This is a genomic window from Streptomyces sp. NPDC029296 (genome assembly GCF_055569255.1).
On record NZ_JBVHXT010000004.1, the window covers coordinates 1 to 56654 of the forward strand.

Below are 56654 nucleotides of genomic sequence, written 5' to 3' on the forward strand. Positions count from 1 at the left end.
GGATCAACGTGCTGTTCGCGATGCTCCGCGACGGCACCTTCTACGAACCCCGAACCCCACGCCTCGCTTGACGAAAGACATAGAGGCACCCCCCCGAGGCGCCGGACGGCCGGGCCCCGTCTACTCCGTGACCTCGCCGGACGGCGGCTGGGCGCTGTGCGGATGGTCGCGCACCTCGTCGGTGCAGGCGTACCGGCGCACCGGGCCGGCGTCCGGGCCGCCCAGGATGACCGAGCCGTCACCCTCCGTGGCCGCCGAGTCGGACAGCGTGCACACCAGCTGGGCCAGGGCGTCGGAGGTCAGCCGCGAGGGTGCCGTGCTCAGCCGGAGCGCGTCCTCGGGATCCTTCGGGCCGGGCCCGCGCACCCCGAGCCCGCCCGGGACGTACGTCCTGTAGCCCGCGGAGCGCTCCGCGGCCGACGGGGACGCGGCGAGCTGGTCCAGCAGGCCCTGCGCCACGATCACCCGGCGCCGGGCGTCCGGGGTGCCCTCCGGGACCGGCACCGTGCGGTCCACGGCGACCAGGGACGCCCCGCACAGCAGGAAGACCTGCACCGGCACCCCGCGCGCGGACTGCGTGGACCGGTCCGGCCCGGTCAGCGAGCACGGCACCCGGGACGGCGCCGCCCCGAAGTCGGTCGGCACCTCCGTGGCCCGGATGCCGCAGCCGGTGAGCAGCGCGCCGAGGAGGGGCAGCGCCACCAGGCGTCGTACGGTCATGACCCCTCCTTCCCCGCGCTGTCCCGCCCGGTCCCGGCGCCCTCGGCGTCCTTGGTGTCCCTGTCGTCCCCGCCGTCCTGCTCGGTCAGCCGCGAGGCGTCCCGGGGCAGCCGGAGCGTGAAGACCGCGCCGCCCTCGGCGGAGTTGGCGGCGGTGATCTCGCCGCCGTGGATGTGGGCGTTCTCCAGGGCGATGGACAGGCCGAGCCCGCTGCCCTCGGAACGCGGCCGGGAGGCGCTCGCCTTGTAGAAGCGGTCGAAGACGTGCGGCAGCACGTCCTCGGGGATGCCCGGCCCGTGGTCGCGGACCCGGATCTCGACCGAGTCGTCCGCCTCCCGCACCGCCTCCCGCACCGACACCCGCACCGGCGACCCGCCGTGCTTGAGGGCGTTGCCGATCAGGTTGGCGAGGATGACGTCCAGGCGGCGCGGGTCGAGCCGGGCGTGGATGCCGCGCTCGGCGTCCAGCTCGACCGCGTCCAGCCAGGCCCGGGCGTCGATGCAGGCGGTGATCTGGTCGGCGACGTCGACGTCGTCCAGCACCAGCCGGGCGGTGCCCGCGTCGAAGCGGGTGACCTCCATCAGGTTCTCGACCAGGTCGTTGAGCCGCCGGGTCTCGCTGACCACCAGCCGGACCGCGGGCTCGATCATCGGGTCCATGCTGCCGGTCTCCGCCTCCAGCTCCTCCTCCAGTACCTCCGTGACGGCGGTGATGGCGGTGAGCGGGGTGCGCAGCTCGTGCGACATGTCGGCGACGAACCGGCGGGACGCCTCGTCCCGCGCGGCCATCTCCGCGACCCGTTTCTCCAGCGCCTCGGCCGCGTTGTTGAACGTCCGCGACAGATCGGCGAGTTCGTCGGTGCCGGAGACCCGCAGCCGGGTGTCCAGCCTGCCCTCGCCGAGCCGCCGCGCGGCCACCCCGAGCCGGTGCACCGGCTTCAGCACGGTCGTGGCGGCGGCCTGCGCGAGCAGCGCGGCGCCGATCAGCGCGAGCCCGGTCGCGATGCCCAGCGACCAGGCCAGCGAGTTGAGGTCCTTCGCCTCCGGCTCCAGCGACTTCGCCATGTAGCCGGTCGGACCGCCGCCGATGACCCGTGTGCCGGCCACCAGGAACGGCGTGCCGTGGTCCACGACCCGCTGCCAGTACAGGTGGTACGGCTCCTTGTTCTGGTCGCCGACCCGCTGCCGCTTGGTCACGGCCGCGCGCAGCGAGGACGGCACGTCCTCCAGCGCGAAGCCGTTGATGCCGCCCGAGTTGCCGTACACCGTCTTGCCGTCGGCGTCCGTGGCGACCAGCAGCACGCTGAAGCGCTGGCTGCTGGCGGCCATCTGTCCGGCGGCGCGCTGCAGTTGGTCCTGGGACGGGTGCTCGGGCAGCGCGCCCGCGCGGTTCTGCATCTCCTGCCGGAAGTCGCGCAGCACCGCGTCCTGGGCGCGGGTGAGCACCGCCTCCCGGTTGAGCCAGTAGGCGATGCCCGACGCCGACACCGCGGCGGTGAGCGCGACCAGCGCGAACACCACCACCAGGCGCAGCCGCAGGCTGGTCAACCTCAGACGCGACAGACTTCCCCCTCGCCCCGCGGCCCAGCCGCGCAGCCTCCCTTGCGTACCGGTCACTGAGGGGCGTCCAGGCGGTAGCCGACACCTCGGACGGTACGGATCAGCGTCGGGGACGACGGCACGTCCTCGACCTTGGCGCGCAGCCGCTGCACACACGCGTCGACCAGGCGCGAGTCGCCCAGGTAGTCGTGCTCCCACACCAGCCGCAGCAACTGCTGCCGGGACAGCGCCTGCCCGGGCCGCCGGCTCAGCTCCAGCAGCAGCCGCAGCTCGGTCGGGGTCAGCTGGAGGTCCTCGCCGTTCTTCGTGACCGTCATCGCCGAACGGTCGATGACGACGTTGCCGAAGGTCGCCGAGTCGCTGGACTCGCGCTCGCCGCGCCGCAGCACGGCCCGGATCCGGGCGTCCAGCACCCGGCCCTGCACCGGCTTGACGACGTAGTCGTCCGCCCCCGACTCCAGCCCGACCACGACGTCGATGTCGTCGCTGCGCGCGGTCAGCAGGATGATCGGGAGCTGGTCGGTGCGCCGGATGCGGCGGCAGACCTCGAACCCGTCGATGCCGGGCAGCATCACGTCCAGCACGATCAGGTCCGGCCGCTGCTCGCGCAGCAGTTTCAGACCGTCCTCGCCGCTGGCAGCGGTGGCGACCCGGTGTCCCTGGCGCGTCAGGGAGAGCTCCAGGGCCGTACGGATGGCGTCGTCGTCCTCGATCAGCAACAGGGAAGGCACGGCTTCATTCTGGCCCATGGACGGGGTGTCGTACGACCTGCCCGCACCACTCCCCGCGCACCGCCACCCACCGTACGCGGCACGTCACCAGCCTCACCGGACGTCCGCCGTACCCCTGTGACAGGTCTGTGACAGTCGGCGGACACGGCCATGAAGTGGCCCCGGCAGGCTTTTCGTCGCGGGCCGGACGGGGAGCGGGCCGGCCCGGCACGAACGATTCACCGGAAGTCCACGACGGGGAGCGCGAGATGAACACGCTGCACGGCATCAGCACCAGCGCAGTGGTCACGCGTCTGCACGACGTGCACCGGGGGTCCGAGAAGTCCGGTGCCGCGGGCATGCGGGGGTGCGCTCGCGGCACCGGGCGTCAGCACCCGGCGTACATGTCGGTGGTTGACGCGCACAGGGGGGAAACGCACGGGGGAGCCGCGTACGGGGAGGACCCGGGGGAGCGCCGTTCGCTGTCGGAGGCGGAGTTCACCGCCTACGTCCAGGAGCGCCGCGCCTCCCTGTACGCCACCGCCTACCACCTGACCGGCGACCGCCACGAGGCCGAGGACCTGCTGCAGAGCGCCCTGTTCTCGACGTACCGGGCGTGGGACCGGATCAGCGACAAGGCCGCGGTCGGCGGATACCTCCGCCGCACCATGACCAACCTGCACATCAGCGCCTGGCGGCGGCGCAAGCTCAACGAGTACCCGACCGAGGAACTGCCGGAGACGCCCGGCGAGACGGACGCGATGCGCGGCACCGAGCTGCGCGCGGTCCTGTGGCAGGCGCTGGCCAGGCTGCCCGAACTCCAGCGCACCATGCTGGTCCTGCGCTACTACGAGGGCCGCACGGACCCGGAGATCGCCGACATCCTCGGCATCAGCGTCGGCACGGTGAAGTCCAGCATCTGGCGCTCGTTGCGCCGCCTGCGCGACGACGAGGTGCTGAGCTTCGGCCGTGACGAAGAGACCGCCTTCGGCGAACTGGTCGCCTGAGGGCAGGGGCCACCGGGGGGCGGCCCGAGGGGGGAAACACGGGGGACGGGGGGCCACTGGGGAGTGGGCCCGCGGGGGGAACACGGGGGAACAACAGGAACGGGACTGGTGGTCCGGGGGGACCCGCCGGTCCCGTTTCGCATGCCCGCCCCCGCCGCTCCCCGCCCCCGCCACGGCGCTCAGGCCGGCGTCTGCTGCCGTACCTGGCGGCCCGCCGCCGCTGCCGCCAGCCGGCCCAGGGCCTCGTCCCGGTCGCAACGGTGCGCGCCGAGGGACACCTGCCGGGCGACGATCGACCGCTCCGCGCGCATCAGCCGCCAGCCGCGGCGCAGCAGGAACGGCACCGACTTGCGCCCCTCCTTCAGATCGCGCACGAAGCGCCGGCGGAAGGTGGTGAACGCGCCGCGGGACAGGCACAGGGCGTCCGCCAGCACCCCCAGTTCCCGGCAGCGCTCGACGATCTCCGCAGCGAAGACCCCCTCCGCGATGAACAGCGGGGTACGGCCGATGCGCAGCGTCTCCTCGCCGGTACGGGCGCTCAGCGCGATGTCGTACACCGGCACCGGCGTCGACCCCGTGGCGCACAGCCGGACGATGGCCTCGACCGCGACGTCCGCGTCCCAGGACCCCGGGTGGTCCCAGTCGATGTCCGCACTCCCCTCCACCAGCGGCAGAGTCGGGTCGTCACCCTCCTTGTAGAAGTCGTCCAGGCGCAGCACGGGGAGCCCGGAGCGGGCGGCGACGAGGGACTTGCCCGAGCCCGAGGGACCGCACAGCAGCACGACACGGGCGGGAGACGGAGGATGAATGCTCACGGAACACCAGTTTGACGCATGGCGGAGCGCCTGCCGAGCCCGCGGGTCGGCTTTCGGGCGTGAGCCCCGCCTCGGCTACGTTTCGTGCCGGCATGATCACCCAGTGCGGCAGAAGGTGGCATCGGCAATGGCCCGACACGCCTCTCCCCAGCACTCCGCCGCGCGGCGCGCCCTGGCCGTCCCTCGCCGTCGCGGGAGCGGCCCTGGGCGCCGGGGCGGCCTCGGCGTCCGCCGGGACGGTCTCCGGCACGGGCGTGACCTACCGCCCCGCCGACACCGGCACCGTCGACCCCGAGGCCGGCCTGCGCGCCCTGACGGGCATCGTCGGCTACGTCACCGGCCCGGTCGCCGGTCTCAAGCCCGACCCGCCGGCGGGCACGGGCGCCGACCCGCTGGACAACGGCGTCGGCACCCGGGTGGCCGACTTCCAGCCGGTCGGCACCCAGATGCCGACGCGCCCGCCGGCCCAGGCGCGGTCGCTGGGCAGCGTGCCGCTGGCGGGGCCGGTCCTCGCGTCCCTGGGCCACTGAGGCGCCCGGGCGGAACCCCTCAGTAGGAAGACCCGCCCGCGCCCAGCGACCCCGTCGGGTGCCACACCGTCTTCGTCTCCAGGAACGCCGTCAGCCGCTCGGTCCCGGGCGTCTCGAAGTAGTCCACAGCCTGTGGACGCAGGACCCGCTTCAGATTGTCGGCCGCCGCGATCTCCAGCTCCTTCGCCAGTGCCTCGTCCGCCCCCGCGAGGTCGATCGCGTTGACGTCCTGGTGCGCGGCCAGCGGCGCCGCGAGCTCCGCCGTACGGCCGGACAGGAGGTTGACGACACCGCCCGGGACGTCGGACGTGGCGAGCACCTCGCCGAGGGACAGGGCCGGCAGCGGGGCCTTCTCGGAGGCGATCACGACCGCCGTGTTGCCGGTGGCGATCACCGGGGCCACGACCGACACCAGGCCCAGGAAGGAGGACTCCTGCGGGGCCACGACGGCGACCACGCCGGTCGGCTCGGGGGCGGAGAGGTTGAAGTACGGGCCCGCGACCGGGTTGGCGCCGCCGGTCACCTGGGCGATCTTGTCGGTCCAGCCCGCGTACCAGACCCAGCGGTCGATCGTCGCGTCCACGACGGCCGCCGCCTTCGACTTGGACAGCCCCTCCGCGTCGGCCACCTCGCGCGTGAACTGCTCGCGCCGGCCCTCCAGCATCTCCGCGACGCGGTAGAGGACCTGACCGCGGTTGTAGGCGGTCGCGCCGGACCAGCCGCCGAACGCCTTGCGCGCGGCGACCACCGCGTCGCGGGCGTCCTTGCGGGAGGACAGGGGCGCGTTCGCCAGCCAGTTGGTCTTCGAGTCGGTCACCTCGTACACCCGGCCGCTCTCCGAACGCGGGAACTTCCCGCCGACGTACAGCTTGTAGGTCTTGAAGACACTCAAACGGTCAGACATCGAGGTACGCCTCCAGGCCGTGGCGGCCGCCCTCGCGGCCGAAGCCCGACTCCTTGTAACCGCCGAACGGCGAGGTCGGGTCGAACTTGTTGAACGTGTTGGACCAGACGACACCGGCGCGCAGCTTGTTCGCGACGGCCAGGATGCGCGAGCCCTTCTCGGACCAGATGCCGGCCGACAGGCCGTACTGGGTGTTGTTGGCCTTGGCGACGGCCTCGTCGGGCGTACGGAAGGTGAGGACCGACAGCACCGGGCCGAAGATCTCCTCGCGGGCGATCGTGTGGGCCTGGGTGACGTTCGTGAACAGCGTCGGCGCGAACCAGTAGCCGGCGGCGGGCAGTTCGCAGGCCGGGGACCAGCGCTCGGCGCCCTCCGCCTCGCCCTGCTCGGCCAGCGCGGTGATCCGGGCGAGCTGCTCGGCGGAGTTGATCGCGCCGATGTCGGTGTTCTTGTCCAGCGGGTCGCCGAGGCGGAGCGTGGACAGCCGGCGCTTGAGGGCGTCCAGCACCTCCTCCTGGACCGACTCCTGCACCAGCAGGCGGGAGCCCGCGCAGCAGACCTGGCCCTGGTTGAAGAAGATGCCGCTCACGATGCCCTCGACGGCCTGGTCGACCGGCGCGTCGTCGAAGACGATGTTGGCGCCCTTGCCGCCCAGTTCGAGCGTGAGCTTCTTCGCCGTGCCGGCGACCGTGCGGGCGATCTCCTTGCCGACGGCCGTGGAGCCGGTGAAGGCCACCTTGTTCACGTCCGGGTGCGCGACCAGCGCGGCGCCCGTCCGGCCGTCACCGGTCACGATGTTGACCACACCCCTGGGCAGGCCGGCCTGGCGGCAGATGTCCGCGAAGAACAGGGCCGACAGCGGGGTGGTCTCGGCGGGCTTGAGCACCACCGTGTTGCCGGTGGCGAGCGCCGGGGCGATCTTCCACGCCAGCATGAGGAGGGGGAAGTTCCAGGGGATGACCTGGCCCGCGACGCCCAGCGGACGCGGGTTCGCGCCGAAGCCGGCGTGGTCGAGCTTGTCGGCCCAGCCCGCGTAGTAGAAGAAGTGCGCGGCGACCAGCGGGAGGTCCGCGTCGCGGGTCTCCTTGATCGGCTTGCCGTTGTCCAGCGTCTCCAGGACGGCCAGCTCCCGGCTGCGCTCCTGGATGATCCGGGCGATGCGGAACAGGTACTTGGCGCGCTCGGCGCCGGGCAGCGCCGACCACTTCTCGAACGCCTTGCGGGCGGCCTTGACCGCCCGGTCGACGTCTTCCGCGTCGGCCCGGGTGTACTCGGCGAGTACTTCCTCGGTGGCCGGAGAGACCGTCTTGCTGAGACCCCCACCCGAGCTTTCGACGAACTCCCCATCGATGAACAGGCCGTACGACGGGGCGATGTCGACGATCGCGCGCGATTCGGGCGCGGGAGCGTACTCGAATGCCATGTTTCAGTCCACCGTTACGTAGTCGGGGCCGGAGTAGCGGCCCGTGGCCAGCTTCTGGCGCTGCATCAGCAGGTCGTTGAGGAGCGAGGAGGCGCCGAAGCGGAACCAGTGGTTGTCCAGCCAGTCCTCGCCCGCGGTCTCGTTGACCAGCACCAGGAACTTGATCGCGTCCTTGCTGGTGCGGATGCCGCCGGCCGGCTTCACGCCGACCTGGACGCCGGTCTGCGCCCGGAAGTCGCGCACGGCCTCCAGCATGAGCAGGGTGTTCGCGGGGGTCGCGTTGACGGCCACCTTGCCGGTGGAGGTCTTGATGAAGTCGGCGCCGGCCAGCATGCCGAGCCAGGAGGCGCGGCGGATGTTGTCGTACGTCGACAGCTCGCCGGTCTCGAAGATGACCTTCAGCCGGGCGCTCGTCCCGCAGGCCTCCTTCACGGCGACGATCTCGTCGTACACCTTCAGGTACCGGCCGGCCAGGAAGGCGCCCCGGTCGATGACCATGTCGATCTCGTCGGCGCCGGCGGCGACGGCCTCGCGCACGTCGGCCAGCTTCACGTCGAGCGCGGCCCGGCCGGCCGGGAAGGCGGTGGCCACCGAGGCGACCTTCACGCCGGAGCCGGCGACGGCCTCCTTGGCGACGGCCACCATGTCGGGGTAGACGCAGACCGCGGCCGTCGTGGGGGCCGTACGGTCCGTGGGGTCGGGGTGGACCGCCTTGGCGCCGAGCGCCCGGACCTTGCCCGGGGTGTCCGCGCCTTCCAGCGTCGTCAGGTCGACCATCGAGATGGCGAGGTCGATGGCGTACGCCTTCGCGGTGTTCTTGATGGAGCGGGTGCCGAGGGACGCGGCGCGCGCCTCCAGGCCGACCGCGTCGACGCCGGGCAGCCCGTGCAGGAAGCGGCGCAGCGTGCTGTCGGACGCGGCGACGTCCGAGAGAACGTGGGCTGAGGATGCGGTAGTGGGCATGGTCACCAGACGAGCATATCTACGCGCGTAGCGGATGGGAAGTCCCGGGACGGCGCACCCGGGACGGGGCCCGTCACAGGAGTGACGCCGGGTGCCGGGCGGGTCACGTGGGGGGACGTTCCGGCGGGGTGGTGGCACGGCGGGGGGCGTGGGGCAGAATCGGGCCATGACCACCCCGGACCACCCGTCACCCGCGTCACAGCCTCCGGTGCCCGCCGCCAAGGACCGGATCTACCGCTCACCCCTGGGGCTGGCGGGGGGCGCGCTGCTGCTCCTGGTCGTGCTCTGGCTGGGCTTCGACGCGCTGTTCAAGGGGCACGGCCGCACCCCGTGGCTGGCGCTGGCCGGCCTCATCCTGGTCGTGCCGCTGCTCCTCGCCTTCACGCTCCGCCCGGCGGTCTTCGCCAACGAGGAGCGGCTGCGCGTGCGCAACCCGTTCCGGGTGATCAGCCTGCCCTGGGGCGAGGTCGCCGGCCTGCGCTCCGGCTACACCAACGAGGTCCTCGCCAGGTCCGGCGCCAAGTACCAGCTGTGGGCTGTCCCCGTCTCGCTGCGCGCCCGCAAGAAGGCGGCGCGCCGGCAGCAGCGGGCGGCGGCGGACGCGGCCCGGGGCGGGACGGGCGGCCGGGGCGGCGCCCTCGCGCCGAGCGGCCTGGGCCTCGGCGGGTTCTCCCTGCGCGGCCCGGACACCGGGCCGGCCCGCGCCGAGACCGACAAGGTCATGGACGACCTGCGCGCACTCCTCGAACAGCACGGCGAGAGCGAGCCGGCGCAGGGGGAGGTCACCGTCCGCTGGGCCTACGAGGTCGCCGCGCCCGCGGTCGCCGGCGCGGTCCTCCTGGCGATCCTGCTCGCCACGGGGTGAGGCGGGGCGGGTCCGCGCGCCGCCACGGCCGCCGCGCCCGCCCCGTGTGTTCTTCCGCGCCGCCGGGCCCCTGAGGGGCTCGGCGGCGTTCGTCGTGAAGGGACGGGCCCGGCGCGCCCCGCCGACGGCTTCGGCCACCCGGGCCGCCCGCGTGCCGGGGCGCGGGGTCCCGCCCGTCGGGGGCGTCGCCCGGCCGAGGCGACGGCGGGTGCCGGCGGGGCCTTGGTGCGGCGGCGTACCCCGGCGTTCGCGGGCGCGGGGTGAGGACGGCCCGGGCGGGCGGCCGGTGAAACGGCCCGGTCGTCCGGGCCGGGTGCGTCGCGGGTGTCCGGGAAGCTCCGTGCGGCGGCCGGTGGACGGTACCGGCGCCCGGGCCGGCCTCGTCGCGGGGACGCGCCGGAGGGCGACGCGCCGGCGCCGGGCCCCCGGGAGGGGTGCCCGGCGCCGGTCGTCCCGAAGGGGCGCGGGTCAGATGCCCGCGGCCGCCGACAGGTCGCGCTTGACGGCGGTCAGCAGCTCGGCCGCGCGGGTGCGGGCGGCCGGCAGGCCGGCGGGCGCCGCCACCGGCACGACGACCTCCAGGTAGCACTTCAGCTTCGGCTCGGTGCCGCTGGGGCGGACGACGACCCGGGCGCCGTCCAGGGTGTAGCGCAGGCCGTCGGTGGGCGGCAGGCTCTCCGAGCCGAGGCTCAGGTCCTCGGCCCGGACCACGGGCAGACCGGCCAGCTCGGCCGGCGGCCGCTCGCGCAGCCGGCGCATCGCGTCCGCGATCAGCGACAGGTCCTCCACCCGCACCGACAGCTGGTCGGTGGCGTGCAGGCCGTGCTCCACGGCGAGGTCGTCGAGCAGGTCGAGGAGGGTCCGGCCCTCCTCCTTCAGCACCGACGCCAGCTCGGTGATCAGCAGCGCGGCGGTGATGCCGTCCTTGTCGCGCACTCCCTCGGGGTCCACGCAGTAGCCGAGGGCCTCCTCGTAGCCGTAGCGCAGGCCGTCGACGCGGGCGATCCACTTGAAGCCGGTCAGGGTCTCCTCGTACGGCAGCCCCGCTTTCCCGGCGATCCGGCCGAGCAGCGAGGAGGAGACGATCGACTCCGCGAAGGTGCCCCGCGCGCCGCGGCGCACCAGGTGGGCGCCGAGCAGCGCGCCGACCTCGTCGCCGCGCAGCATCCGCCAGTCGGCACCGTCCTTGACGGCCACCGCGCAGCGGTCCGCGTCGGGGTCGTTGGCGATGATCAGGTCCGGCTCGGCCGTACGGGCCCGGGCGAAGGCCAGGTCCATCGCGCCCGGCTCCTCCGGGTTCGGGAAGGCGACCGTCGGGAAGTCCGGGTCCGGCTCGGCCTGCTCGGCGACCAGCACCGGCTCGGGGAAGCCGGCCCGGGCGAAGGCGGCCAGCAGCACGTCCTTGCCGACGCCGTGCATGGCCGTGTAGACAGTGCGGGCGGTGCGCGGGGAGTCCGCCGCCAGGACGGCGTCCGTGCGGGCCAGATAGGCGTCCAGGACCGAGTCGTCCAGGATCTCCCAGCCGGCGTCCGGGCGCGGGACGTCGTGCAGGGAGGCGATGGCGTCGATCTCGGCGGCGATCTCCGCGTCGGCGGGCGGCACGATCTGGGAGCCGTCGCCGAGGTAGACCTTGTAGCCGTTGTCCCGGGGCGGGTTGTGGCTGGCGGTGACCTCCACGCCGGCGACCGCGCCGAGGTGCCGGATCGCGAAGGCCAGCACGGGGGTGGGCAGCGGGCGGGGGAGCACGGCGGCGCGCAGGCCGGCGCCGGTCATCACGGCGGCGGTGTCCCGGGCGAAGTCGGCCGACTTGTGCCGGGCGTCGTAGCCGACGACGACCAGGCCGTCGCCCCGGCCCCGCTTCTTCAGGTACGCGGCGAGGCCGGCGGCGGCGCGGATGACGACGCCGCGGTTCATGCGCATGGGGCCGGCGCCCAGTTCGCCGCGCAGGCCCGCCGTGCCGAACTGGAGCGTGCCGCTGAACCTGGCCGCCAGCTCCGCCGTGTCGCCGGCGTCGATCAGCTCGGCGAGTTCCTCGCGGGTCTCCCGGTCGGGATCCTCGGCGAGCCAGGCCTTCGCCCGGGCGATGAGATCGTCGTGCACCTTGGGATCAACCTCTCCTAGTCGTCGCTGGGGGCCGTGCCCCCGGACCCCCGTCCGTCCGCTCGTCCGGCCGCAGCCGTCGGCCGGGAGGCGGACGCACGGGAGTCCCGTTCACCGGCGCCGGGGCGCCCGCGTCCGCTTACAGCCTGCCCAGCACCCGCGTCAGCAGCTGGCCCATCCGGGCCGCCGAGTCACGGCCGGCCTGGAGGACCTCCTCGTGGTTGAGGGGCTCGCCGGTCATGCCCGCGGCCAGGTTGGTGACCAGGGAGATGCCCAGCACCTCGGCGCCCGCCTCACGCGCGGCGATGGCCTCCAGGACCGTGGACATGCCGACCAGGTCCGCGCCGATGACGCGGGCCATGCGGATCTCGGCCGGGGTCTCGTAGTGCGGGCCGGGGAACTGGGCGTAGACGCCTTCCTCCAGCGTGGCGTCGATCTCCTTGCACAGGGCGCGCAGCCGGGGCGAGTACAGGTCCGTCAGGTCGACGAAGTTCGCGCCGACGATCGGGGAGGTCGCCGTCAGGTTGATGTGGTCGCTGATCAGCACCGGCTGGCCGGGGCGCATGCCCTCGCGCAGACCGCCGCAGCCGTTGGTGAGCACCACGGTCTTGCAGCCGGCCGCGACCGCCGTGCGCACGCCGTGCGCCACCGCCGCCACGCCACGGCCCTCGTAGTAGTGGGTGCGGCCCAGGAAGACCAGGGCGCGCTTGTCACCGAAGGAGTACGAGCGGACCTTGCCGCCGTGACCCTCGACGGCCGGCGGCGGGAAGCCGGGCAGCTCGGTGACCTGGAACTCGGCGTCGGGGGCGCCCAGCGCGTCGACGGCCGGAGCCCAGCCGGAGCCCATCACGAGGGCGACGTCGTGGGTCTCGGCGCCGGTGAGGGCGCGCAGGCGCGCGGCGGCGGCGTCGGCGGCGGCGTAGGGGTCGCCCTGGATGTCGTCCGGAAGAAGAGATGCGTTCACGCCGATGAGGGTAACCGCTCTTCGCCTACGCGCGTAGATGCCAGAGCGCACGGGATGGGGTCCGTTGTGTCGTCGTTTCCCACAAAGGGAGGGCGAAACGGGAGGCAAGGGGCGGGTCGCCGGTCTCAGCAGGGGCGCTTGCGGAGTTCCATCACATAGTCGTGCGGGGCCCCCGCCGACTCCGCCGCGTCGGCGATCTCGCCCAGATAGCGCGCCGACGGCAGCCCGCCCTCGTAGCCGTCGAGGACGTAGGCCCAGGCCGGCTCCTCGCCGTCCAGGGTGTGCGCGCGCACGCGGACCCGGCGGTAGAGGCCGAGCCCCACCCCTTCCCACCGGTCGAGCGACTCCTCGTCCATGGGCGCGATGTCGTACAGGCCGACGAAGACCTGGGCCAGCGGATCCTCGACGATCGTCGCCAGCGCGCCCTCCCAGCCCAGCTGCTCGCCGCCGAAGGTCAGCCGCCAGCCGTTCAGCCAGCCGGTGGCGCGCAGCGGGGAGTGCGGGGCGCGGCGGGACATCAGGCGCGCGTCGAGGTTGCCGGCGTAGGCGGCATAGAGCGACATGGGGAGAGGGTACGGCAGCCGCCCCGCGCGCCCCGTGTGCCACGGGAGCGACCCGGTGGTGCCCCGGGGCAGTGGCACCTTGAAGCGTGCGGGACAATGGAGTACGTGACTCGGATCGTGATCATCGGTGGCGGACCCGGCGGATACGAGGCGGCGTTGGTGGCCGCCCAGCTCGGCGCGGAGGTGACCGTCGTCGACTGCGACGGTCTGGGCGGAGCGTCGGTGCTGACCGACTGCGTGCCGTCGAAGACCCTTATCGCTACGGCCGAGGTGATGACCACCTTCGACTCCTCCTACGAGGAGCTGGGGATCATCGTCGCCGACGACACCCCACCGCTGGAGCGGTCGGCCCGGGTGGTCGGGGTGGACCTCGGCAAGGTCAACCGCCGGGTGAAGCGCCTCGCGCTCGCCCAGTCCCACGACATCACCGCCTCCGTCACGCGCGCCGGCGCCCGGGTCCTGCGCGGGCGCGGCCGGCTGGACGGCATGCAGGCCCTGGACGGGTCCCGGAAGGTCGTCGTCACCGCCGCCGACGGCACCGAGGAGACCCTCACCGCCGACGCCGTCCTCATCGCCACCGGCGGGCACCCGCGCGAGCTGCCCGACGCCCGCCCCGACGGCGAGCGCATCCTCAACTGGACCCAGGTCTACGACCTCACCGAGCTGCCCGAAGAGCTGATCGTGGTCGGCTCCGGCGTCACCGGCGCCGAGTTCGCCGGCGCCTACCAGGCCCTCGGCTCCAAGGTCACCCTCGTCTCCTCCCGCGACCGCGTGCTGCCCGGTGAGGACCCGGACGCCGCCGCCGTGCTGGAGGACGTCTTCCGGCGCCGCGGCATGAACGTCATGGCCCGCTCCCGCGCGCAGTCCGCCAAGCGCGCCGGCGACCGGGTCGAGGTGACGCTGGCCGACGGCCGGGTCATCACCGGCACGCACTGCCTGATGGCCGTCGGCGCCATCCCCAACAGCGCGGGCCTGGGCCTGGAGGAGGCCGGGGTCAAGCTGCGCGAGTCCGGGCACATCTGGACCGACAGGGTCTCGCGCACCACCGCCCCCGGCGTCTACGCGGCCGGCGACGTGACCGGCGTCTTCGCCCTCGCGTCCGTGGCCGCCATGCAGGGGCGGATCGCCATGTACCACTTCCTGGGCGACGCGGTGGCCCCGCTGGACCTGAAGGCGGTCTCCTCGAACGTCTTCACGGACCCCGAGATCGCCACCGTCGGCTACACGCAGGCGGACGTGGACGCGGGCAAGATCGACGCGCGCGTGGTCAAGCTGCCGCTGCTGCGCAACCCGCGCGCGAAGATGCAGGGCATCCGGGACGGCTTCGTGAAGATCTTCTCCCGGCCGGGCACCGGGATCGTCGTCGGCGGTGTCGTGGTGGCGCCGCGCGCCTCGGAACTGATCCACCCCATCTCGATCGCCGTCGACAACAATCTGACGGTCGAACAGATCGCGAACGCCTTCACCGTGTACCCCTCCCTTTCGGGGTCGATCGCGGAGGTCGCCCGCCAGCTGCACACGCGCAAGGCGAGCGCGGAGGGCTGACGGCCCCGGCCGGCTTTCCGCTGGTCACGGGGGTGCGGGGCGTCGACGGACGGCGAAGCCGGGCCGGTCGGCGCCCTATATCACTTCGCACCCCACCCTGCGAACAACTTCTGCTATTCGGCGCAAACTGCTGAAACCAGACGGTCGCTGGGGTTACTGTCAGTTTCGTGTTCGCTGCTGAACGTCGCCAATTGATCCTCGAAATGGTGCGAGCGAACGGTGCCGTGTCGCTCCGTGAGCTCGCCCGCGTCGTCCAGACCTCCGAAGTGACCGTACGGCGGGACGTGCGCGCACTGGAGGCCGAAGGACTCCTCGACCGCCGGCACGGCGGTGCGGTACTCCCGGGCGGGTTCACCCGGGAGTCCGGGTTCCCGCAGAAGTCGCACCTCGCGACCGCCGAGAAGACCGCCATCGCCGACCTCGCCGCGGGCCTCGTCGACGAGGGCGAGGCCATCGTGGTCGGGGCGGGTACGACCACGCAGGAGCTGGCCCGCCGCCTCGCGCGGGTGCCGGGCCTGACGGTCGTCACCAACTCCCTCCTGGTGGCCCAGGCACTGGCCCACGCCAACCGGGTGGAGGTCGTGATGACCGGGGGCACCCTGCGCGGCTCCAACTACGCCCTCGTCGGCTCCGGGGCCGAACAGTCCCTCCAGGGCCTGCGCGTCTCCAAGGCCTTCCTCTCCGGAAGCGGCCTGACCGCCGAACGGGGCCTGTCCACCTCCAACATGCTCTCGGCGTCCGTCGACCGGGCACTCGTCCAGGCCGCCGCGGAGGTCGTGGTCCTCGCCGACCACACCAAGCTGGGCACGGACACGATGTTCCAGACCGTGCCGACGGACCTGATCACCCGCCTGGTCACCGACGAGCCCCCGGCCCACGACGACCGCGCGGTCACCGAACTGCAGGCCCTCGCCGACCAGGGCGTCCAGATCGCCGTTGCGGGGGCGAGCGGAAACCCGGGGGGTGACCAGGTCCCGGCGGGCCGCCGCACCCCCCTGCCGGGACCCCGCAGAAGCCACACCCCCACCCTCCGCTCCACCACCCCCCTCCCCGACCCGACCCCGTCCGAACGGGGACGCGTGGCGGATCTGCGGCGGCGCTGAGCGGTCCGCCGGAGGGGCCGCTCCGTACGGCGCCGACACCCCGGCCGACGGGCCGCCGGACGAGGAAGACTCGGCGTGCGCCGACGCCGCCCACGGAGGGCCGGTCGCGGCCGCCGTCATAAGACCGCGGCGCGCGGCTACGGCGATTCGGCCGGCCCGCGGGAAGGACCGGCGGGAGCCGGTGCGGACGGGCGGCGCAGCCGTGGCGTCCACGCCCTCGCCGCGCCTTCCGCCACCGACCGCGCCGAGGCGGGCAGGGGCCAGCAACGCGGACGGCCCCCGGCGGCATGCGCCAGGGGCCGACTCACTGCCGTCCGACTGCGGTTCAGTCCTTGATCTCGCAGATGGCGGCGCCGGAGGTGAGGGAGGCGCCGACTTCGGCGGTGAGGCCCTTGACGGTGCCGGACTTGTGGGCGTTGAGGGGCTGTTCCATCTTCATCGCTTCGAGGACGACGACGAGGTCGCCTTCCTCGACCTCCTGGCCTTCCTCGACGGCGATCTTGACGATGGTGCCCTGCATCGGGGAGGCGAGGGTGTCGCCGGAGGCGACGGGGCCGGACTTCTTCGCCGCGCGCCGCTTGGGCTTGGCACCGGCGGCCAGGCCGGTACGGGCCAGGCTCATGCCCAGGCTGGAGGGCAGGGACACTTCCAGGCGTTTGCCGCCGACCTCGACCACGACCGTCTCGCGGCCGGTGTCCTCGTCGGTGTCGGTGCCGGCGGGGGAGGTGAAGGGCTTGATGTCGTTGGTGAACTCGGTCTCGATCCACCGGGTGTGGATGGTGAAGGGGCCTTCCTGGCCGTGGACCTCGGGGGCGAAGGCGGGGTCGGTGACCGCCTTGCGGTGGAAGGGGATCGCGGTGGCCATGCCCTCGACCCGGAACTCCTCCAGGGCGCGGGCGGCCCGCTGGAGTGCTTCCTTGCGGGTGCGGCCGGTGACGATCAGCTTGGCGAGCAGGGAGTCCCAGGCCGGGCCGATCACACTGCCCGCTTCCACGCCCGCGTCCAGGCGGACACCGGGGCCGGTGGGGGCGTCGAACCGGGTGACGGTGCCGGGCGCGGGCAGGAAGTTCCGGCCGGGGTCCTCGCCGTTGATGCGGAACTCGAAGGAGTGACCGCGCAGCACCGGGTCGTCGTAGCCGAGGGGTTCGCCGTCGGCGATGCGGAACATCTCGCGCACCAGGTCGATGCCGGCGACCTCCTCGGTGACGGGGTGTTCGACCTGGAGGCGGGTGTTGACCTCCAGGAAGGAGATCGTGCCGTCCGCGCCGACCAGGAACTCCACCGTGCCCGCGCCGACATAGCCGGCCTCCTTCAGGATCGCCTTGGAGGCGCTGTACAGCTCCTGCATCTGGGCGTCGGACAGGAACGGGGCGGGGGCCTCTTCGACGAGTTTCTGGTGGCGGCGCTGGAGGGAGCAGTCACGGGTGGAGACCACGACGACGTTGCCGTGCTGGTCGGCCAGGCACTGCGTCTCCACGTGCCGGGGGCGGTCGAGGTAGCGCTCCACGAAGCACTCCCCGCGGCCGAACGCGGCGACGGCCTCGCGCACCGCGGACTCGTACAGCTCGGGGACCTCCTCCAGGGTCCGGGCCACCTTCAGACCGCGTCCGCCGCCGCCGAACGCGGCCTTGATCGCGATGGGGAGGCCGTGTTCCTCGGCGAACGCGACGACCTCGTCCGCGCCCGAGACGGGGTCGGGGGTGCCGGCGACCAGCGGGGCACCGGCGCGCTGGGCGATGTGGCGGGCGGCGACCTTGTCGCCGAGGTCGCGGATGGCCTGCGGGGGCGGGCCGATCCAGATCAGGCCCGCGTCCAGGACCGCCTGGGCGAACTCGGCGTTCTCGGAGAGGAAGCCGTAGCCCGGATGGATCGCGTCCGCGCCGGACTCGCGGGCGGCGTTCAGGATCTTGTCGATGACGAGATAGCTGGTGGCCGGGGTGTCACCGCCCAGGGCGAACGCCTCATCCGCGGCGCGGACATGCAGAGCGTCCCGGTCCGGGTCGGCGTAGACGGCCACGCTCGCGATCCCGGCGTCCCGGCAGGCCCGGGCCACGCGGACAGCGATTTCGCCACGGTTGGCGATGAGCACCTTGCGCACGATTGAGGCTCCCTCCTTGAAACAAGCCGAGTTTAGGGACTGCCGACACGGCACTTCGACCCGTCCCCAATGGTGAGCTTGCCCACACGGAGCGTGATACGAGGCCCGCTCGACCAGAGAAAGCCCATGTCGCACCGCGGTACGCAGGACTCCTGCGGCAAACCCTAGCCCTGTCATGTGGCCAAGGTCTCTGTGCGGGCGTGCTGCGGCCCACTCTGATTCTTTGTCGAGTCCCTACGAATGGCCCAATGATTCTTTGCCGCCACCCGAACCCTTGTCCCTTGGTTTACCCGTTAGTAGCGTTCGCGGTGTCTCGGACGTACCTGGGGTAACAGGCTGTCGGCGTGAGAGTGGGTGGGGCCCGGTGGTGCGCAGACCCGTGGCATGGGTCGTGGCGGTCGTCTTCCTCGCGGAGGCGGTGCTCGTCGCGGGGGTGAACTGGCTCCTCGGCGTGGTCGTCGACCGGCAGAAGATGTCCCTGGCCGGCCTGGACCCCGACGTCATGGCCACGTCCTCGAAGGTCGCCGGGATCCTCTTCGGGCTCTACTTCGCGCTGTGCGCGCTGGTGGCCCTGCTCGTCGCGCTGCGCGACCGCGCCCCGGCCGGCTTCGGCCGCGTCGCGCTGATCAGCGCCGCCGTGGTGCACGGCCTGCTCGGCGCGTTCGCCTGGGGCCTGCTCGGCTGGGCGGCGTTCGTGTTCATGGTCGTCGTCCTCGGGCTGATCGTGCTGCTGCTGACGACGTACGACCGCGCGCCCGGCGCTCGGGGCGCGGTCCCCGGCGGCACGCCCGGGCCGGGGGGCGGACCGGCGGCGGGTCCGCGGCCGGACGCGGAACCCGTCGACGGGGACGCCCCGGCGGGCCCTGCGCACGAGCCCAGGGACGGCGACGACGAGCCCCAGGACTCCGTTCCGTCCCACGACGTTCCGTCCCACGACGTCCCGCCCCGGGGCGCCGTCCGCGCCCGGGTCACCGCTGTGGCGCCCACAACTCCGTGATGCCGACGCCCAGTTCCGCCAGGAGCCTGCGGATCAGGGGCAGGCTGATGCCGATCACATTGCCGTGGTCGCCCTCGATGCCCTCGATGAACGGCGCCGAACGGCCGTCCAGGGTGAAGGCGCCGGCCACGTGGAGGGGCTCTCCGGAGGCCACGTAGGCGGCGATCTCGGCGTCGCTGGGCTCGCCGAACCGGACGACGGTGGAGGCGGTCGCCGACACGTACCGCTTGGCCTCCGTGTCCCACACACAGTGCCCCGTCTGGAGCACCCCGGCCCGACCGCGCATGTTCTTCCAGCGGGCGGTGGCCTCCTCGGCGTCGGCCGGCTTGCCGAGCGCCTTGCCGTCCAGCTCCAGCACCGAGTCGCAGCCGATCACGAGCGCACCCCGCACCTCGGGCCGCGCCGCGACCACCGACGCCTTCGCCTCGGCCAGGGCGAGCGCCAGCTCCGCCGGGGTCGGTGCGGTGACGGCGTCCTCGTCGACGCCGCTCACGATGACCTCGGGGGCGAGTCCGGCCTGCCGGAGCAGGCCCAGCCGGGCGGGGGACTGGGAGGCGAGCACGAGTCGCCTGCGACGGTTGGCAGTCATGCGGCCAGGTTAGCCACGGCGTGCCGGGCGGCTCACCTCAGGCCGATCACGATCATCGCCAGGACCATGGCCAGCGCCATGAGGAGACCGAGCCGCCGCAGCATGTTCTGCGCCTCGCGCAGTTCCTCGGGCGGCTCGTTCTCCGGATCTGACCACAGCATGCCCCCAGCGTGCGGCCGGACCGGGTGCCGGTGCCTGAGTAGGCGTACTCAGATCGGCACCCGGAACTCCCGCCGCCGGGCGGTCAGCCCTGGCCCGGCCAGTAGGTGCGCGTCCACGACGCCGGGCCCGGCGCCGGGACGTGCCGGGACGCGAGGCGGGCCGGGTCGGACCACGCGTCCCTCGGTCCCCGCGCGCCGGACGGCGCGGTGGCCGCCGCCGCGGCGCGGGCGCGGACCACCGCCAGGGCGGCGGCCAGCTCCTCCGGGGTCGGGTTGCCTCGTACGACCTTGATGTTCATGACGCTCCCGGGGTCCGAGGGGCCTACAGGGGGATGTTGCCGTGCTTCTTCGGAGGCAGGGATTCCCGCTTGGTGCGCAGTTGACGCAGGCCGCGGACGATGTGCGCACGGGTGTCGGAGGGCATGATCACGGCGTCGACGTAGCCGCGCTCGGCCGCGACGTAGGGGTTGAGGAGGGTGTCCTCGTACTCCTGGATCAGCCGGGCGCGGGTGGCCTCGGCGTCGTCCGCCTCGGCGATGGTGCGGCGGTGCAGGATGTTGACCGCGCCCTGGGCGCCCATGACGGCGATCTGGGCGGTGGGCCAGGCCAGGTTGAGGTCGGCGCCCAGGTGCTTGGAGCCCATGACGTCGTAGGCGCCGCCGAAGGCCTTGCGGGTGATCACGGTGATCAGCGGGACGGTGGCCTCGGCGTAGGCGTAGATCAGCTTGGCGCCGCGCCGGATGATGCCCTCGTGCTCCTGGCCGACGCCCGGCAGGAACCCGGGCACGTCCACGAAGGTCAGCACCGGGACGTTGAAGGCGTCGCAGGTGCGCACGAAGCGGGCGGCCTTCTCGGAGGCGGCGATGTCCAGGCAGCCGGCGAACTGCATCGGCTGGTTGGCGACGACCCCGACCGGGCGGCCCTCGACGCGGCCGAAGCCGGTGAGGATGTTCGGCGCGAACAGGGCCTGGGTCTCGAAGAACTCGGCGTCGTCCAGGACGTGCTCGATCACCGTGTGCATGTCGTAGGGCTGGTTGGCGCTGTCGGGGACGAGCGTGTCCAGCTCGCGGTCCTCGTCGGTGACGGAGAGGTCCGCCTCCTCCGGGTACACGGGCGGCTCGGAGAGGTTGTTGGACGGCAGGTACGACAGCAGCTGCTTGACGTACTCGACGGCGTCCTTCTCGTCGCCGGCCATGTGGTGGGCCACACCGGAGGCGGTGTTGTGGGTGCGGGCGCCGCCCAGTTCCTCGAAGCCGACGTCCTCGCCGGTGACGGTCTTGATGACGTCCGGGCCGGTGATGAACATGTGCGAGGTCTGGTCGACCATGACGGTGAAGTCGGTGATGGCCGGGGAGTAGACCGCGCCGCCGGCGCACGGGCCGACGACCAGGCTGATCTGCGGGATGACACCGGAGGCGTGGGTGTTGCGGCGGAAGATCTCGCCGTACGCGCCGAGGGAGGCGACGCCCTCCTGGATGCGGGCGCCGCCGGAGTCGTTGATGCCGATGACCGGGCAGCCGGTCTTCAGCGCGAAGTCCATGACCTTGGCGATCTTCTGGCCGTAGACCTCGCCGAGGGCGCCGCCGAAGACGGTGAAGTCCTGGGAGAAGACGGCGACCGGGCGGCCGTCGACCGTGCCGTAGCCGGTGACCACGCCGTCGCCGTAGGGGCGGTTGCCGTCCAGCCCGAAGTTCGTGGAGCGGTGCCGGGCGAACTCGTCCAGTTCGACGAACGATCCCTCGTCCAGCAGCAGCTCGATCCGCTCACGGGCCGTCAGCTTGCCCTTGGCGTGCTGCTTCTCGACGGCGCGTTCCGAACCGGCGTGCGTCGCCTCGTGGATGCGCCGCTGGAGATCCGCGAGCTTCCCCGCGGTCGTGTGAATGTCGATCCCTTGGATCTCGTGACGCTCTTCCGGCTCGGACATCGGGATGCGGCTCCCTGCCTGCTCAAAAGGGGGGACGGTTACTCGTTCGTAGAGTAGTGGTGGGGCTACCGATCGGCAGTGCGTCGTTTACCACACCTAGGGTGGCTTGCATGACGCCGCAGAATCCATCAGACGACAGCCGCTGGTCCGACCTCGACCGCCCGCCCCTGAACGCCGCGGCGCTGCGGCGCGGGCTGGTCCGGGAAGGGGGGCTGTACCGCGACATCGAGGTGGTACCGCAGACCGGCTCCACCAACTCCGACCTCGTGGCGCGGGCCGCCGCCGGGGGTGTCGAGGAGGGGGTGGTGCTGGTCGCGGAGGAGCAGACGGCGGCCCGGGGCAGGCTGGACCGGCGGTGGAGCGCGCCGCCGCGGTCCGGGCTGTTCTTCTCCGTCCTGCTCAGGCCCCGTGAGGTGCCGGTGGAACGGTGGGGGTGGCTGCCGCTGCTGACCGGGGTCGCGGTGGCGACCGGGCTGGCGCGGGCGGCGGGTGTGGACACGGCGCTGAAGTGGCCGAACGACCTGCTGGTGACCGTCGGCGGACAGGAGCGGAAGGCCGGGGGCATCCTCGCGGAGCGGGCCGGTGACGACGGGGTCGTCATCGGCGTCGGCATCAACGTCAGCCTGCGGGCGGACGAGCTGCCGGTTCCGCAGGCGGGGTCGCTGGCGCTGGCCGGGGCGGCGGGGACGGACCGGGATCCGTTGCTGCGGGCGGTGCTGCGGGCGTTGGAGGACTGGTACGGGCGCTGGCGGGCGGCGGGGGGTGATCCCTCGGTGTGCGGGTTGCAGGAGACGTACACGGCGGGGTGCGCGACGCTCGGGCGGGAGGTCCGGGCCGAGCTGCCCGGCGACCGGTCGGTGGTGGGGGAGGCCGTGGCGCTGGACGGGGACGGGCGGCTGGTCATCGCCACGGGGGAAGGGGTTCAACAGCCGGTGGGGGCGGGGGACATCGTCCATCTGCGCCCCGCGTGACCCTGCCGGGGGCTTGACCGGGAGCTGCGGGGGCGGGTGCGGGTGCGGGTGCGCTTCGCGATGGGGATGTCCCGTGGTGTTCCGGGTGCGGCTCTTGGTGCGGTTCCGTGGTGCGTGGTGCGTGGTGCGTGGTGCGTGGTGCGTGGTGCGTGGTGCGTGGCGCGTGGTGCGTCGGGTGCCGGGGCGTGTGTCGGGTGCGGGTCGTGGGTTCGATGCCTGCGGCGCCCCTGCGGGTGTGTGGGGGTGCGCGTCGCGCCCGGGGCGCGGGGGAGTCGGGGCCGCGCCGGGGGGTGTCCGTCCTCGGAACGGCGCGGAATCGGTCGGCCGTAGAGGGTTCCCGTGCCGACGCGCCAACCGCTGCGGGCGGACACCCCCGGCACGTTCCCTTCCCGCCGTGCGCGGACGCGGGTGCGTCCCGGGCGACGGCAGCCGTGGCGCCCCCCGGGGGCGGGGAACCGCGCGACCGGTCACGGCGGGCCCGCCCCGGACCCGGTCCGTCGCGGGGGCTCGGCGCCACGGTCACCTGCGGTCCCGGCGCTTGTGTCCGGTGCCGGGAAGGGGCCCGTCGGCCCAACCCGACGGAGTGAGCTGGCGCACACCTGCCGTAGAGTTGAGGCCGGTCGTACCTGACCGCGGCAGATCGGAAGGGCAGCAGGCGTGACCGTCGACGACACGGGCTCCGGCGCTGGCGGGGACGGCCGGGTGGATCCCCACGCCCCCGACAGCGGCGAGGACCCGCTCGCCCTGCGGCTCGAACAGCTCATCCTGGGTGCCGAGCGCCGCTACACCCCGTTCCAGGCGGCCCGGAGCGCCGGTGTCTCCATGGAGCTGGCGTCCCGCTTCTGGCGGGCCATGGGGTTCGCGGACATAGGGCAGGCCAAGGCGCTCACCGAGGCCGACGTCCTGGCTCTGCGGCGGCTCGCCGGTCTGGTGGAGGCGGGGCTGCTCAGCGAGGCGATGGCGGTGCAGGTGGCCCGGTCCACCGGGCAGACCACCGCCCGGTTGGCCGAGTGGCAGATCGACTCCTTCCTGGAGGGGCTGACCGAGCCCCCGGAGCCCGGCATGACCCGCACCGAGGTGACGTACCCGCTGGTCGAGCTGTTGCTGCCGGAGCTGGAGGAGTTCCTGGTCTACGTCTGGCGCCGGCAGCTCGCCGCCGCGACGGGCCGGGTCGTGCAGGCCGCCGACGACGAGGAGATGGTCGACCGGCGGCTCGCCGTCGGCTTCGCCGACCTCGTCGGCTTCACCCGGCTCACCCGCCGGATGGAGGAGGAGGAGCTGGGCGAGCTGGTGGAGGCCTTCGAGACCACCGCCGCCGACCTGGTGGCCGCGCGCGGCGGCCGGCTGATCAAGACCCTCGGCGACGAGGTGCTGTACGCGGCGGACGACGCCGGGGTCGCCGCGGACATCGCGCTGCGCCTGGTGGAGACGCTGGCGAACGACGAGACGATGCCCGAGCTGCGGGTCGGCATGGCCTTCGGCACGGTGACCACCCGGATGGGTGATGTGTTCGGCACGACGGTGAACCTGGCCTCCCGGCTGACCTCGATAGCCCCGCGTGATGCCGTGCTGGTGGACAGCGCCTTCGCCGAGGAGCTGATCCGCACCGGCGAGGCGCCCGTCTCCGAGGCGGAGGCCGCGGCGGCCGAGAAGGAGGGCGAGGGGCCGGCGTCGTACCGCTTCGCCCTGCAGCCGATGTGGCAGCGGCCGGTGCGCGGACTCGGCGTGGTCGAGCCGTGGCTGCTCAACCGTCGCGAGGGCCGGTCCTCCTAGGTCCTGCCGGCGAACGCCCAGGCACATCCCGGTGGGCGGTGCGGGTCTCGGTGTGCGGGGCCTGGCGGCCGGGATGGTGGTCGCCGGGGGCGGACAGGGGTGGTCCGCGGCCCTGGCGTCCGGTGCCTGGTGCGGTGGCGGGTGCCTCCGGGCGATCCGGGTCGGGCCGGGCGGGCGCCGCCAGGCCGAGCGGCGAGGGCCAGCGGCATCCTGCGGGGGCGGGGCTTGCGGTGGCGGCCTCGTCGTACGCCCGGCGCGTGCGCTCCTTCCGCGCCGACTCGTGGGCATGTCGGTACCTCACTCGAACGGACGTAGGCCCCCGGTCTTTTCCCGGCTCGGGTACGGCTGCGATGATCGGTCCCACAGTGAGTTAACCCGCGTTAACCGGAGGGTGTCATGAGCGAGGAGCGGTACGGGGAGTTCGTGCTGGTGCGGCGGCACGGACACGTCGCGGAGTTGGTGCTGGACCGGCCCAAGGCGATGAACGCCGTCTCCACCGGGATGGCCCGCTCCCTCGCGGACGCGTGCGCCGCGCTCTCCGGTGACCACGACGCCCGGGTGGTCGTGCTGACCTCGACGCACGAACGCGCGTTCTGTGTCGGGGCGGATCTGAAGGAGCGCAACTCCTTCACCGACGCCGAGCTGGTGCGGCAGCGGCCGGTGGCACGGGCGGCGTACACCGGGGTGCTGGAGCTGCCCATGCCGACGATCGCGGCGGTGCACGGGTTCGCGCTGGGCGGTGGTTTCGAACTGGCGCTCTCCTGCGACCTGATCGTGGCGGACCGTACGGCCGTGGTGGGGCTGCCGGAGGTGTCCGTGGGCGTGATCCCGGGCGGCGGCGGCACGCAGCTGCTGCCCCGGCGGGTCGGGGCCGCGCGGGCCGCCGAGCTGATCTTCTCGGCCCGGCGGGTGGAGGCGGACGAGGCCGCCCGGCTGGGCCTGGTGGACCGGCTGGTGGAGGAGGGCCGGGACCGCGCGGAGGCGCTGGAGCTCGGGGAGCGGATCGCCGGGAACTCGCCGGTCGGGCTGCGGGCCGCCAAGCGGGCGCTGCGGCTCGGCCACGGGCTCGATCTGCGGGCCGGCCTGGAGGTCGAGGACGCGGCATGGCGCTCGGTGGCCTTCTCGGGAGACCGCGCCGAGGGCGTGGCCGCCTTCAACGAGAAGCGCGAGCCGCAGTGGCCGGGGGAGTAGCGGACCCCGGGCGGGGCACGGGGGAGGATGGCGGGCCGAGGGGCCGGCCGTCGGCCACCTGATCGCCGCGCAGATATCCCTTATATCGGCATTACTCCCTAATCTGGAGTAATGGGTGAGGACAAGCGGCTCGCCGCGGTCGTGGCGCTGGCTCAGGGCATGGCGGCGGCGCACACCCCCCGGGAGTGCTGGCAGGCCGCCGCCCTCGGCGCCTGCCACGCGCTGGACGGCGGCTTCGCCGCGCTGTCCGTGTGGGAGCGGGAGCTGGGCCGGCTCCGGGTCCTCGCGAACGTGGGGGACAGGGCGGCGGACGAGGAGGAGTTCCCGGAGGCCGAGACCTACCCGGTGCACCAGTTCCCGGAGATCACCGAGTTCCTGCACGAGCGGTGGGCCGGCGGCGGGGGGCCCAACGCGTGGGTGGAGACCGCCGACGGCCCGGCGGCCGGGACCCCGGGCTACTTCCACCAGCGGGTGGCCGCCCTGCGGCGCCGGGGGCGCGGGTGCTGTGTCGTCGCCCCGGTCGTGCTGCACGGCCGGGCCTGGGGGGAGCTGTACGTGGCCCGCCCGGCCGGCGCCCCGGTGTTCGCGCGGGCCGACTCCGACTTCGCCACCGTGCTCGCCGCCGTCGTCGCCGCGGGCATCGCGCAGACCGAGCGGCTGGAGGAGGCCCGCCGGCTCGCCTTCACCGACGCCCTCACCGGGCTCGCCAACCGCCGGGCCGTGGACATGTGCCTGGAGGAGGCCGTCGAGCGGCACCGTGCGGAGGGCGAGGTGGTCAGCCTCGTGGTCTGCGACCTGAACGGGCTCAAGCGGGTCAACGACACCCTCGGGCACGCGGTCGGCGACCGGCTCCTGGAGCGCTTCGGCTCGGTGCTGTCGCTGTGCGGCGCGATGGTGCCGGGCGCGCTGGTCGCGCGGCTCGGCGGGGACGAGTTCTGCCTGGTCGCGGTCGGGCCGCCCGCCGACGACGTGGTCAAGGCGGCGGACGAGCTGTGCCGCAGGGCCGGGGAGCTGGAGCCGGGGGAGGGGGTGGCGTGCGGGGTCGCCTCCACCGAGGAGCCGATCGGCGAGGTGCGCGACGCCCGGCGGCTGTTCCGGCTGGCGGACGCCGCCCAGTACCGGGCCAAGGCGCTGCGCCTGGACCGGCCGGTGGTGGCCGGGCGGGAGGGGCCGGGCGACCCGGTCGTCCGGCTGGCCGACGAGCCGCCGCCCCCGCGCGCCGAGCGGCGCCGGTTCCGCGGGCGCCTGCCGTGAGGCGGAACCCGCACCGGGCGGTAAGGGGCGCCTCCGGGACCCACTAGTGACACCACCGCATTCAATGCGTAGGCTCCTGAATATGGATATGCACACTGTGGTGGTGGGGACGTCCGGGGTCACCGCGTCCGACGTTCTCGCCGTGGCGCGCGGCGGTGCCCGCATCGAGCTGTCGACGGAGGCGGTGGCGGCCCTCGCGGCGGCCCGGGAGATCGTGGACGCGCTGGCGGCCAAGCCCGACCCGGTCTACGGCGTCTCCACCGGCTTCGGCGCCCTGGCGACCCGGCACATCAGCCCTGAGCTGCGCGCCCAGCTGCAGCGCAACATCGTCCGCTCGCACGCCGCCGGCATGGGCCCCCGGGTGGAGCGCGAGGTCGTACGGGCCCTGATGTTCCTGCGGCTCAAGACCGTCTGCTCGGGCCGCACCGGGGTGCGGCCCGAGGTCGCCCAGACCATGGCCGACGTGCTCAACGCCGGGATCACCCCGGTCGTGCACGAGTACGGCTCCCTCGGCTGCTCCGGCGACCTCGCCCCGCTGTCCCACTGCGCCCTCACCCTCATGGGCGAGGGCGAGGCGGAGGGCCCCGACGGGCGGGTCCGGCCCGCCGGCGAGCTGCTCGCCGAGCACGGCATCCGGCCCGTCGAGCTGCGCGAGAAGGAGGGCCTCGCCCTGCTCAACGGCACCGACGGCATGCTCGGCATGCTGGTCATGGCCCTCGCCGACCTGGACACCCTCTACAAGTCCGCCGACGTCACCGCCGCCCTCACCCTGGAGGCGCTGCTCGGCAGCGACAAAGTCCTCGCGCCCGAGCTGCACGCCATCCGCCCGCACCCGGGACAGGACGCCAGCGCCGCCAACATGCTCGCCGTGCTGAGGGGTTCGGGGCTCACCGGGCACCACCAGGACGACGCCCCGCGCGTCCAGGACGCCTACTCCGTGCGCTGCGCCCCACAGGTCGCGGGCGCCGGACGCGACACGGTCGCGCACGCCCGCCTGGTCGCCGAGCGGGAGCTGGCCTCCGCCGTGGACAACCCCGTCGTCCTGCCCGACGGACGGGTGGAGTCCAACGGCAACTTCCACGGCGCGCCCGTGGCCTACGTGCTGGACTTCCTCGCCATCGCCGCCGCCGACCTCGGCTCCATCGCCGAGCGCCGCACCGACCGGCTGCTGGACAAGAACCGCAGCCACGGCCTGCCGCCGTTTCTCGCCGACGACGCCGGTGTGGACTCCGGGCTGATGATCGCCCAGTACACGCAGGCCGCGCTGGTCGGCGAGCTGAAGCGGCTCGCCGTACCGGCCTCCGCGGACTCCATCCCGTCCTCCGCCATGCAGGAGGACCACGTCTCCATGGGCTGGTCGGCCGCGCGCAAGCTGCGCACCGCGGTGGACAACCTCACCCGGGTCATCGCGATCGAGCTGTACGCGGCCACCCGCGCCGTCGAGCTGCGCGAGGGCCTCACCCCGGCGCCCGCCACGCGGGCCGTGATCGACGCCGTGCGCGCCGCCGGCGTCCAGGGCCCGGGCCCGGACCGGTTCCTGGCGCCCGACCTGGCCGCCGCCGACGCCTTCGTGCGCGGCGGGGAGCTGGTGGCGGCCGTGGAGAAGGTCACCGGCCCGCTCCGCTGAACGGGAACGGGGCCCCGGACCGTGTCCGGGGCCCCGCCCGGTCCGTGGCGGACCGTCACTTCAGCTTGGCGGCCTGCGCCTTCACGACCGGAGCGGAGACCGCGTAGGGCTTCTTGCTCATCATCGCGCCGATGTTGACCGTGGTGTACACCGCGAGGGTGCCGCCGTGCCGCACCACCTCGGCGTGCAGCGGCAGGGCGCCGTCCTCGCCCGCCTCGTTGGTCGCGGTGAACGCCACCGACGCGTCACCGGTGCCCACCGGCTTCTCCTCGGCGACCTTGGTGAACGTGCCCTTCTCGCCGTCCTGCTCGCCGGAGAAGCCGGCCGCGCACGCCTTGACCGCGTCCCGCACCGAGGCGAGGGCCCGCTCGGCGCCGTCCCCGTCGTACGAGGCCAGGGTGACCACGGTGACGTCCATGTCCATGGACTTGCCGAGCGCGTCCTCGAACTTGCCCTCGGTCAGGTCGTCCAGGGACGTGGCGCCGTCCGTGGGGTCCTTCTTCTTGTCCTGGGTGGCCATGCGGCTGGTGTCCGCCGCCGGGGCGCCGGGCGCGATGCCGGTGAACGCCTGGAGCACCGGATCGCACTTGGCGTCCGCGGACTTGACCTTGCCCCGGTCCGGGATGCCGCCCTCGACCGGCCCCACCTCGTACCCGGGCACCTCGCCCTTGGCGATGATCAGCTTGCCCAGCTCGGCGGCGCTCGGCGTCTTCCCGGCCGGCTCCGCCGCGTCCTTCGACTTCTCGTTGCCACACCCCGTGACAAGGGCGAGCGACAGCACGCTCACAGCAGCTGTGGCGCACAGCCGCACGCCCGATGATCTCTTCATGAGCGAACTATGTGCGGGACGTCAAAGTTTCGTCAAGGAAAATCAAAGTCCCAGGCGTTCGCGGCGCACCGAATAAACGACGAAACCGGCGCCCATGGCGAGCAGCAGGCTGCCGCCGACGACGTACGGGGTGGTGTCGAAGGCGCCCGTGTCGGCCAGTTCGGCCTCCCCGGCCGCCCGGTCCGTGCTCTGGACGGGCGCCGACACCGTTCTGACCTGCACGGCCTGCGTGACCCGCGCCGGCGCCGAGGTGGCCGCCGTCTCTCTGTCCGGGGTGTTCTGCGAGGCGTTCGCGGACGGGACGAACCACAGTGCGCACAACAGGGTGCCCGCGGCGGTGGCGGTCAGCAGCGGACGGCGAACGGATGACACGGAATATCGATCCCCTTGTGACGCTGGCGAATTGGCCGTGTGGGGCGATGTTAGTGAAAGGCGCGGGTCACGGGAAAGTCACGGGAGGTTTCGGCCGTACGCTCCCGTCATGAGCGCAGAAGAGACATCACGTTTTGTGCGGCTTCGGGTGGAGCTGGTGCTGGAGGTGCAGGACGAGGGCGAGGTCACCAAGGCCGCGCTGCGCCGCCTCGCCGGGGACGACGAGCTGCCCCAGGCGGAGCGGGCCCACGCCGAGTCCGCTGTGACGGAAGACACCGCCGAGGCCCTGGCATATCTCGTGGACCCGTTCGACCTGGTCAGCGAGGTGCCCGGGGTGGAGCTCCAGCAGGCGTCCTGGTCCAGCGAGCGCGTCGACTACGACCCCGATTCGCCCGAGTGGGACCTGGACGAGGATGATGGGGAGGACGACGAGGAAGAGGACGGCATCGGCTGAGCGTCCCGGGGCACCAGAACCCCGGACGGCGCCCGCCGTCCGGGGTTTTCGTCGTCCCAGGGGACGCACGGACCGTATCCCGCACCACCGTCACCCGCCGCGAGCCGCGGACGTGGGATGCCCCACAGATCCACGGGGCGGGAACGGGACGAACCGGCCGTAGCGTTGAAGGTTCTTGACGGGGGACTCCCGGGGTATCGCGACTCGGCAACGATGGAGAAGCTTGTGATGACGGACAGTAAGCGGCGCGGACGCCTGGCGGCCGCTTCCGCTCTGCTCGGCGGTGTGCTGGTGCTCACGGCGTGTTCCGGCGGCGACGCCGACGCCTCGGGCGGCAGCAGCGGCGACACCTCGCAGGCCAAGGTCGACGAGGCGGCGGCCAAGAAGTCCTCCGAGGCGCAGATCACGATCACGCCGAAGGACGGCTCGGCCAACGCGTCGATCAACAACTCCGCCGCCGTCACGGTCGGCAAGGGCACGCTCACCGGCGTCACCATGACCGGCCAGGACGGCAAGTCCGTCGCCGGGCAGCTGTCCGCCGACAAGAAGAGCTGGAAGCCCAGCACCCCGCTGGAGCGGTCCACCACCTACAAGGTCGCCGCGGAGGCCAAGGACTCCGAGGGCCGCATAGCCCACGAGAACGCCTCCTTCACCACGGTCTCCCCGGCCAACAGCTTCATCGGCACCTTCACGCCGGACAACGGCTCCACGGTCGGCGTCGGCATGCCCGTGTCGATCAACTTCGACAAGGCGATCACCAACAAGGCGGCCGTGCAGAAGGGCATCACGGTCAGCTCCAGCAGCGGCCAGGAGGTCGCCTGCCACTGGTTCGGCGCCAACCGCATGGACTGCCGCCCGGAGGACTACTGGAAGGAAGGCTCCACCGTCACCCTGAAGCTGGCGCTCGACGGCGTCCAGGGCGCGAACGGCGTCTACGGCGTCCAGCAGAAGACGGTCACCTTCCACATCGGCCGCAACCAGGTCTCCTACGTCGACGCGCAGACCAAGCAGATGAAGATCACGCAGGACGGGAAGGTCGTCAAGACCATCCCGATCTCCGCCGGCTCCCCCGACAACAAGACGTACGAGGGGCGGATGGTGGTCTCCGAGAAGTTCAAGGAGACCCGCATGAACGGCGCCACGGTCGGCTTCACCGACGACGACGGCAAGGGCGAGTACGACATCAAGGACGTGCCGCACGCCATGCGCCTGACCACCTCGGGCACCTTCATCCACGGCAACTACTGGGGCGCGCCGTCGGTGTTCGGCAGCGCGAACACCAGCCACGGCTGTGTCGGCCTGCGGGACGCGAAGGGCGCGAACGACCCGAGCACGCCGGCGGCCTGGTTCTACAACCACACGCTGATCGGTGACGTCGTGGTCGTCCAGCACACCGGCGACAAGACGGTCTCGCCGGACAACGGCCTCAACGGCTGGAACATGGACTGGGCGCAGTGGAAGGCCGGTTCGGCCGTCTGACGCCCCGCCGGTCCCCGCGCGATGCCGCCCCCTTGCGGGGCGGCATCGCCGTTTCACGGACCGGGGCCGACGAGCCGACGACACGCGGGACGAGATCATGGGCGTACTCGAGAGCGCGGGCGCCTGACTCCCCATAACACCCCCTGATTCCAAGGGACTTCGCGATCCTGTAACGGTGTCCCGCAGGGCGCGTAACAGTTTCCGGCCGTGCTTTCCCACCGTTCCCTCCGCTATTGAGCCGCCTGATCACCTCCCGGCATACTTCGTTGCCCGGGAGGCCGGCGCGCACGTGTGCGAGCCCGCCCCCGGCCGGGTGAACGGGGAATTCGCCCGGTACCTCATCTCCAGGGGGAGAACTTGCGCGCACAAGTGAAAAGAGCGGCCGCGGCCACCGTGGCAACGGCCGCGGCAGTCGCCCTCGCAGCGGGTATGACCAGCCCCGCGTCGGCGAAGCCCGCACGCACCACCGCGGGCGCCTCCGCGCTCACCGCCAAGCACCACGTCACCCTGATCACCGGTGACCGCGTCGCCCTCGACGCCAAGGGCCGCGTCGTCGGCCTGGAACGGGGCAAGGGCCGCGAACACATACCCTTCCAGGTCCGCAAGGCGGCCGGACACACGCTGGTGATCCCCGCCGACGCGGCCCGCCTGGTCGCCTCCGGCACGCTGGACCAGCGCCTGTTCGACGTGACCGAGCTGAACAAGGCCACCACCCGCGAGGCACACAAGAGCGGCCTGAAGGTCATCGTCGGCTACCGCGGCACCGCGGGCGCCGCCAAGGCCGAGGTCCGCGACGCGGGCACCCTGCGCCGCAGCCTGAAGACGCTCAACGCGGACGCCGTACAGACCCCGGCCGAGGACACCGCCGGGCTGTGGCACGCCGTCACCGACGGCGGCAAGACCGCCTCCGGCATCGCGCACGTCTGGCTCGACGGGGTCCGCAAGGCCAGCCTCGACAAGTCCGTGCCGCAGATCGGCGCCCCCACCGCGTGGAAGGCCGGCTACACCGGCAAGGGCGTCAAGGTCGCCGTCCTGGACACCGGCGTGGACACCCGCCACCCGGACCTGAAGACCCAGGTGACCGGATCGAAGAACTTCACCACGGCCGCCGACGCCACCGACCACTTTGGCCACGGCACGCACGTCGCGTCCATCGTGGCGGGCACCGGCGCCAAGTCGGGCGGCAAGTACAGGGGAGTGGCCCCGGACGCCAAGCTCCTCAACGGCAAGGTCCTGGACGACTCCGGCTACGGCGACGACTCCGGCATCCTCGCCGGCATGGAGTGGGCGGCCGCCCAGGGCGCCGACGTCGTCAACCTCAGCCTCGGCGGATACGACAGCCCCGGGATCGACCCGCTCGAAGCCGAGGTCAACAAGCTCTCCGCCGAGAAGGGCGTCCTGTTCGCGATCGCCGCGGGCAACGACGGTCCCCAGTCGATCGGTTCGCCGGGCAGCGCGGACGCCGCGCTCACCGTCGGCGCCGTCGACGACAAGGACAAGCTGGCGGACTTCTCCTCCACCGGCCCGCGCGTCGGCGACGGCGCCGTCAAGCCCGACGTCACCGCGCCGGGCGTCGACATCACCGCCGCCGCGGCCGCGGGCAGCGTCATCGACCAGGAGGTCGGCCAGAAGCCCGAGGGCTACCTGACCATCTCCGGCACCTCGATGGCCACCCCGCACGTCGCGGGCGCCGCGGCCCTCCTGAAGCAGGAGCATCCCGACTGGCGCTCCACCGAGCTGAAGGGCGCCCTGACCGGCTCCACCAAGGGCGGCGCGTACACCCCCTTCGAGCAGGGCTCGGGCCGCATCCAGGTCGACAAGGCCATCAACCAGTCGGTCGTCGCCGACCCGGTCTCGCTGAGCTTCGGCGTCCAGCAGTGGCCGCACACCGACGACACCCCGGTCACCAAGAAGCTGACGTACCGCAACCTCGGCGACAAGGACGTCACGCTCACCCTGACCAGCTCCGCCCTCGGCCCCAAGGGCGCGGCGGCCCCGGCCGGCTTCTTCAAGCTCGGCGCGGACCGGGTCACCGTCCCCGCGCACGGCACGGCCGCGGTCGACCTCACCGCCGACACCAGGCTGGGCGGCACCGTCGACGGCGCCTACTCCGCCTACGTCACGGCGACGGGCGACGGCCAGAGCGTCCGCACGGCCGCCGCGGTGCAGCGCGAGGTGGAGTCCTACGACGTCACGCTGAAGTTCATCGGCCGTGACGGCAAGCCGACCCCGAACTACAACGCCGACCTGAGCGGCGTGGCGGGCCTGGCGAACGGCGTCTGGGAGACCCCGTACGACAAGTCCGGCACGGTGAAGGTGCGTGCGCCCAAGGGCACGTACATCCTCAACACCGGCGTCTACGCCGACCCGAAGAACGCCGCCAAGGGCACCGACTGGATCGCGCAGCCGAAGCTGACCGTCGACAAGAAGCAGACGATCACCATCGACGCGCGCAAGACCAAGCCGGTGGACATCACCGTCCCGGGCTCGGGCCTGAAGGCGCAGTTCGCCTCGCCGGGCTTCGACGTCACGATCGGCGACGGCCAGTACGGCTACAGCTGGTTCCTGGACTCGTACAAGAACTTCCGCACCGCGCACCTGGGCCCGCAGCTGCCCGCCGGCACGCTGCGCCAGCAGTGGGACGGCCACTGGACCAAGGGCGCGACGGAGGAGTACGACGTCACCTCCGGCGGCGCGGTCAAGCAGCTCGCCACCGGCTACACCCGGCACTACAAGGCGGGCGACCTGGCCACGGTGAAGGTCCGGATGGGCGCGGCGGCCCGCGGCAAGAAGGGCGCCGTCGACGCGATCGGCTGGCTGCCCGGCAGCTCCGGCGCCTCCTCCATGAGCATCCCGCAGAACCTGCCCGGCACCCGCACCCTGCACCTGTCCGCCAAGGACGGCGTGCGCTGGAACCTGGAGTTCGGCCAGAACGGCGGGGTGGACCAGGACGGCTTCCCGGTCTCCGACGCCGGCTACGCGCTCGGCCAATTCTCCTTCAAGGCCGGCCAGAGCTACACCAAGACGGTCAACACCGCGGTCTTCGGCCCGCACCTGAGCAAGGACCTCGGCGTCTTCCGGGACGGCAACGAGATCTACGGCGCGCTGCCGCTGTTCGCCGACTCGGCCAAGAACGCCGGGTACTCGGTCCTCACCTCGGCGAAGACCACCCTGTACCGCAACGGCACCAAGGTCGCCGGCAACGACGACCCGCTGTACGGCGACAAGACCTTCAAGGTCCCGGCCGGTGACGCGGCGTACAAGCTGACGACCTCGGTCAAGCGGTCCGCGAAGGTGTCCGAGGCCTCCACCCGGATCGACGCGACCTGGACCTTCCGGTCCAAGAAGCCGTCGAGCGGCTCAGCCCAGCTGCCCGTCTCGGCCCTGCACTTCGGCGCCACCACCGGCCTGGACAGCCGGGTCGCCGCGGGCCGGAAGGTCACCTTCCCGGTCACCGTGGAGGGCGCCGCCGCCGGCCGCAACCTGAAGTCCCTCGCCGTCTACGTCTCCTACGACGGCAAGACCTTCAAGAAGACCACCGTCAAGAGCGGCAAGATCACCGTGAAGAACCCGGCGAAGAACAAGGCCGTCTCGTTCCGCGCCAAGATCACCGACAAGAAGGGCAACACGTCGGAGATCACGATCTACAACGCGTACTTCGGCAAGTGATCCCTCGCTAGCCGACCGTCCGCACCAGCGGCCCGCAGCAGGCACCCGCCCGCTGCGGGCCGTTCGCCGTTTCCGGCCCGGGACAGCACACCTAGGCCGAGGGGACCGTCCGGGCCGCGTCCGTGCCCCAGCTGGCCAGCAGGCGCAGGGAGTCGGCGGTGGGGGAGTCCGGGTCGGCGTGGTAGGTGACCAGGGACATGTCCGAGCCGTCCGTCAGCCGGAAGCTCTCGAAGTTCAGCGCCAGATCGCCCACCAGGGGATGGTGCAGGTGCTTGACGCCATGGCTCTTCTCCTTGACGTCGTGCGTGGCCCACAGCCGGCGGAACTCCTCGCTCTTCACCGACAGCTCGCCCACCAGCGCCGACAGCTTCGGATCGTCCGGATGGCAGCCCGCGTCCATGCGCAGGGCGCACACGATGTCGATCGCCTTCTGCTCCCAGTCCACGAACAGGTCCCGGTAGTCGGGGCGCAGGAACACCAGCCGGGCCCAGTTGCGCTCGGCCGGCGGCAGCTGGGCCCAGTCGCCGAAGAGGGCCGCCGCCATCGGGTTCCAGGCGAGGATCTCCGCCCGCCGGCCCACGACGTACGCCGGCACGCCCTCCATGGTCCGCAGCAGCTGCCCCAGCGCCGGACGCACCTGCCGCTGGCGCGCCCCCTGCTTCTTCTTCAGCGCCTTCGGCTTGGCCAGATGGGTCAGATGGGCGTGCTCGGCGTCCGTCAGCCGCAGGGCCCGCGCGATCGCGTCCAGCACCTCCGCCGACACGTTCCGGCCGTTGCCCTGCTCCAGCCGGGTGTAGTAGGCCACCGACACCCCGGCCAGCTGCGCCAGCTCCTCCCGGCGCAGCCCCGGCACCCGCCGGTGCCGTCCGAAACCCGACAGCCCCACGTCCTCCGGCTTCAGCCGGGCCCGCCGGCTGCGCAGGAACTCGCTCAGCTCCGCCCGCCGGTCCAGGGTCCGGCCGGTGAGTGCTCGCGTGTCCGGCTGCTCGTCCCTGCTGTCCATACGTCCAGTATTCCTGGTCGTATGCCCGCGAGCCTGACCCCGCTGGTGGTAGGCACAGCGGTCGTACGCAAAGGCGTGGTCTGGGCGCGCGGCCGGGTACGCGGCAGGCTGGACGCCTGCCCGGCACCAGGAAGGCCGGGCGCGAGATCGACCGCTAGGAGAACCCCCGGCATGACCACTGTTGCCGCATACGCCGCGCCCGCCGCGAAGGCCCCGCTGGAGCGGACGACCATCGAACGACGCGCGGTCGGCGAGTTCGACGTCCTGATCGACATCAAGTTCGCCGGTATCTGCCACTCCGACATCCACCAGGTCCGCGAGGGCTGGGGCGAGGCGATCTTCCCGATGGTCCCCGGCCACGAGATCGCGGGCGTCGTCACCGAGGTCGGCACCGGCGTGACGAAGTTCCGGGCCGGCGACCGGGTCGGCGTCGGCTGCATGGTCGACTCCTGCCGCGAGTGCGAGAACTGCCTGCGCGGCGAGGAGCAGTACTGCCTGAACGGCATGGTCGGCACCTACAACGCCGTCGGCAAGGACGGCGAGCCCACCTACGGCGGCTACGCCGAGAAGATCGTCGTCGACGAGAACTACGTCGTCCGCATCCCCGACGGCCTGTCCCTGGACGTGGCCGCGCCGCTGCTGTGCGCGGGCATCACCACGTACTCCCCGCTGCGCCACTGGAACGCGGGCCCCGGCAAGAAGGTCGCGATCGTCGGCCTGGGCGGCCTCGGCCACATGGCCGTCAAGCTCGCGCACGCCATGGGCGCCGAGGTGACGGTGCTGTCCCAGTCCCTGCGCAAGAAGGACGACGGGCTGAAGCTGGGCGCCGACCACTACCACGCCACCAGCGACCCGAAGACCTTCGAGGAGCTGGCCGGCACCTTCGACCTGATCGTCTCCACCGTGTCCGCCCCGATGGACTTCGGCGCGCTGCTGTCGCTGCTGAAGGTGGACGGCGCGCTGGTGAACGTGGGCGCGCCGGAGGAGCCGGTCTCCCTCAACCTGTTCTCGGTGATCGGCGGCCGCAAGACCCTCGCGGGCTCCATGATCGGCGGCATCCGCGAGACCCAGGAGATGCTGGACTTCTGCGCGGAGCACGGCATCGGTGCCGAGATAGAGCTGATCGCCGCGTCCGAGATCAACGAGGCGTACGAGCGGGTCCTCGCCAGCGACGTCCGCTACCGCTTCGTGATCGACACGGCGACGATCTGATCCGCGGTCCTGCCGGCCGTAGCCCTGCCGGGCCGTAGTCCTGCCGGGCTGCGGCCCGCGGCGCGTCGTCCGCCGGCCGCCGGCCGCGGGTCCCTCGGGGCGCTCCCTACTCCAGGCCGAAGCGCTCCCCGGCGCCGTACGCCCGTACCACCACGCCCCCGTCCGGCGCGGGCCGCACCACGTGCACCCGCCCGGCACCGGACACCCGGACCTCGCCGTCACCCACCACGAGCAGCGTGTTCTCGTCCACGGCGACCCCGTACGGAACCTCCCGCCGCCCGACCGCCGCGACCAGCCGGGGCAGCGTCCCCCACTGGGCGGCGTGCACGTCCACCGCGAACGGCACCAGCCCGAGCCCCGCCCGGACCTCGACCTCCGCCAGATCCTCGCCGGCCTCCTCCGGGCACACCGGGACACCGTCCACCAGCCACCCGCCGACCACGGCCCGCCGCGCGGCGACGGCGGCACCGGCGGAGAAGCCCGCGTACGGCAGCCCACGCGCGGCCAGCAGCGCCGGCAGCCGCTCCAGGCACTGCGCGAGCGCGTCCTGATACGCGGGCGTGAGCCCCCCGCACACCAGCAGCCCGTCGATCCCGTCCAGCGCGGCCTCCGGCGCGAACCGACCGCCGAGCGGCACCGGCAGCGGCACCGGCACGCACGGCGGGCCGGCCTTCCGCAGCGCCGCCGCGTACCGCTCGAACTGCGCCGCCCCGTCCCCCTCGTCCAGGATCAGGCACCCGATCCGCCGTTCGCCGCGCACCTCCCGCAGAAACGGTTCGTACACCTCGGCGCGGTCCCAGCCGCCCCCGATCAGGAACGTACGACTGCCCATGTCCTCCCCTTCGCTCCCTGTGGCACAAGGGGCGAATCTACGGGGCACGGGCCACCGCCGTCGCCTCGTTTACGCCGGTGACCGGAGACGGCGCGCCCCCCTCACCGTGGGCGAGGGGGGCGCGGGGAAGGGCGTCGTGCCGGGAGGCTCAGCCGCCTGCCCGGGCCACGCCGACCGGGCAGGACAGGCCCGTGCCGCCGAGACCGCAGTAGCCCGCCGGGTTCTTGTCCAGGTACTGCTGGTGGTACGCCTCGGCCGGGTAGAAGGCGCGGCCCTCGGCCGGGAGGATCTCCGTGGTGATCGTGCCGTAGCCGGAGGAGGCCAGGACCTTCTGGTAGGCGTCGCGCGACGCCTGTGCCGCCGCGGCCTGTTCCGGGGTGTGGGTGTAGATCGCCGAGCGGTACTGCGTGCCCACGTCGTTGCCCTGCCGGAAGCCCTGCGTCGGGTCGTGCGACTCCCAGAAGGTCTTCAGCAGGCTGTCGTAGGAGACCTGCCGCGGGTCGTAGACCACCCGGACCGCCTCCGTGTGGCCGGTCAGGCCCGAGCAGACCTCCTCATACGTCGGGTACTCGGTGTAACCGCCCTGGTAGCCGACCAGGGTCGTGTACACGCCGGCCGGGAGCTGCCAGAACTTGCGCTCGGCACCCCAGAAGCAGCCCAGGCCGAAGTCGGCGGTCTCCAGGCCCTCGGGGTAGGGACCCAGCAGTGGCGTGCCGAGGACGGTGTGGCGTTCCGGGACCGCGTAGGCGGGCCCGGGGCGGCCCTTGAGCGCCTGCTCGGGGGTGGGCAGCTGGGGCGTGCGGCCGAACAGCATCGGGTCTCCCTGTCGGTCGGGGTCGGACGCCGGCCGCCTCGGCGGCGCGCCGGCACCCCGTACAACACCCCGCACACCCCCGGGCATTCCGGTCAGACCCGCGCCGCGGCCGTCTCCTCCACCAGCCGGACCGCCGTGTTCCGGACCCGGCAGTAGTACTCGGCCATGTCGCCGCGATAACGCCACGGCAGCGCGTTCACATGCCCGTCGACCAGCTTGAACTGCTCCAGCGCCGCCTCGTTGCGGTCCTGGAGGTGCAGGTAGTACGCCAGCAGGTGGCGCAGTTCCGGCAGCCGCGGGTGGGACGGGTCGGCCGCCGCCGCGTCCGCGAGCGCCGCCTCGACCCGGGCGCGCATCTCGGGCGTGTTGTCGGCCTCGGTGTCGTCCGACTCGTCGTGCTCGAAGTGCGCGATCAGCGGCAGCGCGGTCAGCAGGCTGCCCAGCGGCGCGCCGGCCGCCGCCCGCTCGGCGAACGCGCGGGCCAGCCGCTCCGAGCCGCGCCACTTCGCGCACCAGTACTGAAGCGCCGAGAAGTGCGCCTCGTAGTGGTGCGGGGCGCGGCTCGTGATCTCCGCCCACAGGTCGTCCATCCGCGCGTTCGGATAGCCGAGGCCCAGCGCCACCCAGATCTCCGCGACGAACGGGGTCGGGTCGTCGGGGTTCAGCGCCGCCGCCCGCGCGACGTCCTCACGGGCGGAGGCCAGCGTGCGGTGGAAGCCGTCGAACTGCTCCTGGGTCGTGTACTGCGCCTTCTTCCCGCCCCGGATCTTCCAGGCCAGGATCACCGTGCTGCGTGCGCGGACCACGGCCGCGTCCGGGTCGTCGGGCCGGACCGCCTCCCAGGCCAGCAGCCAGGCGTCCTCCTCGGCCGCGCGGTCGGCCAGCAGATAGGCGAGCGCCGAGCGGCGCTCCCAGTCCCGGCCGACCGCCGCGAGCAGGTCGGCGGCCGGCCGCCAGTCACCGCCGCGCACGGCCGCCAGCGCGGCCGTCCACCGGGCCGGCAGCGGAGCGGCGAGGTCGGTGTTCTGCCGCTCGGCGGGCAGCAGGCCGAGCTTCCCGGCGGCCTCGGCCGCCTGCGCGGCCTCGGTGTCGGCGTCCGCGTCGTCGTCGGGGCTCGGCGAGAAGAGTTCCTTCAGGAACACCCAGAGCAGCCACCCCAGGAAGATCGCCGTGGGGACGGCCAGGATGCCGAGGATCCAGAAGAGGACGGTCATGCGGGTGGTTCCGTTCGTTTCGGTGGTGCGGGCGGGGTCTACGGCGTCCGGATCCCGGCGGTGCGGGTGGGCCAGGCGTTCCGGCGGGGCGGTGTGCCCGGCCGTGGTGGTGCGGGCGGCGGGTCAGGCGTTCTGGACCACCGGTGGCAGCAGTGCGCGCAGCCGGCCGGTGTCGGGGTGGTCGGCGACCGCGGCCTCCAGGGCCGCGTCCAGCACGGCCTCGGGGCTGCCGCCCTCCGAGCCCGTGCCCCAGCCGGGCAGCCGTACGGACGCCGGGCCGGTCCAGGAGAACTCCCAGCGCAGCAGCGAACGGGAGCTGAACTCGGCCAGCACCATCGTGCGCAGCGAGCGGTACAGCGCGGGCCGTACGAACTCGCGGAACGCCCGTCCCTTCGCGGCCGCCGCCTCCTCCGACAGCGGCAGCCGCTCCGCCAGCCGCCACAGCCGGCCGTCGTCGATGACGTCCAGCAGCGCGGCCAGCGTCGCCGGCCGGCCGGTGTACGCGGTCAGCGCCCGGTGCAGCGGGGTCCGCGCGGAGGACAGGCCCTCGGCCATGGAGGCGTCCAGCAGCTCCGCCCAGCCGGCGGCGCGCGGGTAGGCGAGCAGTTCGTCGAGGAGGACGGCGTCCTCCAGGGCGGCCAGGGTGCGCGCCGGGTCGGTCAGCAGCTCCAGCGCGGCTCCCGCGGCCTCGTCGGCGCGCCCGTCGGCGGGCAGCGCCTCGATCCGGCGCACGCGGTCGGCGGTCGGCGGGTGGGAGTCGTACGGCCCCGCCGGCACCTCGGGCAGCTCCGCGCGCACCCCCGCCGGCTCCCCTTCCCGGGCGGACAGCAGCCGGCCGAAGCCGCCGAAGAACTCGCCGCGCGGCGGCAGCAGCCGGGCGGGCAGGCCCAGCGTGGCGTAGGAGTCCAGGTAGAAGTCGTGGGAGGCGGTCAGCGCCGGGATCTCGCGCAGCGCCGACGCGGTCGCGTCCCGGCCGGCGATCCGGGCGGCGGTCAGGTCGGCGGCGTACTCCTGGCCGCGCGCGGTGGACAGGGAGGCACGCAAAGAGAGCTTGCCGTAGGCGGTGTAGACGCGGGCCATCGTCCGGTACGTCGCCCCGACGCCGGTGGTGTCGATCTCCTTGGCCTTCTTGCCCTTGGCGACCCGCTTGGCGGACGCCCGCTCCTGGCGGGCCCGGTCGGCGGCCACCTTGCCGTCCGCCTTGGCGTGGAACTGCCCGATGACCCGGCCGATCTGCGCCCGCCCGCGCACCACGAGCGCGGACAGCCGGGTGTCACCGCCGGTGAAGTGCCCGAACTCGTGGGCGAGCACCGAGCGCAGCCGGGCCTCGGACAGACCGATGAGCAGCGGGGCGCCGAGCGTGAGGTGCCGCGGGCCGGGGAGCAGACCGAGCAGCCGCGGCTCCTCGCTGACGGACGCGTTGACCTCGCCGGTGAGCAGGATCCGGTCGGGGGCGCGGGTGCCGGCCGCCGCGGCCAGCTCCCGGACCAGCGCCCACAGCCGGGGTTCGGTGGCGTCGGTGACCGGCAGGCCGGGCGGGTCCTCGCCCTTCGGGGTGCGCAGCATCAGCATGCCGCGGACGACGGGGATGGCCAGCACCACCGTGACGAAGCCGACCTTCGCCGTGAGCGGGCCGTGTCCCCAGGTGAAGACCAGGACGTCGAGGCCGGCCAGCGCGGCGAGCAGGACGAGACTCAGCAGATGGAAGCCGAGCAGCAGAACGAGCGCGCGCAGCGCGCGCAGCATTGCGCCCATCGGGCAGATCCCCCCACAGGACCCCGGAAACGGGACATGACGAAACGGCGGAAAAGGACATGACGGCTGCACCGGGCCGGTGGACGGTCGGTGCGGATGGTGCGGTGTGGGGGAAGGCGGAGTATGCCCTACCGCAGGTCAGAAGGGCAATGTGAGGGATATATAAGGGCGGCCGAGGTCGCCCCCGTCAGCCCGGCAGGCCCGCCGGGCTGCCGCCGTTGGACTCGTAACCGGCCACCGCCAGCGCGCGGTGGAGGGCGAACGCGGCGGCCGGGTCGTCGGCCAGGGTCCACGGCAGGGCGCCCACATGCCCGTCGACGTGGAGGAGCTGGTCCATGGCCTCGGCCCAGCGCTCGGCACGGACCAGGAAGAAGATCAGCAGGTGCCGGACGTGCGGGAGCGTCGGGTCGTCGGGGTCGGCGGCGTGCACCGCGTGCAGCGCGCCGTGGATCGCCTTGGTGACGACCTCGCTCTGGTAGAAGCTCGCGACGAGGTTCACCTCGGGAAGGTGCTCGAACACCGCGAACAGCGGCAGCGCGGCGAGGAGCGAGCCCTCCGGGGCACGGGCCGCCGCGTTCTCGGCGAAGGAGTACGCCTGCTCCCGCGAGCCGTGCCACTTCTCGCACCAGTAGTGCAGCGCGGCCAGGTGCGCGCCCATGTGATACGGCGCACGGTCGAGGATCTTGGCCCACAGCCGCTCGAACTCGGCGGGCGGATAGGCCAGGCCGCGTCCGATGGACAGCTCTATGACGTACGGCACCGGGTCGCCGGGCGCCAGCAGGGCGGCCTCCGCGCAGGCCTTGCGGGCCTCCTCCATGATGATCCGGAACTCGTCCGTGCCCGGCGTCGACGTCCGCCACGCCTGCTGCACCAGGAACTCCGCGTGCACGGCCGCGCCGCCCGCGTCCTTGGGCTTCTCCGCCCGCCACACCCGCAGCCACTGGCCGCCCGGCGTCTCGTGCACCCCGCCCGGCCGCCGCTGGAGTTCCAGCGCGGCGGCGCCGGCGAAGGCCTGCACCCGCTGCCAGCGCAGCTCGCCCCGGGCCTCGGTGCCGGCCAGCAGCTGGTCGGCGGCCCGGTAGTCCTGGGTGCGCTGCACCAGGTCCAGGGTCTTCAGCAGGTCCTGGTCCGGGCCGGGCAGGCGCACGTCCAGCTCCTCCTCGCGCGGGAAGCCGTAGGCCGCCGGGTCGGCGGCGTCCGGGTGTCCCGCCGGGACCCGCTGGATCCCGCCGCGCCCGCGCCGCAGAACCGGGAGCAGGACGAGGCCCAGCATGAGCAGCGCCATCAGCAGCCAGAGAATCGCCATGCCCCAAGCGAACCAGACCCCGCCGACAATTGGCGAACCCTGCCGCCACCCTGTGGAAAACTCCCGATCAGAGCATGACAGCAATGTTGCAGAAGGGGGCGAAGACTCTTGCCGGGCGTCAAGAACCGGCCGGGCGCATTACGCTCGATGCACATGAGCGACAGGCACATCAGCGACCACTTCGAGACCCTCGCGATCCACGCGGGCAACACCGCGGACCCCCTCACCGGCGCGGTCGTCCCGCCGATCTACCAGGTGTCCACCTACAAGCAGGACGGCGTCGGCGGGCTGCGCGGCGGCTATGAGTACAGCCGCAGCGCCAACCCGACCCGGACCGCGCTGGAGGAGAACCTCGCGGCGCTCGACGGCGGCCGCCGCGGCCTCGCCTTCGCGTCGGGCCTGGCGGCCGAGGACACGCTGCTGCGTACGCTCCTCGGTCCCGGCGACCACGTGGTGATCCCGGACGACGCCTACGGCGGCACGTTCCGGCTCTTCGCCAAGGTGGCCACCCGCTGGGGCGTGGAGTGGTCCGTCGCCGACACCGCCGACCCGGCCGCCGTCCGGGCCGCGATCACCCCGAAGACGAAGGCCGTCTGGGTGGAGACCCCCTCCAACCCGCTGCTCGGCATCACCGACATCGCCGCCGTGGCCCAGGTCGCCCACGACGCGGGCGCCAGGCTCGTCGTCGACAACACCTTCGCCACCCCCTACCTCCAGCAGCCGCTGGCGCTCGGCGCCGACGTCGTCGTGTACTCGCTCACCAAGTACATGGGCGGCCACTCGGACGTCGTCGGCGGCGCGCTGGTCGTGGCCGACCAGGCGCTGGGCGAGGAGCTGGCCTACCACCAGAACGCGATGGGCGCCGTCGCCGGCCCCTTCGACTCCTGGCTGGTGCTGCGCGGCACCAAGACCCTCGCGGTGCGCATGGACCGGCACGGCGAGAACGCCACGAAGATCGCCGACATGCTGACCCGGCACCCGCGCGTGACCCAGGTGTACTACCCGGGCCTGCCCGACCACCCCGGTCACGAGGTCGCCGCCAAGCAGATGAAGTCGTTCGGCGGCATGGTGTCGTTCCGCGTCGCGGGCGGCGAGGAGGCCGCGCTCCAGGTGTGCGGCCGTACCAAGGTGTTCACCCTCGGCGAGTCCCTCGGCGGGGTCGAGTCCCTGATCGAGCACCCCGGCCGGATGACGCACGCCTCCGTGGCGGGCTCCCAGCTGGAGGTCCCGGCCGACCTGGTGCGCCTGTCCGTCGGCATCGAGAACGTCGAGGACCTCCTGGAGGACCTCAAGCAGGCCCTCGGCTAGGCACCCGGGACCCTGCCGGCCGTGAGGGTTCACCAGCCGGTGACCGGCGGAGTCGTCCGCGAGGGCGGCTCCTCCCACGGCCGGGCCTCGGCCGCCCACACGGCGAACGCGAGGACCGCCGCGCACGCCAGCAGCCACAGCACCCGGCGCGTGAGCCGGCCGCGCCGCAGCAGCCGGTCCCCGCGGCGGACCGCCTCCGCGTGCAGCTCCGGCGGCACCGGCACCTCGGACCGCGCGAGCACCGCCCGCACGGCGGCCTCCCGCTCCCCGCGCCTCACCACAACCTCCGGCACCGGCCGGGCGGGGGCGACGGAGGTACGGCGCCCTCAGCGGGCCTTGCGGAGACCAGGCACGCGCACGCGGGCGGGCGCCGCGCTCTCGTCACCGTGTTCTCCCCGTCACGGGGAAGGACGCTCGCCCCTGCGGGCCTTCCGTGGGCGCGGATCACGACCGGGCCGCCTTCGTGACCGCCCGGCCCGCCGGCGCCGGCCGGGCCGGGTGCAGCACGGTGGCCGTCGCACGGTCGCAGAGGGTGTGGACGCGCTCCGCCGGCAGGCCGAGCAGCGCTGCCGCCCGTTCCTCGGCCATCCCCTCGTGCACCCGCAGCACCAGGACCAGCCGCTCGCGCGGGGTGAGCCCGGCGAGCGGGCCGCGCGGACCGGGGCGCGTGCGCCCGAAGGCCCCGTGGCCGTGCCAGGCGGTGCGGGCGAAGCGGGTGACGAGGTACTGGCGCGCGTGGTCGTACGGGTCCTCGCCGCGCAGCCGGTCCCAGCGGGCGTAGGTGTGGGCGAGCGCGAGCGTCAGCAGGCGCCGCGCGTGCGGGTTCGCGTCCGGCGTCTCCGCGGTGAGCAGCGTGGCCGTGTGCAGCAGGCGCCCCGCCGCGCCCGCGACGAACGCCTCGAACTCCCGGGCCCGGCGCTCATCGCGAGCCGCTTGCCGATCACGCACCGCGCCTCCCCTGACGGGGTCCTGTCCGGACCCGTCTCATATCAAGCCAGGGGCGGCCCGGGGGTCAAGACGTGGGATCCCTCCGGTGCGGGCGCGGCTGGGGTCTGGGGCCGGCACCCCCCCCGGCCTTCGGCCGGGGGACCCCCAGAGCACGCACCTGACGCCGTGCGGCCGTCCTTCGGGCGGCGACGCGCATTGTCGGACAGACCCCTAGGAGCCCGGCGGCTGCTCGGCCGGCCCGACGCCCTGCACGGTCATCCGCGCGGAGAGCGCGTGATTGAAGCGGGTCAGGAGCGTGCAGAACTGCTCGCGCTCCTCCGGCGCCCAGTCGTGTGTCAGCTCGGCCATGAGCTGACGCCGGGACGAGCGCACCTCCTCCAGCCGGACGGCGCCGCGCGGCGACAGCTGGAGCACCACCGCCCGCCCGTCCTCCGGGTGCGAGGTGCGCTTGACCAGGCCGGTGTCGACCAGCGGCGCCACCTGCCGGGTGACCGTGGAGGAGTCGATGCCCATGCTCGCCGCGAGTGCCTTGACCCCCATCGGGCCTTCCTTGTCGAGGCGGTTGAGCAGCAGATACGCGGCACGGTCCATGGAGTTGCGCACCTGGCCTACGCCGCCGAGCCGCGTCTGCTCGGCACGGCGGGCGAACACCGCCACCTCGTGCTGAAGGGATTCGAGAAGACCGGTGTCACCGACGGTCGTCATGTCCATCGACATTCCTGGTGTTGTGGGCATGGCCGGAGGCTCACTTCATGAGGGCTGCTGGGTTGGGGGACAGGGTACGCGGCCCGGGGCCGGGCCGTACCGGGGCTGGGCGAACCGGTCTCGCAGCTTGGTCACACCCGTCGTGCGCAAACGTGAACTGCGATGCTGGTGGCATGAACCACCGCACGGCCGACTCCTTGCGCTCCGTCACCCTCGACGACGTGCGCGGCGCCCGGAAGATGTTGTCGGGCGTGGCCCGGGTGACCGCGCTGGAGGGCAGCCGGTACCTGTCCCGGCTGGTCGGCGCGCCGGTGCACCTCAAGTGCGAGAACCTCCAGCGGACCGGTTCGTTCAAGCTGCGCGGCGCCTATGTGCGGATCGCCGGGCTGCTGCCGGAGGAGCGGGCCGCCGGCGTGGTGGCCGCGAGCGCGGGCAACCACGCGCAGGGCGTGGCGCTGGCCTCCTCGCTGCTGGGTGTGCACGCCACGGTGTTCATGCCGCAGGGGGCGCCGCTGCCGAAGATCAGCGCGACCCGGGACTACGGCGCCGAGGTGCGCCTGCACGGCCAGGTGGTCGACGAGACGCTGGCCGCCGCCGAGGAGTACGCGGCCCGGACCGGTGCGGTGTTCATCCACCCCTTCGACCACCCGGACGTGATCGCCGGCCAGGGCACGGTCGGCCTGGAGATCCTGGAGCAGTGCCCCCAGGTGCGCACGATCGTCGTCGGCATGGGCGGCGGCGGACTCGCGGCCGGGATCGCGGCGGCGGTGAAGGCACTGCGGCCGGACGTCCGGATCGTCGGTGTGCAGGCGGAGGGCGCCGCCTGCTACCCGCCCTCGCTGGCCGCCGGGCGCCCGCTGTCGCTGGCCAACCCGGTGACGATGGCCGACGGGATAAGGGTGGGACGGCCCGGCGCGGTGCCGTTCGGGATCGTCGGCGAGCTGGTCGACGAGGTGCGCACGGTCAGCGAGGACCAGTTGTCGGCGGCGCTGCTGCACTGTCTGGAGCGGGCCAAGCTGGTCGTGGAGCCGGCCGGGGCGAGCCCGGTCGCCGCGCTGCTGGCCGCGCCGGACGGTTTCGAGGGCTCGGTCGTCGCGGTGCTCTCCGGCGGCAACGTCGATCCGGTGCTGATGCAGCGCGTGCTGCGGCACGGCATGGCCGCGCAGGGGCGCTACCTGGCCGTGCGGCTGCGGCTGACGGACCGGCCGGGCGCGCTCGCCACGCTCCTCGGGGTGCTGTCGGCGGCCGACGCCAACGTCCTCGACGTGAGCCACGTCCGCACCGACCCCCGCCTCGGGCTCACGGAGGCGGAGGTGGAGCTGCACCTGGAGACCGGGGGCCCGGCGCACTGCGCGGAGGTCGGCCGGGCCCTGCGGGACGCCGGTTACACGGTCATCGCCTGACACTCCCGCCCGCCCCCGTCGCCTGTCCCCGTTGCCTGCCCCCCGGGGCCAACCACCCGTTCGGGTGAGGCCTCTTGAGGGACGCGATACATCGCGTTACGGTATCTCGTGTGGTCGCCGGACTGCCCGTCCCTACCCGTGCGGGTGGTGACCGCGCCTATCGGGAAAAGGGGGGCGCGGCCGGACGAACACGCCTAACTTTTGCGAAGAGTCCGTCCGAAAATCCCCGACGACGTGGAGACAGACATGCCAGGGGCCATCTATGCCGAAGGCCTGGTGAAGACCTTCGGCGACGTAAGGGCACTGGACGGCGTCGACCTGGACGTGCCCGAGGGCACGGTCCTCGGCCTGCTCGGGCCGAACGGCGCCGGCAAGACGACGGCCGTCCGCTGCCTGACGACCCTGCTGCGCCCCGACAGCGGCAAGGCGGTCGTCGCGGGCGTGGACGTCCTGCGCCACCCCGACACCGTGCGCCGCTCCATCGGCCTGTCCGGCCAGTTCGCCGCGGTCGACGAGTACCTGACCGGCCGGGAGAACCTCCAGATGGTCGGGCAGCTGTACCAGATGCGGGCGAAGGCGGCCAAGGCCCGGGCGGCGGAGCTGCTGGAGCAGTTCCACCTCGCGGACGCCGCCGACCGCACCGCCAAGACCTACTCCGGAGGCATGCGCCGCCGGCTGGACCTCGCCGCCGCCCTCGTGGTCTCCCCGCCGGTGATGTTCATGGACGAACCGACCACGGGCCTCGACCCGCGCAACCGCCAGCAGCTCTGGGAGGTCATCAGGCAGCTGGTCTCCGGGGGCACGACGCTGCTGCTCACCACGCAGTATCTGGAGGAGGCCGACCACCTGGCCCATGACATCGCGGTCGTCGACCACGGCCGGGTCATCGCTCAGGGCCCCTCCGACCAGCTCAAGGCACGCACCGGCGGCGAGCGCGTCGAGGTCGTGGTACAGGACCGGACCCGGATCACGGCCGCCGCCGAGGTGCTGCGCGGCTTCGGCAAGGGCGAGACCACGGTCGAGGAGCACACCCGCAGACTCACGGTGCCCGTCACCGGCGGCGCCAGGCTGCTCGCCGAGATCATCCGCGAACTGGACACCCGGGGGATCGGGATAGCCGACATCGGGCTGCGCCGCCCCACCCTCGACGACGTCTTCCTGTCCCTGACGGGACACGCGGCCGAGTCCGGGGATCCGGACCGGCAGGACGAACGGAACGGACGGAACGAACGGAACGGCAAGGAGGCCGTGAAATGAGCGCCGCCACCGAGGCGACGACCGCCGCCGCACCCGGCAACGCCGTCGGCCGGTCCGTCCGGGACTCGCTGATCGTCGCCCGGCGGAACCTGATCCGCATGTCCAGGATTCCCGAGATGCTGATCTTCGGGCTGATACAGCCGATCATGTTCGTGGTGCTGTTCACCTATGTGTTCGGCGGCTCCATGAAGATCGGCGCCAGCACCAGCGCGCTCGACTACAAGAACTTCCTGATGGCCGGCATCTTCGCGCAGACCGTCACCTTCGCCACCGCGGGCTCCGGCGCCGGCATCGCCGACGACATGCACAAGGGGCTCATCGACCGCTTCCGCTCGCTGCCCATGGCGCGCGGCGCGGTGCTGACCGGCCGCACCCTCGCCGACCTGGTGCAGACGGCGCTCACCGTGCTCGTCCTCGCGATCGTCGCGCTGCTGGTCGGCTGGCGGACCGGCTCCGACGGCCCCACGGACGCCGGCCGCGTCCTCGCCGGCTTCGGCCTGCTGCTCCTGCTCGGCTACGCGTTCACCTGGATCGGCGCGCTGATCGGCCTGACCGTGCGCACCCCGGAGGCGGCCACCTCCGGCGGGCTGGTCTGGCTCTTCCCGGTCACCTTCCTCTCCAACGCGTTCGTGGACACGGCCAACATGACGCCCTGGCTGCGTCACATAGCCGAGTGGAACCCGTTCAGCGCCACCGTGCAGGCGGCCCGTGTGCTGTTCGCCAACCCCGGGCGGTCCACCTCGGGCGCCTGGCCGATGGAGCACCCCGTCTGGGCCTCGCTGATCTACTCGGTCCTGATCATCGTCGTCTTCCGCACCCTCGCGGTGCGCAAGTACCGCTCCGCCACCGCCTGACCCGGCCCGGCGGACCGGTACCGCGCCGCCGGGCCGGGTCCGGACATGACAAAGCCCCCGGCCGCCCCGAAGGGCGGCTGGGGGCCCGCGGTCCGGGTCAGCCGTTGTAGGGCTCGGCCTTCAGGATCCGTACGGACGCCTTCTTGCCGTTCGGCAGCTCGTACTCCGCGTCCTCGCCGACCTTGTGGCCGATGACGCCGGAACCCAGCGGGGACTGCGGCGAGTACGTCTCGATGTCGGCGCTCGCGTACTCGCGGGAGGCGAGCAGGAACGTCAGCGTGTCGTCCTCGTCACCGTCGAAGGCGATCGTGACGACCATGCCGGGCGCGACGGCACCGTTCGCGGCCGGCGCCTCGCCGACCTTCGCGTTCTCGAGGAGCTGGGTCAGCTGGCGCACGCGCAGCTCCTGCTTGCCCTGCTCCTCCTTGGCCGCGTGGTACCCGCCGTTCTCGCGCAGGTCGCCCTCCTCACGCGCAGCCGCGATCTTGGCGGCGATCTCCGTGCGCGCAGGACCAGTAAGGTACTCAAGCTCGTCCTTGAGCTTGTTGTACGCCTCCTGGGTCAGCCAGGTGACGTTCTCGCTGGTCTGGGTCACAGGGTGCTCCTCGTCGGTACTGGGGATACAAAGCATCGCCCTACCCAGAAGAATGTTCCCTCATGGATGGGCGAAACCACGAGCCTAACAATTCGTGGGCGAAAGGGGGAGGACATAAGCCGTGTAAATCTCATCAACGCAGGTCAGTGCCTACGTATTCCGGGTGAAGCCGGGGAGTGTCCGCGGGCCGTCCGCAGGGCCGGCGTCAGTCGGCGTGGCAGCCCAGCAGCTCGGCCGTCGTCCCCCGGGCGGTCGTACGGAGTGTGACGACCTTGTCGACGCGCGTGGCCGATCCGGAGAAGCGGAAGTCGGCCCGGCCCACCTCGGCGCCCTCCTCCGACTGGGACCGGACGGTGCAGTAGCCGGACGCACCGGCGTCCTTGCGCACCTCCAGATGGACCTCGACCGCGTCCTCGGACGCCTGGAAGGCGATGACCTGGGCGCTGATCTCGTTCCGCGCCACATAGTGGTAGGCGAAGTAGCCGACCAGGGCGAGCAGCGCCGCGCCCAGCACCGAGGCGGCGATCTTGAGCTTGCGGTCGGCGCGCTCGTCCGAGGCGCGGCCGTAGCGGCCCTCGGGCAGCCGCGTGCTCGCGGTACTCATGATCGTCCTCTCCGCGGAATTATTCGCCTCCCGCTTGGGTCACTATAGAAGCTCCCACCCGTCACCCGACCGCCACCCTCAACGACGTCCCGTCGGGACGGCACCTGTTTGATCGCACCCGGAGCCACGGGGGCGCCGAGTTACCGAGGATTGAGTCTTGACTGACCAGTTGCGACTGATGGCCGTTCACGCGCACCCCGACGACGAGTCGAGCAAGGGTGCGGCCACCATGGCGAAGTACGTGTCCGAGGGGGTGGACGTGCTGGTGGTGACGTGCACCGGCGGAGAACGCGGGTCCATCCTCAATCCCAAGCTCCAGGGCGACGCGTACATCGAGGAGCACATCCACGAGGTACGCAAGAAGGAGATGGACGAGGCCCGCGAGATCCTCGGCGTCAAGCAGGAGTGGCTGGGCTTCGTCGACTCCGGCCTGCCGGAGGGCGACCCGCTGCCCCCGCTGCCCGAGGGCTGCTTCGCCCTGGAGGACGTCGACCGGGCGGCCGGCGAGCTGGTGCGCAAGATCCGCTCCTTCCGTCCGCAGGTGATCACCACCTACGACGAGAACGGCGGCTACCCGCACCCCGACCACATCATGACCCACAAGATCTCCATGGTGGCGTTCGAGGGCGCGGCGGACACCCGGAAGTACCCCGAGGACGAGTACGGCCCGGCCTACCAGCCGCTGAAGCTGTACTACAACCAGGGCTTCAACCGCCCCCGTACCGAGGCGCTGCACCAGGCCATGCTCGACCGCGGCCTGGAGTCGCCGTACGGGGACTGGCTCAAGCGCTGGGACGAGATGCAGCGCACCGAGCGCACCCTCACCACGCACGTCCCCTGCGCGGACTTCTTCGAGATCCGCGACAAGGCGCTGATCGCCCACGCCACGCAGATCGACCCGGACGGCGGCTGGTTCAAGGTGCCGCTGGACCTCCAGAAGGAGGTCTGGCCCACCGAGGAGTACGAGCTGGCGAAGTCTCTGGTCGATACCTCCCTCCCCGAGGACGACCTCTTCGCGGGCATCCGGGACAATGCCTGACATGAGCGCAAGCGTGAGCCTCGCAATGACGCACCTGGTCCCCCTCGCCAAGGAGGTGGACCAGAACAAGGTCACCCCCGGTGTCCTCGGCTTCATCGTCTTCGCGGTGATGGCCGTGGCCGTCTGGGGCCTGATGAAGTCGATGAGCAAGCACATGCAGAAGGTCGACTTCAAGGAGGCCCCGGACACCGGGGCGGAGCCGGCCGGGAAGAAGGCCGGTTCCCCGGCCCGGTAGGACCGGTCCCCGGGGCTCACCGGCCCGCCGGCACCGCCACCCCCGTCACCGCACGGGCGTGGCGGTCCGGACCATGCGCCGCCGCCGGGCCCGCCGGCCGGCCCGCGGGAGTACGCCGCCTTGCCGCGGCCCCCAGCAGTACGCCCCGCCCCTGCGGCAGGGCGTACGCCGAGGCGTCCCCCCACGCCCGCCGGATCCCGCGAGAGGGTCGCACCGGCGAGACCACGACGGCACGACGGTGCGCGTCACTCCCCGATTGCCGAGGAAAAGGCTCCCAAAGCCGCCTTTGATATCCGGGTCGGCGGATTAGAGGCGCGAAGTCGCGGGACAGCGCCGCCTGGGCCGGGTATTCGACGACATGCGCGCGGCTCGCCGCCGCCTACGGCGTCCCCTCTGCCGGCAGCCGGTTAATTCTTCCGTCAAGAGGCGGGGAAAGGCGCCGGCCGGCGCGGTCATCCGATCCCGTCCCGCGGCGACGTCCTCCACCGGCCCCCTGCCCGAGACGCCCATGGGCGTCGCGGTGCGTCGCGGTGCGACAGCCCGTCGGGGCATGGAATTGCGCAATGCGCAAATCCGCCAGAGACATGAAAGACCGCTCGGCCGCAATACCTTCGGTGAGAAATCTTATGTTTGACAGTGTTCCAGGGGTTGCCTATATTCCAACGTTGTCGAAGTCCGGGCGGCTTTGATTCCGGCCACGAAGGAGACCCCTGTTGGCGAAAATAGGTGATCCCGCTGTGCGCGCGGTCGCATCGGAGCAGGAATACGTGTCCTCCTTGTACGACGTGCTCGCCGAGCGGCTTTCCGAGGCGCGGGCCAATCGGGCGAGCGTGCTGAAGGCCCCGGCGGACAGCGCCGGTGAGGCATACGAGCGGGAGAGGGCCGTCGAGCGTCTGACCAAGGAGATCGGCCGGCTGGAGGGCGCCGAGAAGGGGCTGGTCTTCGGGCGCGTCGACTGGACGGACGGCACGGCCCTGCGCATCGGGCGGATCGGACTGCAGACGGAGGAGGACGACCTGCCCCTGCTCGTGGACTGGCGCGCGAACGCGGCGCGGCCCTTCTACGAAGCGACCCCGGTCCACCCGATGGGCCTGCGGCGGCGCCGGCACCTGCGCCTCGAGGAGCGCACGGTCGTCTCGGTGAGCGACGAACTGCTGGACGGCACCGCCCCGGCCGACGAGGACGTCGTGGGGGACGGCCCGTTGACCGAGGCCCTGTCGGCACGGCGTACGGGCAGGATGCGCGCGGCCGTCGCGACGCTCCAGGCCGAGCAGGACGAGATCGTCCGCTCCGCCCACCGCGGGGTGACCGTGGTGCAGGGCGGCCCCGGCACCGGCAAGACGGTGGTCGCCCTGCACCGGGCGGCCTACGTCCTGTACGCGTTCCCGCGCGCCGCGGAGGAGGGTGTCCTGGTGGTGGGCCCGAACGCCCGGTTCCTCGACTACATCTCCCAGGTCCTTCCCTCGCTCGGGGAGAACGACGTCGTCCTGGCGACCTGCCGGGAACTGGCCGGGGTGTCCGCGGACGCGGTGGACCCGTTCGACACGGCGCGTCTCAAGGGCCGCTCCGACCTCGCCGACGCCCTGGCCGGCCTGCTGCGCGCCCACCAGGCCCCCGCCGGCGACTTCACCGTGCGGGTCGGACGGGAAACGGTCCGCCTCTCCGGCCAGGAGGTCGCCGCGGCCCGCGACGCCGCCGTGGCAGCCGCGCAGGGGCACAACCCCGCGCGCCAGGTGTTCAAAGAGCTCATGGCCGACGCCGTCGCCGACGCGATGCGACGGGACCTGGGCGACGTCCTGGAGCAGATCGACGCCGACACCGAAAGGGTGACGGGCATCGACCTCGACCGGTTCACGGGAGCCGCCCGGCACCGTGCCGAAGGCGCGGCCGACCCGGATCCGGCCCACGAACTGGACCTGGACGCCATCCGGGCCGGTCTCCTCGACGACGCCGGCGTCGACCGGGCGGTCGAGCGGGTCTGGCCGCGGCTGGTGCCCGGTGACCTCGTGCGGGCGCTCCTGACGGACGCCGACGCCCTCGCCGAGCACCTGCCCCACCTGAGTGCGCGCGAGCGGTCCCTTCTGCTACGCGGTCCGGACGACCCGTGGACCGATGCCGACGTGCCGTTGCTGGACGAGGCGGCGAGCCTGGTCGACGGCCCGCCCGAGCGGACGTACGGGCATGTCGTCGTCGACGAGGCGCAGGAACTGACCGCCATGCAGTGGCGGATGATCGTCCGCCGCTGCCCGGCGAGGGCGATGACGCTGGTGGGTGACTTCGCCCAGGCGGGCCCGGTCGCGACCGCACGCGACTGGAAGGAAGCGCTGAGCCCCCACGTCGGACCCCGGTTCCGGCTGCACGACCTGACCGTCAGCTACCGCACGACGCAGGAGATCCTGGACGGCGTCCGGGACCTGCTCACGCGGATCGCCCCGGACCAGAAGCCCGCACGGTCGCTGCGCAGCGGTGAGAGCCCTCGCACCGTGACCGCGCCCGAGGACGGGTTGGCCACCGCCGTCGTCCGGGAACTGTGCGCCCAGAGCGCCGCGCACCCGGGCGAGCTCCTGGGAGTGATCTGCGCGGACACCAGGGTGGGCGAGCTGACGGCCCGGGGCATCGCCGGCCACGCGCGCGTCGTGCCGGCGTCCGAAGCGCGCGGCCTGGAATTCGACGGGGTCGTCGTCGTGAACCCCGAGGAGATCATCGCGAACCGCCCCGGCGGGGAAAGGGACTTGTACGTGGCCCTGACCCGGGCCACCAAGCGCCTCTGCACCGTCACCGCCCGGCCCGCCTGACGAGGGGACCCGGGGCTCGCGTCCCTTCCGGTCACGGTCCGCGCACGTCCGGTCACTCCGAATCCGGCCCTCGGATCGCAGGGCCGGACGCTCCGCTTTGTGCGACGATGCCGGTATGAATCGACTGGCCAACTCCCAGTCGCCTTACCTGCTCCAGCACGCCTCCAACCCAGTGGACTGGTGGCCATGGGGAGAGGAGGCGATGACGGAAGCGAAGCGGCGGGACGTACCCATTCTCTTGAGTGTGGGCTATGCGTCCTGTCACTTACGTTTCCGTCAGTGCACTGGTGCCATGTCATGGCCCACGAGTCCTTCGAGGACCGGGACACCGCCGACTATCTGAACGAGCACTTCGTCAGCGTCAAGGTCGACCGCGAGGAGCGGCCGGACGTGGACGCGGTGTACATGGAGGCCGTACAGGCGGCCACCGGGCACGGCGGCTGGCCCATGACCGTGTTCCTCACGCCCGACGCCGAGCCCTTCTACTTCGGCACCTACTACCCGCCCGCCCCGCGCCACGGCATGCCCTCCTTCCGGCAGGTCCTGGAGGGGGTCCGGCAGGCCTGGACCACCCGGCGTGACGAGGTCGGCGAGGTGGCCGGGAAGATCGTCCGCGATCTCGCCCAGCGGGAGATCGTCCGGCAGGCCGCCGGGGCGCCTGGGGAGCAGGAGCTCGCCCAGGCCCTGCTCGGCCTCACCCGCGAGTACGACCCGCAGCGCGGCGGATTCGGCGGCGCGCCCAAGTTCCCGCCGTCCATGGTGCTGGAGTTCCTGCTGCGCCACCACGCCCGCACGGGCGCCGAGGGTGCGCTGCAGATGGCCGCGGACACCTGTGAGCGGATGGCGCGGGGCGGGATCTACGACCAGCTCGGCGGTGGCTTCGCCCGCTACTCCGTCGACCGGGACTGGGTCGTGCCGCACTTCGAGAAGATGCTGTACGACAACGCCCTGTTGTGCCGGGTGTACGCCCACCTGTGGCGGACCACCGGCTCGGATCTCGCCCGGCGGGTCGCGCTGGAGACCGCCGACTTCCTCGTCCGCGAACTGCGCACCCCGGAGGGCGGTTTCGCCTCCGCCCTCGACGCCGACAGCGACGACGGCACCGGACGGCACGTGGAGGGGGCGTACTACGTGTGGACGCCCGGGCAGCTGCGCGACGTCCTCGGCGACGACGCCCACCTCGCCGCCCAGTACTTCGGCGTGACCGAGGAGGGCACCTTCGAGCACGGCCGGTCCGTGCTGCAACTGCCGCAGACCGAGGGAGTGTTCGACGCGGAGAAGGTCGCGTCGATCCGGCGCCGGCTGCTCGACGCCCGCGCCCTGCGGCCCGCCCCCGGCCGGGACGACAAGGTCGTCGCCGCCTGGAACGGGCTCGCCGTCGCCGCGCTCGCCGAGACCGGCGCCTACTTCGACCGGCCCGACCTGGTCGAGGCCGCGCTCGGCGCGGCCGACCTGCTCGTCCGCGTCCACCTGGACGAACACGCCCGGCTCGCCCGCACCAGCAAGGACGGCCGCACCGGCCCCAACGCGGGCGTGCTGGAGGACTACGGCGATGTCGCCGAGGGCTTCCTCGCGCTGGCCTCGGTCACCGGCGAGGGTGTCTGGCTCGACTTCGC

General features: G+C 72.8%; 48 protein-coding genes and 3 pseudogenes (1 of these 51 running past the window's edge). 23 read left to right on the top strand and 28 right to left on the bottom strand.

Annotation, left to right across the window (positions count from 1 at the left end; translation table 11 throughout):
• Positions 1–120: 120 nt before the first annotated feature.
• From ACZ4W9_RS04460 to afsQ1, 3 genes are read right to left on the bottom strand one after another with little or no spacing between them, the layout of a single operon-like run.
• On the bottom strand, positions 121–720 hold the full coding sequence (locus ACZ4W9_RS04460) for a hypothetical protein (RefSeq protein WP_467933130.1): 600 nt from the start codon (positions 718–720) through the stop codon (positions 121–123).
• Positions 717–2336, bottom strand: coding sequence for an ATP-binding protein (locus tag ACZ4W9_RS04465; RefSeq protein WP_467933131.1), 1620 nt, complete (start codon positions 2334–2336; stop codon positions 717–719). Before ACZ4W9_RS04465 ends, ACZ4W9_RS04460 begins: the two co-directional genes overlap by 4 nt.
• Positions 2333–3010: a two-component system response regulator AfsQ1 gene (gene afsQ1 / locus ACZ4W9_RS04470; protein ID WP_026248263.1), complete on the bottom strand. Its 678-nt coding sequence runs from the start codon at positions 3008–3010 to the stop codon at positions 2333–2335. The genes ACZ4W9_RS04465 and afsQ1 overlap by 4 nt, the downstream gene beginning before the upstream one ends.
• Before the next feature lie 248 nt (positions 3011–3258).
• Here afsQ1 and ACZ4W9_RS04475 point away from each other — a divergent pair, with 248 nt between their 5' ends.
• Positions 3259–3996 (top strand): SigE family RNA polymerase sigma factor, encoded by a 738-nt coding sequence (locus ACZ4W9_RS04475; RefSeq protein WP_467933132.1) that lies wholly within the window; start codon positions 3259–3261, stop codon positions 3994–3996.
• A 179-nt stretch (positions 3997–4175) separates the two neighbouring features.
• Here the strand turns inward: ACZ4W9_RS04475 and ACZ4W9_RS04480 are convergent, their stop codons facing one another.
• A complete protein-coding gene (locus ACZ4W9_RS04480; protein ID WP_467933424.1) occupies positions 4176–4778 on the bottom strand; it encodes a uridine kinase family protein in 603 nt (200 codons plus the stop codon).
• 160 nt (positions 4779–4938) lie between these two features.
• Between ACZ4W9_RS04480 and ACZ4W9_RS04485 the strand changes: the two are divergent.
• Positions 4939–5341, top strand: a pseudogene (locus ACZ4W9_RS04485) (hypothetical protein).
• Between the two features lie 19 nt (positions 5342–5360).
• Here the strand turns inward: ACZ4W9_RS04485 and ACZ4W9_RS04490 are convergent.
• The 3 genes from ACZ4W9_RS04490 to deoC are packed head-to-tail and all read right to left on the bottom strand — an operon-like array spanning position 5361 to position 8637.
• Positions 5361–6245, bottom strand: coding sequence for an aldehyde dehydrogenase family protein (locus ACZ4W9_RS04490; protein ID WP_467933134.1), 885 nt, complete (start codon positions 6243–6245; stop codon positions 5361–5363).
• The gene (locus ACZ4W9_RS04495) at positions 6238–7668 is read right to left on the bottom strand and encodes an aldehyde dehydrogenase family protein (protein WP_467933135.1); all 1431 of its coding nucleotides are present in this window, start codon (positions 7666–7668) and stop codon (positions 6238–6240) included. The genes ACZ4W9_RS04490 and ACZ4W9_RS04495 overlap by 8 nt, the downstream gene beginning before the upstream one ends.
• Before the next feature lie 3 nt (positions 7669–7671).
• Positions 7672–8637, bottom strand: a complete 966-nt coding sequence (gene deoC / locus ACZ4W9_RS04500; RefSeq protein WP_467933136.1) for a deoxyribose-phosphate aldolase — start codon at positions 8635–8637, stop codon at positions 7672–7674.
• A gap of 160 nt (positions 8638–8797) precedes the next feature.
• Between deoC and ACZ4W9_RS04505 the strand changes: the two genes are divergently transcribed.
• Complete coding sequence (locus tag ACZ4W9_RS04505; RefSeq protein ID WP_467933137.1) at positions 8798–9496, top strand: PH domain-containing protein; 699 nt, start codon at positions 8798–8800, stop codon at positions 9494–9496.
• A 468-nt stretch (positions 9497–9964) separates the two neighbouring features.
• Here ACZ4W9_RS04505 and ACZ4W9_RS04510 read toward each other — a convergent pair whose 3' ends face one another.
• The 3 genes from ACZ4W9_RS04510 to ACZ4W9_RS04520 form a co-directional block, all read right to left on the bottom strand.
• Positions 9965–11596, bottom strand: coding sequence for a phospho-sugar mutase (locus tag ACZ4W9_RS04510; RefSeq protein ID WP_467933139.1), 1632 nt, complete (start codon positions 11594–11596; stop codon positions 9965–9967).
• Between the two features lie 139 nt (positions 11597–11735).
• Positions 11736–12560: a purine-nucleoside phosphorylase gene (locus tag ACZ4W9_RS04515; protein ID WP_467933140.1), complete on the bottom strand. Its 825-nt coding sequence runs from the start codon at positions 12558–12560 to the stop codon at positions 11736–11738.
• 125 nt (positions 12561–12685) lie between these two features.
• A complete protein-coding gene (locus ACZ4W9_RS04520; RefSeq protein ID WP_467933141.1) occupies positions 12686–13123 on the bottom strand; it encodes a gamma-glutamylcyclotransferase family protein in 438 nt (145 codons plus the stop codon).
• A gap of 96 nt (positions 13124–13219) precedes the next feature.
• On the opposite strand from ACZ4W9_RS04520, the gene ACZ4W9_RS04525 reads away from it, so the two are divergent.
• Entirely contained in the window at positions 13220–14668 is a 1449-nt protein-coding gene (locus ACZ4W9_RS04525; protein WP_467933142.1) for an NAD(P)H-quinone dehydrogenase, read from the top strand.
• Between the two features lie 203 nt (positions 14669–14871).
• Positions 14872–15771 (top strand): DeoR/GlpR family DNA-binding transcription regulator, encoded by a 900-nt coding sequence (locus ACZ4W9_RS04530; RefSeq protein WP_467933144.1) that lies wholly within the window; start codon positions 14872–14874, stop codon positions 15769–15771.
• 325 nt (positions 15772–16096) lie between these two features.
• Here ACZ4W9_RS04530 and ACZ4W9_RS04535 read toward each other — a convergent pair whose 3' ends face one another.
• Positions 16097–17869 (bottom strand): acetyl/propionyl/methylcrotonyl-CoA carboxylase subunit alpha, encoded by a 1773-nt coding sequence (locus ACZ4W9_RS04535; protein WP_467933145.1) that lies wholly within the window; start codon positions 17867–17869, stop codon positions 16097–16099.
• A 364-nt stretch (positions 17870–18233) separates the two neighbouring features.
• Here ACZ4W9_RS04535 and ACZ4W9_RS04540 point away from each other — a divergent pair.
• Positions 18234–18734, top strand: a pseudogene (locus ACZ4W9_RS04540) (hypothetical protein); the annotation flags it as partial.
• Between the two features lie 103 nt (positions 18735–18837).
• On the opposite strand, the gene ACZ4W9_RS04545 reads toward ACZ4W9_RS04540, so the two are convergent.
• The 4 genes from ACZ4W9_RS04545 to ACZ4W9_RS04560 form a co-directional block, all read right to left on the bottom strand.
• Positions 18838–19455 carry a Maf family protein gene (locus tag ACZ4W9_RS04545; RefSeq protein ID WP_467933146.1) on the bottom strand — a complete coding sequence of 206 codons (618 nt, stop codon included), beginning with the start codon at positions 19453–19455 and terminating at the stop codon, positions 18838–18840.
• A gap of 32 nt (positions 19456–19487) precedes the next feature.
• The gene (mmpB, locus tag ACZ4W9_RS04550; protein WP_267925621.1) at positions 19488–19616 is read right to left on the bottom strand and encodes a morphogenic membrane protein MmpB; all 129 of its coding nucleotides are present in this window, start codon (positions 19614–19616) and stop codon (positions 19488–19490) included.
• Positions 19617–19699: 83 nt separating this feature from the next.
• Positions 19700–19915 carry an acyl-CoA carboxylase epsilon subunit gene (locus tag ACZ4W9_RS04555; protein ID WP_318201723.1) on the bottom strand — a complete coding sequence of 72 codons (216 nt, stop codon included), beginning with the start codon at positions 19913–19915 and terminating at the stop codon, positions 19700–19702.
• Between the two features lie 23 nt (positions 19916–19938).
• Positions 19939–21540 (bottom strand): acyl-CoA carboxylase subunit beta, encoded by a 1602-nt coding sequence (locus tag ACZ4W9_RS04560; protein WP_467933149.1) that lies wholly within the window; start codon positions 21538–21540, stop codon positions 19939–19941.
• A gap of 110 nt (positions 21541–21650) precedes the next feature.
• On the opposite strand from ACZ4W9_RS04560, the gene ACZ4W9_RS04565 reads away from it, so the two are divergent.
• The 5 genes from ACZ4W9_RS04565 (at position 21651) to hutH (ending at position 28356) form a co-directional block, all read left to right on the top strand.
• Positions 21651–22511 carry a biotin--[acetyl-CoA-carboxylase] ligase gene (locus tag ACZ4W9_RS04565; RefSeq protein WP_467933150.1) on the top strand — a complete coding sequence of 287 codons (861 nt, stop codon included), beginning with the start codon at positions 21651–21653 and terminating at the stop codon, positions 22509–22511.
• 657 nt (positions 22512–23168) lie between these two features.
• Positions 23169–24284 carry an adenylate/guanylate cyclase domain-containing protein gene (locus ACZ4W9_RS04570; RefSeq protein WP_467933151.1) on the top strand — a complete coding sequence of 372 codons (1116 nt, stop codon included), beginning with the start codon at positions 23169–23171 and terminating at the stop codon, positions 24282–24284.
• A gap of 396 nt (positions 24285–24680) precedes the next feature.
• Positions 24681–25475, top strand: coding sequence for an enoyl-CoA hydratase/isomerase family protein (locus tag ACZ4W9_RS04575; protein WP_467933153.1), 795 nt, complete (start codon positions 24681–24683; stop codon positions 25473–25475).
• A 111-nt stretch (positions 25476–25586) separates the two neighbouring features.
• Positions 25587–26729 carry a GGDEF domain-containing protein gene (locus ACZ4W9_RS04580; RefSeq protein WP_467933154.1) on the top strand — a complete coding sequence of 381 codons (1143 nt, stop codon included), beginning with the start codon at positions 25587–25589 and terminating at the stop codon, positions 26727–26729.
• 88 nt (positions 26730–26817) lie between these two features.
• A complete protein-coding gene (gene hutH / locus ACZ4W9_RS04585) occupies positions 26818–28356 on the top strand; it encodes a histidine ammonia-lyase (protein ID WP_467933425.1) in 1539 nt (512 codons plus the stop codon).
• Between the two features lie 55 nt (positions 28357–28411).
• Here the strand turns inward: hutH and ACZ4W9_RS04590 are convergent, their stop codons facing one another.
• On the bottom strand, positions 28412–29185 hold the full coding sequence (locus tag ACZ4W9_RS04590; protein WP_467933155.1) for a hypothetical protein: 774 nt from the start codon (positions 29183–29185) through the stop codon (positions 28412–28414).
• Between the two features lie 42 nt (positions 29186–29227).
• Positions 29228–29557, bottom strand: a complete 330-nt coding sequence (locus tag ACZ4W9_RS04595; RefSeq protein WP_467933156.1) for an LAETG motif-containing sortase-dependent surface protein — start codon at positions 29555–29557, stop codon at positions 29228–29230.
• 109 nt (positions 29558–29666) lie between these two features.
• Here ACZ4W9_RS04595 and ACZ4W9_RS04600 point away from each other — a divergent pair, with 109 nt between their 5' ends.
• The 3 genes from ACZ4W9_RS04600 to ACZ4W9_RS04610 all read left to right on the top strand — a co-directional run bounded on the left by ACZ4W9_RS04600 (position 29667) and on the right by ACZ4W9_RS04610 (position 35159).
• Positions 29667–30011 carry a hypothetical protein gene (locus ACZ4W9_RS04600; protein ID WP_467933158.1) on the top strand — a complete coding sequence of 115 codons (345 nt, stop codon included), beginning with the start codon at positions 29667–29669 and terminating at the stop codon, positions 30009–30011.
• Between the two features lie 228 nt (positions 30012–30239).
• A complete protein-coding gene (locus ACZ4W9_RS04605; protein WP_467933159.1) occupies positions 30240–31490 on the top strand; it encodes a L,D-transpeptidase in 1251 nt (416 codons plus the stop codon).
• Positions 31491–31919: 429 nt separating this feature from the next.
• Positions 31920–35159, top strand: coding sequence for a S8 family peptidase (locus tag ACZ4W9_RS04610; RefSeq protein WP_467933161.1), 3240 nt, complete (start codon positions 31920–31922; stop codon positions 35157–35159).
• Between the two features lie 91 nt (positions 35160–35250).
• Here ACZ4W9_RS04610 and ACZ4W9_RS04615 read toward each other — a convergent pair whose 3' ends face one another.
• Positions 35251–36162 carry an MmyB family transcriptional regulator gene (locus ACZ4W9_RS04615; RefSeq protein ID WP_467933162.1) on the bottom strand — a complete coding sequence of 304 codons (912 nt, stop codon included), beginning with the start codon at positions 36160–36162 and terminating at the stop codon, positions 35251–35253.
• A 171-nt stretch (positions 36163–36333) separates the two neighbouring features.
• On the opposite strand from ACZ4W9_RS04615, the gene ACZ4W9_RS04620 reads away from it, so the two are divergent.
• Positions 36334–37374 carry an NAD(P)-dependent alcohol dehydrogenase gene (locus ACZ4W9_RS04620; RefSeq protein ID WP_467933163.1) on the top strand — a complete coding sequence of 347 codons (1041 nt, stop codon included), beginning with the start codon at positions 36334–36336 and terminating at the stop codon, positions 37372–37374.
• 106 nt (positions 37375–37480) lie between these two features.
• On the opposite strand, the gene ACZ4W9_RS04625 is transcribed toward ACZ4W9_RS04620, so the two are convergent.
• The 5 genes from ACZ4W9_RS04625 to ACZ4W9_RS04645 form a co-directional block, all read right to left on the bottom strand.
• On the bottom strand, positions 37481–38206 hold the full coding sequence (locus ACZ4W9_RS04625; protein WP_467933165.1) for a Type 1 glutamine amidotransferase-like domain-containing protein: 726 nt from the start codon (positions 38204–38206) through the stop codon (positions 37481–37483).
• 148 nt (positions 38207–38354) lie between these two features.
• Positions 38355–39020 (bottom strand): peptide-methionine (S)-S-oxide reductase MsrA, encoded by a 666-nt coding sequence (gene msrA, locus ACZ4W9_RS04630; protein ID WP_467933166.1) that lies wholly within the window; start codon positions 39018–39020, stop codon positions 38355–38357.
• Positions 39021–39112: 92 nt separating this feature from the next.
• On the bottom strand, positions 39113–40234 hold the full coding sequence (locus ACZ4W9_RS04635; RefSeq protein ID WP_467933167.1) for a hypothetical protein: 1122 nt from the start codon (positions 40232–40234) through the stop codon (positions 39113–39115).
• A gap of 123 nt (positions 40235–40357) precedes the next feature.
• Positions 40358–41989, bottom strand: coding sequence for a M48 family metalloprotease (locus ACZ4W9_RS04640; protein ID WP_467933169.1), 1632 nt, complete (start codon positions 41987–41989; stop codon positions 40358–40360).
• 187 nt (positions 41990–42176) lie between these two features.
• Positions 42177–43295, bottom strand: coding sequence for a hypothetical protein (locus tag ACZ4W9_RS04645; protein ID WP_467933170.1), 1119 nt, complete (start codon positions 43293–43295; stop codon positions 42177–42179).
• Between the two features lie 153 nt (positions 43296–43448).
• On the opposite strand from ACZ4W9_RS04645, the gene ACZ4W9_RS04650 reads away from it, so the two are divergent.
• Positions 43449–44603 (top strand): cystathionine gamma-synthase, encoded by a 1155-nt coding sequence (locus ACZ4W9_RS04650; RefSeq protein ID WP_467933171.1) that lies wholly within the window; start codon positions 43449–43451, stop codon positions 44601–44603.
• 29 nt (positions 44604–44632) lie between these two features.
• Here ACZ4W9_RS04650 and ACZ4W9_RS04655 read toward each other — a convergent pair whose 3' ends face one another.
• From ACZ4W9_RS04655 to ACZ4W9_RS04665, 3 genes are all read right to left on the bottom strand, one after another.
• Positions 44633–44881 (bottom strand): hypothetical protein, encoded by a 249-nt coding sequence (locus ACZ4W9_RS04655; protein WP_467933172.1) that lies wholly within the window; start codon positions 44879–44881, stop codon positions 44633–44635.
• 166 nt (positions 44882–45047) lie between these two features.
• On the bottom strand, positions 45048–45551 hold the full coding sequence (locus tag ACZ4W9_RS04660; RefSeq protein ID WP_467933174.1) for a sigma factor-like helix-turn-helix DNA-binding protein: 504 nt from the start codon (positions 45549–45551) through the stop codon (positions 45048–45050).
• Positions 45552–45761: 210 nt separating this feature from the next.
• Positions 45762–46268 (bottom strand): MarR family winged helix-turn-helix transcriptional regulator, encoded by a 507-nt coding sequence (locus ACZ4W9_RS04665; protein WP_467933427.1) that lies wholly within the window; start codon positions 46266–46268, stop codon positions 45762–45764.
• A 161-nt stretch (positions 46269–46429) separates the two neighbouring features.
• On the opposite strand from ACZ4W9_RS04665, the gene ilvA reads away from it, so the two are divergent.
• The 3 genes from ilvA (at position 46430) to ACZ4W9_RS04680 (ending at position 49770) form a co-directional block, all read left to right on the top strand.
• Positions 46430–47659, top strand: coding sequence for a threonine ammonia-lyase (gene ilvA / locus ACZ4W9_RS04670; protein ID WP_467933175.1), 1230 nt, complete (start codon positions 46430–46432; stop codon positions 47657–47659).
• Positions 47660–47905: 246 nt separating this feature from the next.
• Positions 47906–48916, top strand: a complete 1011-nt coding sequence (locus ACZ4W9_RS04675) for an ATP-binding cassette domain-containing protein (RefSeq protein WP_467933176.1) — start codon at positions 47906–47908, stop codon at positions 48914–48916.
• The gene (locus ACZ4W9_RS04680; protein WP_467933178.1) at positions 48913–49770 is read left to right on the top strand and encodes an ABC transporter permease; all 858 of its coding nucleotides are present in this window, start codon (positions 48913–48915) and stop codon (positions 49768–49770) included. The genes ACZ4W9_RS04675 and ACZ4W9_RS04680 overlap by 4 nt, the downstream gene beginning before the upstream one ends.
• 97 nt (positions 49771–49867) lie before the next feature.
• Here the strand turns inward: ACZ4W9_RS04680 and greA are convergent, their stop codons facing one another.
• The gene (greA, locus tag ACZ4W9_RS04685) at positions 49868–50365 is read right to left on the bottom strand and encodes a transcription elongation factor GreA (protein ID WP_467933179.1); all 498 of its coding nucleotides are present in this window, start codon (positions 50363–50365) and stop codon (positions 49868–49870) included.
• A gap of 205 nt (positions 50366–50570) precedes the next feature.
• On the bottom strand, positions 50571–50969 hold the full coding sequence (locus ACZ4W9_RS04690) for a DUF4307 domain-containing protein (RefSeq protein WP_467933180.1): 399 nt from the start codon (positions 50967–50969) through the stop codon (positions 50571–50573).
• A gap of 157 nt (positions 50970–51126) precedes the next feature.
• On the opposite strand from ACZ4W9_RS04690, the gene mca reads away from it, so the two are divergent.
• From mca to ACZ4W9_RS04710, 4 genes and pseudogenes are all read left to right on the top strand, one after another.
• Positions 51127–52008 (top strand): mycothiol conjugate amidase Mca, encoded by an 882-nt coding sequence (gene mca, locus ACZ4W9_RS04695; RefSeq protein ID WP_467933181.1) that lies wholly within the window; start codon positions 51127–51129, stop codon positions 52006–52008.
• Entirely contained in the window at positions 52001–52243 is a 243-nt protein-coding gene (locus tag ACZ4W9_RS04700) for a hypothetical protein (protein ID WP_467933183.1), read from the top strand. The genes mca and ACZ4W9_RS04700 overlap by 8 nt, the downstream gene beginning before the upstream one ends.
• A gap of 767 nt (positions 52244–53010) precedes the next feature.
• The gene (locus tag ACZ4W9_RS04705; protein WP_467933184.1) at positions 53011–55038 is read left to right on the top strand and encodes a HelD family protein; all 2028 of its coding nucleotides are present in this window, start codon (positions 53011–53013) and stop codon (positions 55036–55038) included.
• A 115-nt stretch (positions 55039–55153) separates the two neighbouring features.
• Positions 55154–56654 (top strand): annotated as a pseudogene (locus ACZ4W9_RS04710) (thioredoxin domain-containing protein); it runs 550 nt beyond the window's last position.

What these genes read in the sequence shown, in the direction of transcription:
- ACZ4W9_RS04460 (WP_467933130.1), bottom strand. Translation starts at nt 720, where the DNA reads ATGACCGTACGACGCCTGGTGGCGCTGCCCCTCCTCGGCGCGCTGCTC.
- ACZ4W9_RS04475 (WP_467933132.1), top strand. Translation starts at nt 3,259, where the DNA reads ATGAACACGCTGCACGGCATCAGCACCAGCGCAGTGGTCACGCGTCTG.
- ACZ4W9_RS04490 (WP_467933134.1), bottom strand. Translation starts at nt 6,245, where the DNA reads ATGTCTGACCGTTTGAGTGTCTTCAAGACCTACAAGCTGTACGTCGGC.
- ACZ4W9_RS04495 (WP_467933135.1), bottom strand. Translation starts at nt 7,668, where the DNA reads ATGGCATTCGAGTACGCTCCCGCGCCCGAATCGCGCGCGATCGTCGAC.
- ACZ4W9_RS04505 (WP_467933137.1), top strand. Translation starts at nt 8,798, where the DNA reads ATGACCACCCCGGACCACCCGTCACCCGCGTCACAGCCTCCGGTGCCC.
- ACZ4W9_RS04520 (WP_467933141.1), bottom strand. Translation starts at nt 13,123, where the DNA reads ATGTCGCTCTATGCCGCCTACGCCGGCAACCTCGACGCGCGCCTGATG.
- ACZ4W9_RS04525 (WP_467933142.1), top strand. Translation starts at nt 13,220, where the DNA reads ATGGAGTACGTGACTCGGATCGTGATCATCGGTGGCGGACCCGGCGGA.
- ACZ4W9_RS04530 (WP_467933144.1), top strand. Translation starts at nt 14,872, where the DNA reads ATGGTGCGAGCGAACGGTGCCGTGTCGCTCCGTGAGCTCGCCCGCGTC.
- ACZ4W9_RS04545 (WP_467933146.1), bottom strand. Translation starts at nt 19,455, where the DNA reads ATGACTGCCAACCGTCGCAGGCGACTCGTGCTCGCCTCCCAGTCCCCC.
- mmpB (WP_267925621.1), bottom strand. Translation starts at nt 19,616, where the DNA reads ATGCTGTGGTCAGATCCGGAGAACGAGCCGCCCGAGGAACTGCGCGAG.
- ACZ4W9_RS04555 (WP_318201723.1), bottom strand. Translation starts at nt 19,915, where the DNA reads ATGAACATCAAGGTCGTACGAGGCAACCCGACCCCGGAGGAGCTGGCC.
- ACZ4W9_RS04560 (WP_467933149.1), bottom strand. Translation starts at nt 21,540, where the DNA reads ATGTCCGAGCCGGAAGAGCGTCACGAGATCCAAGGGATCGACATTCAC.
- ACZ4W9_RS04565 (WP_467933150.1), top strand. Translation starts at nt 21,651, where the DNA reads ATGACGCCGCAGAATCCATCAGACGACAGCCGCTGGTCCGACCTCGAC.
- ACZ4W9_RS04575 (WP_467933153.1), top strand. Translation starts at nt 24,681, where the DNA reads ATGAGCGAGGAGCGGTACGGGGAGTTCGTGCTGGTGCGGCGGCACGGA.
- ACZ4W9_RS04580 (WP_467933154.1), top strand. Translation starts at nt 25,587, where the DNA reads ATGGGTGAGGACAAGCGGCTCGCCGCGGTCGTGGCGCTGGCTCAGGGC.
- hutH (WP_467933425.1), top strand. Translation starts at nt 26,818, where the DNA reads ATGCACACTGTGGTGGTGGGGACGTCCGGGGTCACCGCGTCCGACGTT.
- ACZ4W9_RS04590 (WP_467933155.1), bottom strand. Translation starts at nt 29,185, where the DNA reads ATGAAGAGATCATCGGGCGTGCGGCTGTGCGCCACAGCTGCTGTGAGC.
- ACZ4W9_RS04600 (WP_467933158.1), top strand. Translation starts at nt 29,667, where the DNA reads ATGAGCGCAGAAGAGACATCACGTTTTGTGCGGCTTCGGGTGGAGCTG.
- ACZ4W9_RS04605 (WP_467933159.1), top strand. Translation starts at nt 30,240, where the DNA reads ATGACGGACAGTAAGCGGCGCGGACGCCTGGCGGCCGCTTCCGCTCTG.
- ACZ4W9_RS04610 (WP_467933161.1), top strand. Translation starts at nt 31,920, where the DNA reads ATGACCAGCCCCGCGTCGGCGAAGCCCGCACGCACCACCGCGGGCGCC.
- ACZ4W9_RS04615 (WP_467933162.1), bottom strand. Translation starts at nt 36,162, where the DNA reads ATGGACAGCAGGGACGAGCAGCCGGACACGCGAGCACTCACCGGCCGG.
- ACZ4W9_RS04620 (WP_467933163.1), top strand. Translation starts at nt 36,334, where the DNA reads ATGACCACTGTTGCCGCATACGCCGCGCCCGCCGCGAAGGCCCCGCTG.
- ACZ4W9_RS04625 (WP_467933165.1), bottom strand. Translation starts at nt 38,206, where the DNA reads ATGGGCAGTCGTACGTTCCTGATCGGGGGCGGCTGGGACCGCGCCGAG.
- msrA (WP_467933166.1), bottom strand. Translation starts at nt 39,020, where the DNA reads ATGCTGTTCGGCCGCACGCCCCAGCTGCCCACCCCCGAGCAGGCGCTC.
- ACZ4W9_RS04635 (WP_467933167.1), bottom strand. Translation starts at nt 40,234, where the DNA reads ATGACCGTCCTCTTCTGGATCCTCGGCATCCTGGCCGTCCCCACGGCG.
- ACZ4W9_RS04640 (WP_467933169.1), bottom strand. Translation starts at nt 41,989, where the DNA reads ATGGGCGCAATGCTGCGCGCGCTGCGCGCGCTCGTTCTGCTGCTCGGC.
- ACZ4W9_RS04645 (WP_467933170.1), bottom strand. Translation starts at nt 43,295, where the DNA reads ATGGCGATTCTCTGGCTGCTGATGGCGCTGCTCATGCTGGGCCTCGTC.
- ACZ4W9_RS04650 (WP_467933171.1), top strand. Translation starts at nt 43,449, where the DNA reads ATGAGCGACAGGCACATCAGCGACCACTTCGAGACCCTCGCGATCCAC.
- ACZ4W9_RS04665 (WP_467933427.1), bottom strand. Translation starts at nt 46,268, where the DNA reads ATGTCGATGGACATGACGACCGTCGGTGACACCGGTCTTCTCGAATCC.
- ilvA (WP_467933175.1), top strand. Translation starts at nt 46,430, where the DNA reads ATGAACCACCGCACGGCCGACTCCTTGCGCTCCGTCACCCTCGACGAC.
- ACZ4W9_RS04675 (WP_467933176.1), top strand. Translation starts at nt 47,906, where the DNA reads ATGCCAGGGGCCATCTATGCCGAAGGCCTGGTGAAGACCTTCGGCGAC.
- ACZ4W9_RS04680 (WP_467933178.1), top strand. Translation starts at nt 48,913, where the DNA reads ATGAGCGCCGCCACCGAGGCGACGACCGCCGCCGCACCCGGCAACGCC.
- ACZ4W9_RS04690 (WP_467933180.1), bottom strand. Translation starts at nt 50,969, where the DNA reads ATGAGTACCGCGAGCACGCGGCTGCCCGAGGGCCGCTACGGCCGCGCC.
- ACZ4W9_RS04700 (WP_467933183.1), top strand. Translation starts at nt 52,001, where the DNA reads ATGCCTGACATGAGCGCAAGCGTGAGCCTCGCAATGACGCACCTGGTC.